General features: G+C 69.9%; 46 protein-coding genes, 1 tRNA gene and 1 riboswitch. Of the genes, 23 read left to right on the forward strand and 24 right to left on the reverse strand.

What is annotated here, in order from left to right; translation table 11 throughout:
* Positions 1 to 261 precede the first annotated feature (261 nt).
* Positions 262 to 1014 (forward strand): MBL fold metallo-hydrolase, encoded by a 753-nt coding sequence (locus tag ACZ53N_RS16005; protein WP_469141451.1) that lies wholly within the window; start codon positions 262 to 264, stop codon positions 1012 to 1014.
* 111 nt (positions 1015 to 1125) lie between these two features.
* Here the strand turns inward: ACZ53N_RS16005 and ACZ53N_RS16010 are convergent, their stop codons facing one another.
* Together ACZ53N_RS16010 and ACZ53N_RS16015 are read right to left on the reverse strand one after the other, a co-directional pair.
* A complete protein-coding gene (locus tag ACZ53N_RS16010) occupies positions 1126 to 2418 on the reverse strand; it encodes a PTS transporter subunit EIIC (RefSeq protein ID WP_469141452.1) in 1293 nt (430 codons plus the stop codon).
* Between the two features lie 230 nt (positions 2419 to 2648).
* Positions 2649 to 3983, reverse strand: coding sequence for a PTS transporter subunit EIIC (locus ACZ53N_RS16015; RefSeq protein WP_469141496.1), 1335 nt, complete (start codon positions 3981 to 3983; stop codon positions 2649 to 2651).
* A gap of 226 nt (positions 3984 to 4209) precedes the next feature.
* Here ACZ53N_RS16015 and ACZ53N_RS16020 point away from each other — a divergent pair, with 226 nt between their 5' ends.
* The 4 genes from ACZ53N_RS16020 (at position 4210) to rdgB (ending at position 6492) form a co-directional block, all read left to right on the forward strand.
* Positions 4210 to 4443 (forward strand): PTS sugar transporter subunit IIB, encoded by a 234-nt coding sequence (locus ACZ53N_RS16020; protein WP_130878031.1) that lies wholly within the window; start codon positions 4210 to 4212, stop codon positions 4441 to 4443.
* Between the two features lie 101 nt (positions 4444 to 4544).
* Positions 4545 to 5276 (forward strand): ribonuclease PH, encoded by a 732-nt coding sequence (rph, locus tag ACZ53N_RS16025; RefSeq protein ID WP_469141453.1) that lies wholly within the window; start codon positions 4545 to 4547, stop codon positions 5274 to 5276.
* A gap of 153 nt (positions 5277 to 5429) precedes the next feature.
* Complete coding sequence (locus tag ACZ53N_RS16030; RefSeq protein ID WP_469141454.1) at positions 5430 to 5840, forward strand: hypothetical protein; 411 nt, start codon at positions 5430 to 5432, stop codon at positions 5838 to 5840.
* 49 nt (positions 5841 to 5889) lie between these two features.
* Entirely contained in the window at positions 5890 to 6492 is a 603-nt protein-coding gene (rdgB, locus tag ACZ53N_RS16035; protein WP_469141455.1) for an RdgB/HAM1 family non-canonical purine NTP pyrophosphatase, read from the forward strand.
* Positions 6493 to 6557: 65 nt separating this feature from the next.
* Here rdgB and ACZ53N_RS16040 read toward each other — a convergent pair.
* The 4 genes from ACZ53N_RS16040 to ACZ53N_RS16055 form a co-directional block, all read right to left on the reverse strand.
* Positions 6558 to 6631: transfer RNA gene (locus ACZ53N_RS16040), tRNA-Leu, on the reverse strand.
* An 18-nt stretch (positions 6632 to 6649) separates the two neighbouring features.
* Positions 6650 to 7522, reverse strand: a complete 873-nt coding sequence (locus tag ACZ53N_RS16045) for an HNH endonuclease signature motif containing protein (RefSeq protein ID WP_469141456.1) — start codon at positions 7520 to 7522, stop codon at positions 6650 to 6652.
* A complete protein-coding gene (locus ACZ53N_RS16050) occupies positions 7519 to 8145 on the reverse strand; it encodes an HNH endonuclease signature motif containing protein (RefSeq protein ID WP_469141457.1) in 627 nt (208 codons plus the stop codon). Before ACZ53N_RS16050 ends, ACZ53N_RS16045 begins: the two co-directional genes overlap by 4 nt.
* Before the next feature lie 106 nt (positions 8146 to 8251).
* Complete coding sequence (locus ACZ53N_RS16055; RefSeq protein WP_469141458.1) at positions 8252 to 9754, reverse strand: MFS transporter; 1503 nt, start codon at positions 9752 to 9754, stop codon at positions 8252 to 8254.
* Positions 9755 to 10005: 251 nt separating this feature from the next.
* Between ACZ53N_RS16055 and ACZ53N_RS16060 the strand changes: the two genes are divergently transcribed.
* Positions 10006 to 10554 carry a hypothetical protein gene (locus ACZ53N_RS16060; RefSeq protein ID WP_469141459.1) on the forward strand — a complete coding sequence of 183 codons (549 nt, stop codon included), beginning with the start codon at positions 10006 to 10008 and terminating at the stop codon, positions 10552 to 10554.
* A complete protein-coding gene (locus ACZ53N_RS16065) occupies positions 10554 to 11795 on the forward strand; it encodes a sensor histidine kinase (RefSeq protein WP_469141460.1) in 1242 nt (413 codons plus the stop codon). Before ACZ53N_RS16060 ends, ACZ53N_RS16065 begins: the two co-directional genes overlap by 1 nt.
* Positions 11796 to 11884: 89 nt before the next feature.
* On the opposite strand, the gene bcp is transcribed toward ACZ53N_RS16065, so the two are convergent.
* Positions 11885 to 12352, reverse strand: coding sequence for a thioredoxin-dependent thiol peroxidase (gene bcp, locus ACZ53N_RS16070; RefSeq protein ID WP_366687575.1), 468 nt, complete (start codon positions 12350 to 12352; stop codon positions 11885 to 11887).
* A gap of 162 nt (positions 12353 to 12514) precedes the next feature.
* Between bcp and ACZ53N_RS16075 the strand changes: the two genes are divergently transcribed.
* The 3 genes from ACZ53N_RS16075 (at position 12515) to ACZ53N_RS16085 (ending at position 13705) form a co-directional block, all read left to right on the forward strand.
* Entirely contained in the window at positions 12515 to 12835 is a 321-nt protein-coding gene (locus ACZ53N_RS16075) for a DUF3618 domain-containing protein (protein ID WP_130878021.1), read from the forward strand.
* A gap of 56 nt (positions 12836 to 12891) precedes the next feature.
* Entirely contained in the window at positions 12892 to 13272 is a 381-nt protein-coding gene (locus ACZ53N_RS16080) for a GroES family chaperonin (RefSeq protein ID WP_130878020.1), read from the forward strand.
* A 12-nt stretch (positions 13273 to 13284) separates the two neighbouring features.
* A riboswitch (guanidine-III (ykkC-III) riboswitch) is annotated at positions 13285 to 13352 on the forward strand.
* A 32-nt stretch (positions 13353 to 13384) separates the two neighbouring features.
* Complete coding sequence (locus tag ACZ53N_RS16085; protein ID WP_130878019.1) at positions 13385 to 13705, forward strand: DMT family transporter; 321 nt, start codon at positions 13385 to 13387, stop codon at positions 13703 to 13705.
* 61 nt (positions 13706 to 13766) lie between these two features.
* Here ACZ53N_RS16085 and ACZ53N_RS16090 read toward each other — a convergent pair whose 3' ends face one another.
* Positions 13767 to 16085 carry a transglycosylase domain-containing protein gene (locus tag ACZ53N_RS16090; RefSeq protein ID WP_469141461.1) on the reverse strand — a complete coding sequence of 773 codons (2319 nt, stop codon included), beginning with the start codon at positions 16083 to 16085 and terminating at the stop codon, positions 13767 to 13769.
* 281 nt (positions 16086 to 16366) lie between these two features.
* On the opposite strand from ACZ53N_RS16090, the gene ACZ53N_RS16095 reads away from it, so the two are divergent.
* The 4 genes from ACZ53N_RS16095 (at position 16367) to ACZ53N_RS16110 (ending at position 19742) form a co-directional block, all read left to right on the forward strand.
* Positions 16367 to 17167, forward strand: a complete 801-nt coding sequence (locus ACZ53N_RS16095; RefSeq protein WP_469141462.1) for an ABC transporter permease — start codon at positions 16367 to 16369, stop codon at positions 17165 to 17167.
* A 91-nt stretch (positions 17168 to 17258) separates the two neighbouring features.
* Positions 17259 to 18023: an ABC transporter permease gene (locus tag ACZ53N_RS16100; RefSeq protein ID WP_469141497.1), complete on the forward strand. Its 765-nt coding sequence runs from the start codon at positions 17259 to 17261 to the stop codon at positions 18021 to 18023.
* 3 nt (positions 18024 to 18026) lie between these two features.
* Positions 18027 to 19016 (forward strand): ABC transporter ATP-binding protein, encoded by a 990-nt coding sequence (locus ACZ53N_RS16105; RefSeq protein WP_469141463.1) that lies wholly within the window; start codon positions 18027 to 18029, stop codon positions 19014 to 19016.
* Positions 19017 to 19040: 24 nt separating this feature from the next.
* Positions 19041 to 19742, forward strand: a complete 702-nt coding sequence (locus ACZ53N_RS16110; protein ID WP_469141464.1) for a DUF1707 SHOCT-like domain-containing protein — start codon at positions 19041 to 19043, stop codon at positions 19740 to 19742.
* A 68-nt stretch (positions 19743 to 19810) separates the two neighbouring features.
* Here the strand turns inward: ACZ53N_RS16110 and ACZ53N_RS16115 are convergent, their stop codons facing one another.
* Positions 19811 to 21136, reverse strand: a complete 1326-nt coding sequence (locus ACZ53N_RS16115) for an SGNH/GDSL hydrolase family protein (RefSeq protein WP_469141465.1) — start codon at positions 21134 to 21136, stop codon at positions 19811 to 19813.
* A 385-nt stretch (positions 21137 to 21521) separates the two neighbouring features.
* On the opposite strand from ACZ53N_RS16115, the gene ACZ53N_RS16120 reads away from it, so the two are divergent.
* The 3 genes from ACZ53N_RS16120 (at position 21522) to ACZ53N_RS16130 (ending at position 24200) form a co-directional block, all read left to right on the forward strand.
* Positions 21522 to 22844, forward strand: a complete 1323-nt coding sequence (locus ACZ53N_RS16120; RefSeq protein ID WP_469141466.1) for a DUF445 domain-containing protein — start codon at positions 21522 to 21524, stop codon at positions 22842 to 22844.
* Between the two features lie 320 nt (positions 22845 to 23164).
* Positions 23165 to 23632 carry a cupin domain-containing protein gene (locus tag ACZ53N_RS16125; protein WP_469141467.1) on the forward strand — a complete coding sequence of 156 codons (468 nt, stop codon included), beginning with the start codon at positions 23165 to 23167 and terminating at the stop codon, positions 23630 to 23632.
* 172 nt (positions 23633 to 23804) lie between these two features.
* Positions 23805 to 24200 carry a PPOX class F420-dependent oxidoreductase gene (locus ACZ53N_RS16130; RefSeq protein ID WP_469141468.1) on the forward strand — a complete coding sequence of 132 codons (396 nt, stop codon included), beginning with the start codon at positions 23805 to 23807 and terminating at the stop codon, positions 24198 to 24200.
* Positions 24201 to 24363: 163 nt separating this feature from the next.
* Here the strand turns inward: ACZ53N_RS16130 and ACZ53N_RS16135 are convergent, their stop codons facing one another.
* From ACZ53N_RS16135 to ACZ53N_RS16145, 3 genes are all read right to left on the reverse strand, one after another.
* Positions 24364 to 24789, reverse strand: a complete 426-nt coding sequence (locus ACZ53N_RS16135; protein WP_469141469.1) for a DUF3592 domain-containing protein — start codon at positions 24787 to 24789, stop codon at positions 24364 to 24366.
* Positions 24790 to 25040: 251 nt separating this feature from the next.
* Positions 25041 to 25439 carry a DUF6255 family natural product biosynthesis protein gene (locus tag ACZ53N_RS16140; protein WP_469141470.1) on the reverse strand — a complete coding sequence of 133 codons (399 nt, stop codon included), beginning with the start codon at positions 25437 to 25439 and terminating at the stop codon, positions 25041 to 25043.
* Entirely contained in the window at positions 25325 to 25594 is a 270-nt protein-coding gene (locus ACZ53N_RS16145) for a hypothetical protein (RefSeq protein WP_469141498.1), read from the reverse strand. The genes ACZ53N_RS16140 and ACZ53N_RS16145 overlap by 115 nt, the downstream gene beginning before the upstream one ends.
* Positions 25595 to 25893: 299 nt before the next feature.
* On the opposite strand from ACZ53N_RS16145, the gene ACZ53N_RS16150 reads away from it, so the two are divergent.
* Both ACZ53N_RS16150 and ACZ53N_RS16155 read left to right on the forward strand, forming a co-directional pair.
* Positions 25894 to 26757, forward strand: a complete 864-nt coding sequence (locus ACZ53N_RS16150) for a helix-turn-helix domain-containing protein (protein ID WP_469141471.1) — start codon at positions 25894 to 25896, stop codon at positions 26755 to 26757.
* Between the two features lie 7 nt (positions 26758 to 26764).
* Positions 26765 to 26986, forward strand: coding sequence for a DUF397 domain-containing protein (locus ACZ53N_RS16155; RefSeq protein ID WP_469141472.1), 222 nt, complete (start codon positions 26765 to 26767; stop codon positions 26984 to 26986).
* 54 nt (positions 26987 to 27040) lie between these two features.
* Here ACZ53N_RS16155 and ACZ53N_RS16160 read toward each other — a convergent pair whose 3' ends face one another.
* The 6 genes from ACZ53N_RS16160 to ACZ53N_RS16185 form a co-directional block, all read right to left on the reverse strand.
* Positions 27041 to 27478, reverse strand: coding sequence for a hypothetical protein (locus tag ACZ53N_RS16160; RefSeq protein ID WP_469141473.1), 438 nt, complete (start codon positions 27476 to 27478; stop codon positions 27041 to 27043).
* Between the two features lie 75 nt (positions 27479 to 27553).
* The gene (locus ACZ53N_RS16165; RefSeq protein ID WP_469141474.1) at positions 27554 to 28411 is read right to left on the reverse strand and encodes a fumarylacetoacetate hydrolase family protein; all 858 of its coding nucleotides are present in this window, start codon (positions 28409 to 28411) and stop codon (positions 27554 to 27556) included.
* A 151-nt stretch (positions 28412 to 28562) separates the two neighbouring features.
* Positions 28563 to 29303, reverse strand: coding sequence for a YidC/Oxa1 family membrane protein insertase (locus tag ACZ53N_RS16170; protein WP_469141475.1), 741 nt, complete (start codon positions 29301 to 29303; stop codon positions 28563 to 28565).
* A gap of 107 nt (positions 29304 to 29410) precedes the next feature.
* The gene (locus ACZ53N_RS16175) at positions 29411 to 29722 is read right to left on the reverse strand and encodes a DUF6412 domain-containing protein (protein ID WP_469141476.1); all 312 of its coding nucleotides are present in this window, start codon (positions 29720 to 29722) and stop codon (positions 29411 to 29413) included.
* Positions 29723 to 29782: 60 nt separating this feature from the next.
* Positions 29783 to 31291, reverse strand: a complete 1509-nt coding sequence (locus tag ACZ53N_RS16180) for a sodium:solute symporter family protein (protein ID WP_469141477.1) — start codon at positions 31289 to 31291, stop codon at positions 29783 to 29785.
* Positions 31288 to 31485 (reverse strand): DUF3311 domain-containing protein, encoded by a 198-nt coding sequence (locus ACZ53N_RS16185; protein WP_469141478.1) that lies wholly within the window; start codon positions 31483 to 31485, stop codon positions 31288 to 31290. Before ACZ53N_RS16185 ends, ACZ53N_RS16180 begins: the two co-directional genes overlap by 4 nt.
* Before the next feature lie 476 nt (positions 31486 to 31961).
* On the opposite strand from ACZ53N_RS16185, the gene ACZ53N_RS16190 reads away from it, so the two are divergent.
* Genes ACZ53N_RS16190 through ACZ53N_RS16200 form a run of 3 tightly spaced genes read left to right on the forward strand, consistent with a single transcriptional unit; the run spans position 31962 to position 34955 of the window.
* Positions 31962 to 32579 carry a hypothetical protein gene (locus ACZ53N_RS16190; RefSeq protein ID WP_469141479.1) on the forward strand — a complete coding sequence of 206 codons (618 nt, stop codon included), beginning with the start codon at positions 31962 to 31964 and terminating at the stop codon, positions 32577 to 32579.
* A complete protein-coding gene (locus ACZ53N_RS16195; RefSeq protein ID WP_469141480.1) occupies positions 32576 to 32962 on the forward strand; it encodes a DUF6114 domain-containing protein in 387 nt (128 codons plus the stop codon). The genes ACZ53N_RS16190 and ACZ53N_RS16195 overlap by 4 nt, the downstream gene beginning before the upstream one ends.
* A gap of 28 nt (positions 32963 to 32990) precedes the next feature.
* Positions 32991 to 34955, forward strand: coding sequence for a polyprenyl synthetase family protein (locus ACZ53N_RS16200; RefSeq protein WP_469141481.1), 1965 nt, complete (start codon positions 32991 to 32993; stop codon positions 34953 to 34955).
* A 24-nt stretch (positions 34956 to 34979) separates the two neighbouring features.
* On the opposite strand, the gene ACZ53N_RS16205 is transcribed toward ACZ53N_RS16200, so the two are convergent.
* Positions 34980 to 35954, reverse strand: coding sequence for a zinc-binding dehydrogenase (locus ACZ53N_RS16205; protein WP_469141482.1), 975 nt, complete (start codon positions 35952 to 35954; stop codon positions 34980 to 34982).
* Between the two features lie 148 nt (positions 35955 to 36102).
* Between ACZ53N_RS16205 and ACZ53N_RS16210 the strand changes: the two genes are divergently transcribed.
* Positions 36103 to 36741, forward strand: a complete 639-nt coding sequence (locus tag ACZ53N_RS16210) for a LysE family translocator (protein WP_469141483.1) — start codon at positions 36103 to 36105, stop codon at positions 36739 to 36741.
* 21 nt (positions 36742 to 36762) lie between these two features.
* On the opposite strand, the gene ACZ53N_RS16215 is transcribed toward ACZ53N_RS16210, so the two are convergent.
* The 5 genes from ACZ53N_RS16215 to ACZ53N_RS16235 form a co-directional block, all read right to left on the reverse strand.
* Positions 36763 to 37038, reverse strand: a complete 276-nt coding sequence (locus ACZ53N_RS16215; RefSeq protein WP_469141484.1) for a hypothetical protein — start codon at positions 37036 to 37038, stop codon at positions 36763 to 36765.
* A 159-nt stretch (positions 37039 to 37197) separates the two neighbouring features.
* The gene (locus ACZ53N_RS16220) at positions 37198 to 38214 is read right to left on the reverse strand and encodes a protein-L-isoaspartate O-methyltransferase family protein (RefSeq protein ID WP_469141485.1); all 1017 of its coding nucleotides are present in this window, start codon (positions 38212 to 38214) and stop codon (positions 37198 to 37200) included.
* Positions 38215 to 38308: 94 nt separating this feature from the next.
* Positions 38309 to 38731 carry a lasso peptide biosynthesis B2 protein gene (locus ACZ53N_RS16225; protein ID WP_469141486.1) on the reverse strand — a complete coding sequence of 141 codons (423 nt, stop codon included), beginning with the start codon at positions 38729 to 38731 and terminating at the stop codon, positions 38309 to 38311.
* Positions 38728 to 39018 carry a PqqD family peptide modification chaperone gene (locus ACZ53N_RS16230; RefSeq protein ID WP_469141487.1) on the reverse strand — a complete coding sequence of 97 codons (291 nt, stop codon included), beginning with the start codon at positions 39016 to 39018 and terminating at the stop codon, positions 38728 to 38730. The genes ACZ53N_RS16225 and ACZ53N_RS16230 overlap by 4 nt, the downstream gene beginning before the upstream one ends.
* Positions 39002 to 40864 carry an albusnodin/ikarugamycin family macrolactam cyclase gene (locus ACZ53N_RS16235; protein ID WP_469141488.1) on the reverse strand — a complete coding sequence of 621 codons (1863 nt, stop codon included), beginning with the start codon at positions 40862 to 40864 and terminating at the stop codon, positions 39002 to 39004. Before ACZ53N_RS16235 ends, ACZ53N_RS16230 begins: the two co-directional genes overlap by 17 nt.
* Positions 40865 to 41003 lie beyond the last annotated feature (139 nt).

Raw genomic sequence — 41003 nt, forward strand, 5'->3', positions numbered from 1 at the left:
ACCTGGTCCAGGAGGGGTATGGTGTTCGACCTCAGCCAACCAGCCCGTCCGGCGTTTGAGGACGCGCCCGCAGGGCGCCCGCCGCCGCAGGCGGCAAAGACGGCCCGCAGGCGGAGCCACCCGTACGACACGGGCAGCGGCGTCCTTACCGGTGACTTCGCCCACAACGTCCCCCCACGGAGGAGCGACCACCCGTCCCGCGCTTTACGCTCGACGCACCGCATGGCCCCCCGTAACGAGCCCACGGAGGTTCAGGCCCGCATGAAGCTCACCGTCGTCGGATGCTCGGGGTCGTTCCCGTCCACGGAATCGGCCTGCTCGAGCTACCTCGTCGAGGCCGACGGCTTCCGGCTGCTCCTCGACATGGGCAATGGCGCCCTCGGCGAGCTGCAGCGCCACATCGGCCTCTACGACCTCGACGCCGTGCTGCTGTCCCATCTGCACCCGGACCACTGCATCGACATGTGCGGCTACTTCGTCGCCCGCTACTACCGCCACGACGGCGGCCGCGCCGCGGCCATCCCCGTCTACGGGCCGGAGGGCACGGAGGAGCGGCTCAGTACCGCCTACGGCGACGTCCCGCACGACGCGTCCATGCGCGAGGTCTTCGACTTCCGCACGCTGACCCCGGGCAAGTTCACCCTCGGACCCTTCACGATCCGCACCGACCGCGTCCGCCACCCCGTCGAGGCCTTCGCCTTCCGGGTCGAGAACGGGGACCGCTCCCTCGTCTACTCCGGCGACACCGGCCCCTGCGAGGCCCTGCACGACCTCGCCCTCGACACGGACCTCCTGCTGTGCGAGGCGTCCTTCACGTACGGCAAGGAGGACATCCCGGACCTCCACCTCACCGGCCTCGAAGCCGGTGAACAGGCCGCCCGCGCCCGCGTCGCCCGGCTCGTCCTCACCCACATCCCCCCGTGGACCGACCCCCTCACCAACCTCCGCGACGCCCGTTCGGCCTACGACGGCCCGGCCGAGCTGGCCCGCGCCGGAGCGGTGTACGAGCTGTAGGGCCCGCCGTCGCCGCCTGCGGCGGCGAGCGCCCCGCCCCCAGGGCATGACGAAGCCCCCGACAACCGTGCGCGTTGCGGGGGCTTCGTCGTCCAGGGAAGGACGGGAGGGCTACTTGGCCTCGGCCTTCGCCAGCTCGGCCAGCTCGGCGTCGGACTCACGGCCCGGCGTCGGCAGGTTGAACTTGGTGATCGCGAAGCGGAAGACCACGTAGTAGAGGGCCGCGAAGCACAGACCCACCACGACCAGCAGCCACGGCTTCGTGGCGATGCCCAGGTTCAGCACGAAGTCCACCGCGCCGGCCGAGAAGCCGAAGCCGTCCTTCATGCCGAGTGCCCAGGTCAGAGCCATCGAGACACCGGTCAGCACCGCGTGGATCGCGTACAGCACCGGCGCGACGAACATGAACGTGAACTCGATCGGCTCGGTCACACCCGTGACGAACGCGGTGAGCGCGAGGGAGAACATCATGCCGCCGACGACCTTGCGGCGCTCCGGACGGGCGCAGTGCACGATCGCGAGGCAGGCGGCCGGCAGGGCGAACATCATGATCGGGAAGAAGCCGGTCATGAACTGGCCGGCGTTCGGGTCACCGGCCAGGAAGCGGGCGATGTCACCGTTGACCGTGCCCTTAGCACCGTCGTACGAACCGGCCTGCAGCCACGGGAAGGAGTTGAGCAGGTGGTGCATGCCGACCGGGATCAGCGCACGGTTGGCGACACCGAAGATGCCCGCGCCGACGGCACCGGAGCCGACCAGCCACTCACCGAAGTTGTGCAGACCCGTGCCGAGCACCGGCCAGATGTAACCGAAGGCCACACCGATGAACAGACCCGCGAAGGACGACAGGATCGGCACCAGACGACGGCCACCGAAGAAGCCCGCCCAGTCGGGCAGCTTGGTGCGGTAGAAGCGCTGGTAGATCAGCGCGACGACGAGGCCTATCACCACACCGCCGAGGACCTTGGCGTCGACCGCCTGCTCCACCATGGCGACCTTGTGGTCGACCACCGCCTCCTTCTTGGGGAGGCTGCCGTCGGTGAAGGTGCCCAGCACCTTCTGGAAGACCAGGTAACCGGCCACAGCGGCCAGCGCGGTGGAACCGTCGGACTTCTTGGCGTAACCGATCGCGACACCGACGGCGAACAGCAGCGCCATGTTGTCGAGGATCGCGCCACCACCGGCGGACATGAACTCGGCGATCATGTTCAGGAACGCCGGGAACGACTCCTTGCCGAGCATGTCGCCCTGGCCGAGCCGGACCATCAGGGCGGCGGCGGGCAGCACCGCGACCGGCAGCATGAGGCTGCGCCCGATGCGCTGGGCGACCGCCATCGCGCCGGCGCCGCGCTTCTTCTTCTCCGGTTGCGCCTCTTCGGGCGCCGCCTTGGTGGCCGTACTCATCGGATTCCTCCAGGTGAGGCGGGCACTCGGGAAGAGGGTCGGCCCGCTTATGGTCTACACCACTCAGTGGTTTAGACCTGTTGTAGCACGTGAAGCGGGCATAAAGGAATCCATACTTCCATGGCCTCAGCCACACGCCGAACGGCCCCCGGGTCCAAGGACTCGGGGGCCGTTCGCCTCACGGGGCAAGGGGTGGGCGCAGCGTCACGCTCCCCTCACTTCGCGTACCGCTATTTGACGTTCTCCTCCTCGATTTCCTCCGCTACCTCCTCCGGCTCCCGCCCCGGAGTCGGCAGATCGAACTTCGTGATCGCGAAGCGGAAGATCGCGTAATAGACCACGGCGAAACACAGCCCGATCGGAATGATCAACCACGGCTTCGTCGCCAGGCCCCAGTTGATGACGTAGTCGATCAGCCCCGCCGAGAAACTGAAGCCGTCATGGACGCCCAGCCCCCACGTGATCGCCATCGACGTGCCCGTGAGCAGCGCGTGCACCACGTACAGCAGCGGGGCGATGAAGAGGAACGAGTACTCGATCGGCTCCGTGATGCCCGTGACGAACGACGTCAGGCCGACCGACAGCATCATGCCGCCCACCACCTTCCGGCGATGCGGCTTGGCGCAGTGCGTGATGGCCAGCGCCGCCGCGGGCAGCGCGAACATCATGATCGGGAAGAAGCCGGACGTGAACTGCCCCGCCGTCGGATCACCCGCCAGGAATCGGTTGATGTCACCGTGCACGACCGTGCCGTCCGGCTTGGTGTAGTCGCCGAACTGGAACCACACGAAGACGTTCAGGAACTGATGCAGACCGATCACCAGCAGCGCGCGGTTCGCGACACCGAAGATGCCCGCGCCCGTGGAACTCAGATCGACCAGCCACTTGCTGAAGCTCGTCAGCGCGTCACCGATCGGCGGCCAGATCCACAGGCACAGCGCCGCGAAGGCGATCGCCACGAACGCCATGATGATCGGCACGAGCCGCCGGCCGTTGAAGAAACCGAGCCAGTCGACCAACCGCACGCGGTGGTACCGCTGCCAGAACCAGGCCGCCAGCAGACCCATCACGATGCCGCCGAACACCCCCGGATTCTGATACCCCGCCGCGGCCGGATCCCCGCCCGGAGTGACACACACCCCGTTCAGCAGGCCGATGGGCGTGTGCTTGGAGCCGGCAGGGCAGTCGTCGGGGAACTGGTGCAGCACCGCGTAATAGACGAGGAACCCCGCGACAGCCGCCAGCGCCGTCGAACCGTCCGACTTCTTCGCCATGCCGATCGCCACACCCACCGCGAACAGCAGCGGCAACCCCAACGACGAATCCAGCAGCGCGCCGCCCGCGCCCGCCATCACCTTGGCCACGTCGGTCCAGCCCAGACCGTCCTTGCCGAACACATCGGGCTGACCGAGCCGGTTCAAAATGCCCGCGGCGGGCAGGACGGCGATCGGCAGCTGAAGGCTGCGGCCCATCTTCTGGAGGTTCTGGAAGAGCGTCTGCGTCCACTTCTTCCCCGACGCCCGCCCCTTCGACCCCTCCGGCACCGCCGCCGCGTTCGAGCTCATCTGCGTCCTCCAGGCCGCCGCCCGGGCGACAGCTCCCTCGGTGTGTGCCGCATACTGGTGTAGACCACTCGTGGCGCGATGCGGGGCCTCCCGGAACGCACCGCCGGGTGGTCGCCATCTTTCGTTAGATGGCAGACATATGCCCGCGTAGTTGGGCTGAACGTGGGTTACCGTGTGAAAGCCGGTCGGCGAGACCGCCGAAGGGCCGAGACAACCAGGAGTGCACATGGCTTCCAAGGCTGAGAAGATCGTCGCCGGGCTCGGCGGGCTCGACAACATCGAAGAGGTCGAGGGCTGCATCACCCGACTGCGCACCGAGGTCGTGAACCCCGACCTCGTCGACGAGGCCGCCCTCAAGGCAGCCGGAGCGCACGGCGTCGTGAAGATGGGCACCGCCATCCAGGTCGTCATCGGCACCGACGCCGACCCGATCGCCGGCGAGATCGAAGACATGATGTGAGCCACTGAGCTCCTGGGCTCCCTGAGCTCCCGCCAAGGGCCCCGCACCGGTTCGCACCGAACCGGAACGGGGCCCTTCGCGATGCCGATAGGCTCATCACCATGTCTCGCATCGACGGCCGCACCCCCGAACAGCTCCGCCCCGTGACCATCCAGCGTGGCTGGAGCAAGCACGCCGAAGGCTCCGTCCTCGTCTCCTTCGGCGACACCAAGGTCTTCTGCACCGCCAGCGTCACCGAAGGCGTACCCCGCTGGCGCAAGGGCAGCGGCGAGGGCTGGGTCACCGCCGAGTACTCGATGCTGCCGCGCTCCACCAACACCCGCGGCGACCGCGAATCCGTCCGCGGCAAGATCGGCGGCCGCACCCACGAGATCTCCCGCCTCATCGGCCGCTCGCTGCGCGCCGTCATCGACTACAAGGCGCTCGGCGAGAACACCATCGTCCTCGACTGCGACGTCCTCCAGGCCGACGGCGGCACCCGCACCGCCGCCATCACCGGCGCCTACGTCGCCCTCGCCGACGCCATCACCTGGGCCCAGGGCAAGAAGCTCATCAAGCACGGCCGCCAGCCCCTCACCGGCACCGTCTCCGCCGTCAGCGTCGGCATCGTCGGCGGCGTCCCGCTGCTCGACCTCTGCTACGAGGAGGACGTCCGCGCCGACACCGACATGAACGTCGTCTGCACCGGCGACGGCCGCTTCGTCGAGGTCCAGGGCACCGCCGAGGCCGAGCCCTTCGCCCGCGAGGAGCTCAACGCCCTGCTCGACCTCGCCGTCGCCGGCTGCGGAGCCCTCGACGCGGCGCAGCGCGAGGCGCTGGCCGCGACGCTGTAGCTCCCACGAGGACCGGGACCGGGACCGGGACCGGGATCGCGCGGGGAAGCAACCGTCCGACGCGGGGCGCGCGTTCATAGCAGTACAGAGATACGGGCGTATGGTCTCGAAGACCATGCGCCCGTAGCCCGTCAACGGGGAGGGAACCGCTCCATGTCCGTGCGCCGCACCAGGCCCGTACGCCACCGCCGCACCACCGCCATCGCCGCTCTCGCCGTCGTCGCCCTGGCCGTTCCGCTGGCCGCCGGGTGCGGCGCGGCGGAGAAGGCCATCGACTGCGCGCGGCTGGTCACCGACGTGAGCCAGGACGTCGACGACCTCCAGCGCGCGGTGGGGAGCGCGACCGACGACCCCGGCAAGGCCGACGACGCCCTGGACACGCTGGACGCGGACGTGAAGAAACTCAAGGACAAGACGGACAACCCGGATCTGAGCAAGGTCGTCGACCACTTCCAGAGCGCCGTCACCAACGCCCGGAAGGCCGTCGAGCGCAACGAGACACCCGACCTGGGCCCGGTCAAGGACGCCGCCGGCGAGCTGACGAAGGTCTGCACGTCGAAGTAGGACGCGGGCGGTCCCGGGGTGCGGCGGCCCGGCCCGGATAATCGGCACCATGAAGCGCCTGATCCTCGCCACCCGCAATGCCAACAAGGTCACCGAACTCCGCGCCATCCTCGAGGGCGCCGGCCTCGACGTCGAACTCGTCGGGGCCGACGCCTACCCCGAGATCCCCGACGTCAAGGAAACCGGCGTCACCTTCGCCGAGAACGCCCTCCTCAAGGCCCACGCCCTGGCCCGCGCCACCGGCCACCCGGCCGTCGCCGACGACTCCGGCCTCTGCGTCGACGTCCTGAACGGCGCCCCCGGCATCTTCTCCGCCCGCTGGGCCGGCGCTCATGGCAACGACAAGGCCAACCTCGAACTGCTGCTCTCCCAACTGGGCGACATCGCCGACGAACACCGGGGCGCCCACTTCGCCTGCGCGGCGGCCCTGGCCCTGCCGGACGGCACGGAACGCGTGGTGGAAGGCCGCCTCGAGGGCACCCTCCGCCACGAGCCGTCAGGCGGCTTCGGCTTCGGCTACGACCCGATCCTCCAGCCCCTCGGCGAGACCCGCACCTGCGCGGAGCTCACCCCGGACGAGAAGAACGCAATCAGCCACCGGGGGAAGGCGTTCCGGGAGCTGGTGCCGGTGGTTCGGGAGCTGTTGGGCTGAGGCCCAAAGCCGGAGAAGAGCCCTTCGGCCATTGAAACGATGACCGAAGGGCTCAATTCCCTCAGTGCGCCCGGTCGGATTCGAACCGACAACCACTAGTTCCTAGGACTAGCCTCTCTGCCAGTTGGAGTACAGGCGCCAACATCGGTCACTCACTCTACTGTGTCGCGCTGCTTCGCTGCGAGGGGACAGTTGTGCGGGCGGACCGCTTGGAGAAGGTTATCGTCTGGCTGTGGCACGACGGGCACAAGTACCGCAGATTCCCGGCGCGGTTGTCCAGTCGGTCGCCGTTGATGTGGTCGATCTCCAGCACGAGCCGCTTGCCTTGCCAGATGTCCCCGATGCCGCACTCGCTACAGGTATGGGGCACACCCACTTCGTCGAGCGCCCGCCGGAGGAGGGCAGTACTTGTGCGTGGGGAGCCGGGGGCAAGCTCCCGAAGGATGTCGGCGGCGGACTTGCGCGTGCGTGACGGACGGCCTCGTTGGTGGCCCTGGCCGACGAAGTGGGATGTGGATATGCCGTGTGTGGCGATGCTTCGCTTCGCGAGAAGACGGCCTGATCCACCGTTGGGGCGGCCCAGGGCCCGCATCACATCGGCGAGGCTGTAGGACTCAGCGACGGCCTTTCGCAGCTCACTTTCCGGAATCAGCGGTCGCACACCGTTGCCCCGTCTGCCGGTGAAATGCGTGGTGTCGATGCCGTAGCGGTCCAGCTTCTTTCCGATGTGGCTGTACGCGCTGTCATAGGGTGGGACGCCCAGGTACTCGAGTATCTCCCGGATGCTGTGGCTGTGCGCGGCAGCCTCTTCGAGCAGTTCCTTGGGGTACGACTGTCGCTCTCGTTCGGGCAGCGGCTCTTCGGTGAAGTGAGCCGTGTCTATGCCGTAGTGCTCCAGGCGGTTGCGAAGGTATCTCCGGGGTCCGCTGCTCAAGGGCGCATTGAGCCTGCGCATCATGTCGACGAGACTGGTGGATTCGGCGGCGGTTCGCTGGAGCAGGTCGCGGGTGTACCGGATTGCCCTCGTCATGCTGCCGCCCGGCGCTTGCGGCCGCGGTATGTGTCGGTCGCCGCATGGCAGTTGGGACACAGGAACCGAAGATTCTCCGGCCGGTTGTCCCACCACTCGCCGTTGATGTGGTCGACCTCCAGACGGAGCGGTCTGCCGTTCCACTCCGTACCGTTGCCGCATGCGGCACATGACTCATCCACCCCGGTTCGCAGTAGCGCCCGGCGCAGACGATCGCCGGGTACGCGGCCGTCCGCCGGTGACCCCAGGGTGAGTGGATTCCTCGGCGTCCCGGCCGGACGGCCTCGACGGACCTGTGAGAAGTGCGAGGTGTCCAGGCCCAGTGCGGCGATCCGGCGGCCGATGTGCGCCTGGTTGCCACCCACCGGGCTGATGCCCAGGCGCCGGACCACCTCGGCCACGCTGCGTGAGATGGCGACCAGCTCACGCAGCGTCTCCTCGGTGTGCCGGACCCGGCCCGTCGAGAGGTGCGAGGTGTCTATCCCGGCCTCGGCCATCTTGGCGCGGATATACCTCCGGCTGCCCGGTGCCGACGTGCCGCCGCACCACCGCACCGCCTCGTCGTACGTCGTCGAGGTACGTGCGGCCTCGACGAGCAACTCATAGGTGTACTTGACCGGCATGGTGTCCCTCCCGAACGACCGATGAGTTCGAGGCCACGCAAGCGTTCGCGGCCTCGAACTCACCAACGAGAGGATCACCGGACAGTTACGCCATCAGTGCGACATGTCAGAACTTCGGCTCCGGAGCCGCCGAGTTGACCATTTCCGCCGCTTCCTCCTTCGTCGCCACCGACGGCGGCGAGCCCTCCAGCGGCTGGCGGGCTGTCTCCTTCATGCAGGCCACCGCCACCATGCCCACCAGCGCCGCCGCCATCGTGTAGAACGCGGGCACCATGTCGCTGCCCGTCGCGCTGATCAGGCCCGTGATGACCAGCGGCGTCGTGCCGCCGAAGAGCGACGTGGAGAGGTTGTAGCCGATGGACAGCGAGCCGTAGCGGACGTGGGTGGGGAAGAGGGCGGGGAGGGCGGCGGACATGGTGCCCAGGAGGCAGACCAGGGGGAGGCCGAGCATCAGCATGCCGCCCGCCACCGCGGCCGCGCTGCCCTGCTTCAGGAGCCAGAACGCCGGGACCGACAGGACGAAGAAGCCGCCCATGCCCGCCATCAGCAGGGGCTTTCGGCCTATCCGGTCGTTGAGGCGGCCCACGAAGGTGATGACGGTCATGAGCAGTGCCATCGTGCCGATCAGGATCAGCAGGCCGTGGGTGTCGTCGTAGTCCAGCTGGTCCGTCAGGTACGTCGGCATGTACGACAGCAGCATGTAGTCGGTGATGCCGTACGCCCCGGCCAGGACGACGCACAGGGCCAGCCGCGACCAGTGGGTGACGAAGATCTGCCGCAGCTCGGTGGTCTCGCTGGTGACGTGCTCGCCGGAGCCGTTCTCCTCCTCCAGTTTCTGGAAGGCCGGGGTGTCCTCCAGCTTCAGCCGCAGGTAGAGGCCGACGAGACCGAGCGGGCCGGCGGCGAGGAAGGGGATGCGCCAGCCCCAGTCGCCCATGGTGTCGCCGCCGAGTGTGGCGGTCATGACCGTGACGAGGCCGGCCGCGCCGACGTAGCCCGCCAGGGTGCCGAATTCCAGGAAGCTGCCGAAGAAGCCGCGCCGCTTGTCGGGCGCGTACTCGGCGATGAACGTGGCGGCGCCGCCGTACTCGCCGCCGGTCGAGAAGCCCTGGAGCATCCGGAAGCAGATCAGCAGGACCGGGGCCCAGAATCCGATCGTCGCGTACGAGGGGATGAGGCCGATGGCGAAGGTGCCGATCGCCATCAGGACCATGGTCAGCGCGAGGACGCGCTTACGGCCGATGCGGTCGCCGAGGGGGCCGAAGAAGAGGCTGCCCAGGGGGCGCACGAGGAAGGCGACGGCGAAGGTCGCGAGCGAGGACAGCAGCCGGACCGTGTCGTTCCCGGACGGGAAGAAGACATCGCCGATGGTGACGGCGAGGTAGCTGTAGATGCCGAAGTCGAACCACTCCATGGCGTTGCCGAGGGCCGCCGCCTTCACGGCGCGTCTGACGGTCTTCTCGTCCGTGACGGTGATGTCCGTGCGGCGCAGGCGGGGGTTCTTGCGGCGGGCGGCGGCCCGGAAGAGGTTTCTGTGGCGCCTGACCGCCTGCGGGTCGCGGTCGCGGTCGGTTTCGGCGTCGGCCTCGGTGCTGTTGCCGGTGGGCACGGCTCGGCTTCCTCTCGGTCGGGTCGTCGGCGTCGGTTCCGTCCGTCGGCCGCGCTGCCGCGCAGTGCTGTTCGTACGGGACACACACGAACAGCACTTCTGCGCGATTGCCGACGGCTCAAACCGTTCACTTGCTCGATCGCGAGATAGGTCACCCCGCCGAAGCCCCTCGTGGGAGAACCCGATGGTGGCCAAAGGGAACGCGGGGCGTGATTTCACCGTCACTCACCACGGGGGACGATTCATCCCCCGTGAACGAGGAAGAGAGCCCGATGACCGACCGCGCCGCGCCTCGCTGGGCGACTTTGCGCACCGTTGTCGCGACCCTGGCGGTGGTGGCCGTTCTGGTCTGCGGCGGGCTGTGGTTCAGCGAGGCAACGGAGCGGACGAGCACCGTGGCCAAGGCGCCGAAGACGGCGGCGGCACAGAAGGCGTGGGCGTCCGGGGAGGACTCGGCCGAGGTCACCGCGGCGGAACCGCGGAAGCTGCCCGGGGTGCGGGAGTGCGGGTTCCGTACGGCGACCGTGCGGCCGGAGAGCATCATCCTCAACTGCTCGAACGCGGTCATGGTGGCGAGCGGCATCAAGTGGCTCAGCTATGACGCGGCGGGCGCCGACGGACGGGGGGTGGTACAGGTGTCCGGTGGTGCGAACGGCGCGGCGTCGGCGTCGTATCCGGCGAAGTTCCGGCTCTACGGTGCGAAGAACGTGGACGGGGTGCGGGCCTTCACGGGGCTCGAGGTCGAGTACACGGGTGCCACGCGGGTCGGGGACCAGACGGAAATCTTCACGATCACGTGATGGGTATCCGTGGCCGGATCGCCCTCGCGATCTCCTTCGTCACCGCGCTGGCGGTCGTGTTCCTCGGTGTGGCCGTGCACCACATCTCCGGGTTGGAGCGCGGCCGGCAGGCGATGGCGTTCCAGGACGAGCTGCTGAGTTCGGCGCTTCAGGTGTATCAGCGGGACGGGACGCTCGCGCTGGGCGCGCAGCTCGATGATTCGGCGTTGCCGTTCGCGTTGTCGCAGGCGGTGGCGCGGGGTGAGTCGGGGACGTACATCAGCACCGGTGGTGACCCGCGGGTGTGGGCGGCGACCGGGGTCGGTGACGACAAGGTGTTGTCGGTGTCGGCTTCGTACCCGGATCGGGATCCGTTGCAGACGGCGCTGGACAGGGCCCTGGTGGTGGCCGGTGTGGCGACGGTCGTGCTGATGGCGGTGGTGGCGTGGTTCGTGGCGCAGAGCCTGTCGCGGCGGTTGCGGCGCAGTGCGGCGGCGGCGCGGCGGATCGCCGCGGGTGCGGCGCCGGACGCGGAGGCGCTGGCGACGGCCGGTCGTGACGAGGTGGCGGAGTTGGGTCGCTCGGTGCATCACATGGCGGCGTCGTTGGCGGCGCGGGTGGAGGCTGAGCGGGAGTTCACGGCGGATGTGGCGCATGAGCTGCGGACGCCGGTGGCGGGGCTGGTGGCGTCGGCGGAGTTGTTGCCGCATCCGCGGGCGGTGGAGATGGTGCGCGAGCGGGCGCAGACGATGCGGGTGCTGGTGGAGGATCTGCTGGAGGTGTCCCGGCTGGACGCGGGGCGGGAGCGGGCGCAGTTGGACGCGGTGGAGCTGCCGTCGTTGGTGCACGGGATCGTGAAGCGGGCGCGTGGGCAGCGCGGTGTCGAGGACGTGGCGGTCGAGGTGGTCGGCGAGGGCCGGATCGTGGCGACGGACGCCCGTCGGGTGGAGCGGATCCTGGTGAACGTGCTGGGGAACGCGGCGAAGCACGGGAAGCCGCCGATCGAGATCCGGGTGGAGGGCACGCGGATCGTGGTCCGGGACCATGGGGACGGTTATCCGCCGGAGCTGGTGGATCAGGGGCCGCGGCGGTTCCGTACGGCGGCGCCGGAGCGGGGCACCGGGCATGGTCTGGGGCTGACGATCGCGGTGGGTCAGGCGGTGGTGCTGGGGGCTTCGCTGGAGTTCGGTACGGCGGAGGGCGGCGGGGCGCAGGTCGTCCTCGATCTGCCGGAGGCGGATCCGCCTCCGGCGGAGGGGTGAGGGCCTTCCCGGTCTGCCGGACGGGCTGGAAAGTCAGCCCGTCCGGCGTTTGAGGACCGGGGTTCGGGGCGGAGCCCCGGTTCGGTGGTCTACAGCCCCAGGTCCTTGATGATCTTGGCGACGTGGCCGGTGGCCTTCACGTTGTAGAGGGCGCGCTCGACCTTGCCCTCCTCGTCCACGATGACGGTGGAGCGGATGACGCCCGTGACGGTCTTCCCGTAGAGCTTCTTCTCGCCGAAGGCGCCGTAGGCCTCCAGGACCTTCTTCTCCGGGTCGCCGACGAGGGTGACCTTCAGGGATTCCACGTCGCGGAACTTGGCGAGCTTCTCCGGCTTGTCGGGGGAGACGCCGATGACGTCGTAGCCGTGGCCGGCCAGGAATTCCAGGTTGTCGGTGAAGTCGCAGGCCTGCTTGGTGCAGCCGGGGGTCAGTGCGGCGGGGTAGAAGTAGACGATGACCTTGCGGCCCTTGTGGTCGGCGAGGGAGACCTGCTTGCCGTCCGCGTCGGGCAGGGTGAAGGCGGGGGCGGTGTCGCCGGGCTGCAGTCGCTCGCTCATGGCTCTCCTCAAGGGTTTTCGTACGCTGTGTCCAGGTCGTGTCGACTCCCGAGACTAGCCAGCTCCCCGATCGGGGGTGCCGCGGGGCACGGGGCCGCCCGAGCTGACAGACTGTCCATCATCAGTCTTAATCACTCTTATCGAGACGACGGAGGCCGCGCGGTGCCGGAAGCCAGGACCCCTGCGCAGATCGAGGCGGACATCGCCCGCAGGCGGAGCGAGCTCGCCGTGACGCTCGACGAGATCGGGGTGCGGATGCACCCCAAGACGATCATCGGGGACGCCAAGGCCAAGGTGGCCTCGAAGGTGGACCAGACCGCCGGGCGGGCCTACGTGGCGGCGAACCGGATCGTCTCGGACGTACGGGAGCGGTTCGTGACGGAGGAGGGCGCGCCGCGGCTGGAGCGGATCGTGCCGGTGGCGATGGTCGTCGTGGGCGTGGTGGGTCTGCTCACGGTCTCCTCGCGGCGTCGCAAGGCGTGAGGGATCAGTAGTCGGTCGGTGATCGGCCGTATCCGGTACGGGCCGATCGGCGACCTATGGCCTCGGCATCCCGCGCGGCCAGGTACGGTCATGGCGTGAGCGCGAACACCACCCACGACAAGCTGCCCATCCGGATGCTCCACGACCGGGTGCTGGTCCGGACCGATATTCCCGAGGGCGAGCGCCGGTCCACCGGCGGCATCGTCATTCCGGCGACGGCGGCGGTGGGTCGTCGGCTGGCGTGGGCCGAGGTGGTGGCGGTCGGGCAGAGCGTCCGTACGGTGGAGCCGGGGGACCGGGTGCTGTACGACCCGGAGGACCGCGCCGAGGTGGAGGTGCGCGGGGTCGCGTACGTCCTGATGCGCGAGCGGGATCTGCACGCGGTGGCGGCGGAGCGCCTGGAGGGGTCCGAGGACTCCACGGGGCTGTACCTGTAATCCGCGAATCCGTCCGGTTTGGTACGGTCGAAAGCACCCGACGAGACGCGCCGTACCGGGTCATGACAAGACGACGCACCCCTGTTGAAGCACGTTTCACGGAGGTGCCGTCATGGCATGGATCCTGCTCGCCGTCGCCGGTCTGCTCGAGGTCGGCTGGTCGATCGGTATGAAGTTCACCGAGGGTTTCACCCGGCTGTGGCCGAGTGTGTTCACCGTCGCGGGCATCGCGGCCAGCATGCTGTTGCTCGCGCAGGCCGCGAAGACGCTTCCCATCGGTACGGCCTACGGCGTCTGGGTCGGTATCGGGGCGGCCGGCGCGGCGGTGCTGGGCATGGTGGTGCTGGGTGAACCGGCGACCGCCGCGCGGATCTTCTTCATTGTGTTGTTGCTGGTGGCGGTGGTGGGGTTGAAGGCGACCTCGGGCCACTGAGTCGGCTGGGCGACTTCCGGCCACTGGCCCCTTCACGTGCCGCCCTACTAGCCGTGCCGCCCTACAAGTCGCCCAGCAGTGAGTCCCGGTCGTCTCCGCCGCCGCGCCCGTCCTGCCGTCCGTTGGGGCCGTTCGGGCCGAAGGGGATGTCCGGCAGGGACGGGAAGTCCGTCGGCGGGCCGGGCGGCACGATCGGGGACGGGAAGTCGGTCGGCGGGCCCGGGGGCGTCGGTCGGGTGGTGGTCGGCGGGGCGGACGAGGCCGGCGGGGCGCTGGACGTGGCCGGCGGTGGTGAGGACTCGGGGGTTTCCATGAGCGGGGCGCCGCCGCTCATCGTCTCCAGGTCGAATTCCTTGACGGGGGTGCCCTCCAGCGCGTCGGCGGTGTAGGCGGCCCAGATCTGGGCGGGGTAGCCACCGCCGTTGATGCGGGACAGGCCCGTCGCCCCGTAGAGGGGTTTCTGTTCGGCGCTGTCGGGGTCCTGGCCCATGACGGCGACGACGGTGGCGAGGTCGGGGGTGTAGCCGGCGAACCAGGCGGCCTTGTCCTCCTCCGCCGTGCCGGTCTTGCCGGCGGCGGGTCGTCCGGCCATCTGGGCCGCGGCGCCGGTGCCGTTGTCGACCACGCTCTGGAGAACGGAGGTGGTGGTGTCGGCGGCTTCGCGGGGGACGGCCCGTTTGGTGTCGTTGCTGGGGAGCCTGACGTTCTCGCCGCCCTTGGCGAGCTTCTGGACCAGCGAGTAGGGGCCGTGCCGGCCGTGGTTGGCGAGGGTCGCGTAGGCCTGGGTCATGTCCAGGACGCTCGCGGTGGCGACGCCGAGGGCGATGGAGGGGGTGCCGGTCAGATCGGGGGTGCCGGCGGGGATGCCGAGGGCGACGGCCGTGTCCTTGACCTTTGCGGGGCCGACGTCCTGGGCCATCTGTGCGTAGACGGCGTTGACGGACAGGTCGGTGGCCTTGGTGACGGTGACGCGGCCGTAGGACTTGCCGTCCTCGTTCTCCGGGCTGTAGCCGACGGGTCCGCCGGGGCCCTGGACCTGGCGGCCGTCGGTGCCGTCGTAGAGCGTGTTCGGGGTGATGGGGCGGCCGCTCTGGGTGGTGGAGTCGTTCTGCACGGCGGAGGTGAAGACGAACGGCTTGAAGGTGGAGCCGACTTGGTAGTCGCGGCGGGTGGCGTTGTTGACGTACTGCTTGGTGTAGTCGACGCCGCCGTAGAGGGCGACGACCTTGCCGGATCTGGGGTCGATGGAGGCGCCGCCGGCGCGTACGTAGCTGTCGACCTTGCGGTCGGGGCTCAGTTCGTCCATCAGTTGCCGCTGTACGGCCTTGACGAAGGCGTCCTGCTTCTTGCGGTTGATGGTGGTGGTGATGCGGTAGCCGCCGGCGGCGAGGGTCTGCTCGTCGATGATCTTGTTGCCGGTGAGGTAGTCCTTGACGGCTTCGACGAGATAGCCGCGCTGGCCCGACATGCCGTTGCGCGCCCGGGACTTGCCCGGCGGCGGGAACTTCATCGTGGCGCGCTCGGCCGGGGTGAGCCACTTCTTCTTGACCATGCCGTCGAGGACGTAGTTCCAGCGGCTCAGGGCGTGCTGCTTGTTCTCGGGGTGGGCGCCGACGTCGAAGGAGCTGGGGGCGTTGAGGAGGGTGGCGAGGTAGGCGCCCTCGGCGGTGTCGAGCTTGTCGGAGTCCTTGCCGTAGTAGGCCTGGGAGGCGGCCTGGATGCCGTACGCGTTCCGGCCGAAGTAGCTGGTGTTCAGATAGCCCTCAAGGATGTCGTCCTTCGTTACTTCGCGGTCGAGTTTGATCGCGATGAAGAATTCCTTCACCTTGCGGGTGATGGTCTGTTCCTGGCCGAGGTAATAGTTCTTGACGTACTGCTGGGTGATGGTGGAGCCGGACTGCTTGCCCTTGCCGGTGACGGTGTTCCAGGCGGCGCGGATCATCGCCTCGGGGTTGACGGCCGATTCGGAGTAGAAGTCGCGGTCCTCGGCCGCGAGCACGGCGTGCTGGACGTTCTTCGACACCTTGGTCAGTGCGACGCTCTCCCGGTTGACCTCGCCGTCGCGGGCGAGCTGGGTGCCGTCGGCATAGAGGAAGACATTGCTCTCGGCGACGGCGGCCTTGTTGGCCGGTGGGATGTCGACCAGCAGATATCCCGCGATCACACCGCCCGCGACCAGCAGGATGATCAGCAGAACGCCACCGAACAGCATGCGCCAGGTGGGCACGGCCCGGCGCCATCCGGTGCGCTTGGGGCGGCGGGGCTTGCCGCCGCCCGGACGGCCGGGCTGTCCCGGCCGGGCGCCCTGGCCCCAGGCCGCCCGGTTCGCCGACGCGTCACCGTCGCCCGGGGGCCGCTGGTGTGGCTGCTCGTCGCTCATGTCTGTAGGGACTCCTCGGCCGTCGTCGGGGGTTCAGCCACGGCGAACGGTGTTGTCGGGCCGTTCCGATGTAGTCGTCTGCCCCGGAAAACACTCTCGCACCATGCGGTCCGCGCCGAAGCGGCGTGGCGCACCTGCGGCAGCTGTAAAGAGCCGTTTGGGTCAGGCCGTTCACTCCGAGGAGTGAAAAACGCGTGGTCCGGGCCGGAGCCGTGCGGCTAGGCTCCTGCGCTTTGGGGTCAACGGACTAACGAGGTTCAACGACAAGAGGTGACACGGGGATGCGCCTGTACGCCGCGGTGGCGGTCAGCGGTTTCCGCCGGCACGCCACCTATCGGGTCGCCACCGCGGCGGGGGTGTTCACCAATACGGTCTTCGGCTTCATCATCGCCTATACGTTCATCGCCCTGTGGGACGAACGCCCGCACCTCGGGGGCTACGACCAGGCGCAGGCCCTGACGTTCGTCTGGGTCACCCAGGCGCTGCTCGCCCCCGTGGAGCTGATGGGCGGCGGTTTCCAGGACGAGCTGCAGGAGCGCATCCGGTCCGGGGACATCGCCGTCGATCTCTACCGTCCCGTCGACCTCCAGTTGTGGTGGCTCGCCGCCGATCTGGGCCGGGCGGCCTTCCATCTGCTCGGTCGCGGGATCGTGCCGCTGGCCGTCGGTGCGCTCGCCTTCGATCTGGTCCTGCCCGCCGATCCCGCCCGCTGGGTGGCCTTCCTCTTCTCGGTGTTCCTCGGCGTCGTCGTCAGCTTCGCGCTGCGCTATCTGGTGGCGCTGTGCGCGTTCTGGCTGCTCGACGGCGCCGGGGTCAACATGATCAGCGTGCTGCTCGGCATCTTCTGCACCGGGATGCTGCTGCCGCTGAACGTCTTTCCGGGCGTCTTCGGCGAGACCGTGCGGCTGCTGCCCTGGGCGGCGATGCTCCAGGTGCCGGCCGACGTCGTACTCGGGCAGCACACCGGCCCCGGTCTGGCCGGGGTGCTGGCGTTCCAGGCGGGCTGGGCGGTGGCGCTGCTGGCCGCGGGCCGGGCGCTGCAGTCGCTGGCCACGTCCAAGGTGGTGGTGCAAGGTGGTTGAGGCTTCGGCGCGGGGTGCCGAGGCCGGGGCGGCCGAGGGGCCCCTCCCGCGGCTGCTGCACGGCATACGGGCGTACGGGCTGATCGTCGCGATGTGGGTGCGCTCGACGATGGCCTACCGCACGTCCTTCGTGCTGACGGCGGTCGGGAACTTCCTCACCACCGGGCTCGACTTCGTCGCCATCCTGCTGATGTTCTCGCACATCGACGCCCTCGGCGGCTTCTCCCTCCCGGAGATCGCGCTGCTGTACGGGGCCACCAGCACGTCGTTCGGTCTCGTCGACCTCTTCCTCGGCAACGCCGAACGCGTCGGCCGACGGGTGCGGGACGGCACGCTCGACACGCTGCTGGTCCGTCCGGTGCCGGTGCTGGCGCAGATCGCCGCCGACCGTTTCGCGCTGCGCCGGCTCGGGCGGGTCGTCCAGGGTCTGGTGGTGCTGGTCTGGGGGCTCGCCCGGGCGGACATCGCGTGGACAGCGGTCGACGTGGTGCTCGTACCGGTGATGCTGATCAGCGGGGCGGGCATCTTCGCGGCGATCTTCGTCGGGGGTGCCGCCTTCCAGTTCTGGGCCTGTGACGCCTCGCAGGCCCAGAACTCCTTCACCTATGGCGGCACGACCCTCCTGCAGTACCCGCCGACGGTGTTCTCGCGGGAACTGGTGCGCGGGGTGACCTTCGTCGTCCCGCTCGCCTTCGTCAACTGGCTGCCCGCGCTGCGGATCCTGGACCGCGAGGACCCGCTGGGGCTGCCGGGCTGGGTGGACTTCTGCGGCCCGCCGGTCGCGCTGGTGATGATCGCGCTCTCGGGGCTGGCCTGGCGGGCGGGCCTCAGGAGCTATCGGAGTACGGGGAGTTGAGCAGTGGCGACGGGTGCCGGTGACCGCGATGACACATTCATCGAGCTGGACGGTGTGGAGAAGGTCTTCGACGTCCGCCGCAAGGCGGGCTTCCTGCGCCGGGAGCGGCATCAGGTGCGGGCGGTGGACGGCATCGGTTTCACCGTGCCGCGCGGGGAGATGGTCGGCTACATCGGGCCCAACGGCGCCGGGAAGTCCACCACGATCAAGATGCTGACGGGCATCCTCGTGCCCAGCGGCGGCCGGCTGCGCGTGGCGGGCATCGACCCCTCCCGCGAGCGCACCAAGCTCGCCCGCCGCATCGGGGTGGTCTTCGGGCAGCGCACCACGCTCTGGTGGGACCTGCCGCTGCGCGACTCCTACGGGCTGGTGCGCCGCATGTACCGCATTCCCGAGGCCCGTTACCGCGCGAACCTGGAGCGCTGTGTCGAACTCCTGGATCTGGGCGAGCTGTTGGCGGTGCCCGTGCGGCAGCTCTCCCTCGGGCAGCGGATGCGCGGTGACATCGCCGCCGCCCTGCTGCACGACCCCGAGGTGCTCTATCTCGACGAGCCGACCATCGGTCTGGACGTGGTGAGCAAGGCGAAGGTGCGGGAGTTCCTGCGGGAGGTGAACGCGGAGCGGGGTACGACCGTGCTGCTCACGACGCATGATCTGACCGATATCGAGCAGCTCTGCAAGCGGGTCATGGTGATCGACCACGGGCGGCTGGTCTACGACGGCGGGCTGGACGGGCTGCACGCGGTCGGGGAGAGCGAGCGGACGCTCGTGGTGGACCTGGAGCGGGCGCTGCCGCCGATCGAGGGGGTGCCCGGGGCGCGTACGGTCAAGGTCGAAGGGCCGCGCCAGTGGTTGGCGTTCGCGGCGGGTCAGAGCGCGGCGCCGATCGTGGCGGCGGTGGCCGAGCGGTATCCGCTGGTGGACCTGTCGGTGCGGGAGCCGGACATCGAGGCCGTCATCGCGAAAATGTACGCGCAGCGATCGGGGATCTAGCAGACGCTCGTTAGGCTGTTCGCCATGATGAGCGAGCTTCCTGACATGAGGGCCTCCGACGCCGAGCGCGAGCGGGTCGCGGAGGTCCTGCGCGAGGCCGTCGCCGAGGGGCGGTTGGACATGGAGGAGTTCGAGCAGCGTCTGGACGCCGTGTACAAGGCCCGTACGCACGGTGAGCTGGTGCCGCTGGTACGGGATCTCCCCACCCCCGCGCAGGTGTCGGCCGCGCCCGCCCCGGTGGTGTCCGGGGGCGGCTGGGGGGAGCGGGTCGGCGGGCCGGGCACGTCCAAGGGGGCCATCGGCATCATGGGCGGCTTCGCGCGGCGGGGCGGCTGGACCGTGCCGCGCGCGTTCACGGCCCTGTCCATCTGGGGTGGCGGCCAGATCGATCTGCGCGAGGCGCGCTTCGAGGGCCGCGAGGTGGTCATCCGCTGCTTCGCCGTCATGGGCGGGATGCAGGTCATCGTGCCGCCCGAGCTCGATGTCGAGGTCTCGGGCTTCGGCATCATGGGCGGTTTCGGCGACCGGGCCACGGGCCCGGGCACCCCCGGCTCCCCCCGGGTGAGGATCACCGGCTTGGCGATCTGGGGCGGTGTGGGTGTGGAGCGCAAGCCGATGCGTGCCGAGCGCGATCGGCTGCGCGAGGGGCGACGTGCGGAGCGGACGGACCGTTCGGACGGGCCGGCCGGTCTGGACGGGGACAGGCTGCGGAAGCGGCTGGAGTGACGGGGCTTTGACGCGCGTACGGCCGGGTGGGGAGACTCCCACCCGGCCGTACGTGTACGTCCCCGTGCTTACAGCGCGGCCGAGGCCTGGCCCTTGAGGGTTTCGAGGTCCACGGCGTCGGCCATCGCCCGGTAGCCGGCGTCGCTCGGGTGGAGGTGGTCGCCGGAGTCGTACAGCGGCAGCAGCCGCTCCGGGTCCGCCGGGTCGCGCAGGGCCGCGTCGAGGTCCACGACGTCGTCGAAGACGTGGCCGGACCGGATCTGCTCGTTGACGGCCTGGCGCACGGACTCCTGGACCGGCTTGCCGCCCCGGTGGCCGCCGAAGGGCATCAGCGTCGCGCCGACGACGCGCAGCCCGCGCGCGTGCGCCCGCTCGACCAGCTTCCGCAGTCCCGTGGTGATGCGGGAGGGGTCGGTCTGCTGCGGGAGGCGGAGGATGTCGTTGACGCCCAGCTCCATGACCACGGCCCGTACGCCCGTGCGGGTGAGCACGTCGCGGTCGAAGCGGTCGAGGGCACTGGGGTTGTTCGCGGGCACGGTGGCCGAGCTGCCGAGCAGGACGCGGTTGCCGCTGATGCCCTGGTTGAGGACGCCGTAGGCGGGCGCGCCCGGCTCGGTGCGCAGCCGGGCCGCGAGGAAGTCCGTCCAGCGCCGGTTGGCGTTCGGGGTGGAGGTGACGCCGTCGGTGATCGAGTCGCCGATCACGGCGACGGCGCCCTTCGCGTCCTTGGTCCAGACGTCCACGGCGGTGACGTAGCGCCAGTACTTCGTCTTCGTCCGGTAGAGCGCGCCGTCGAGGTCGTCGACCTGGTCGCCGGGGGCGAGGTAGGAGGTCTGGCGGGCGTGCGGGTGGTGGGTGACCGGGCCCGAGGGGGTCGGTGAGTACGTGGTGACGAGCAGATCGGTCGCCTGGGGGACGACGAGCCGGACGGGGTCGCTGATGACGGAGTGCCCGGCGGGGATCGTCACCGTGGGCCGCGCGCCGAAGGTCAGCCGGCGCATGCTGCCGGGCGCCGCGTCGGCGGTGCCGGGCCCGGCGGCGAGGGCGAGGGAGACGTGGGTGAGGGCCAGCGGCCGGGTGCCGTAGAGGTTGGAGAGCTGGATGCGCGCGCCGGTGCCGCCGATGGTGGTGTGTACGACGTTGCGGATCGACTGTCCGGCGTAACCGTTCGGGGTGTTGGGCTCGGCGGCGGACGGTGAGGTGGACCAGGAGCCGATCCACGCTCCCGAGGCGGCCGACGTGGCGGGGCGGCCGGGCTCGGGCACGCTTGTCGCGGAGCGTCCCTCGGGGCCGCCGACCCCGAGGAATATCGCGGTCGAGACGACGACCACGAGGGCCGCCAGCGCGGCGAGCACGGCATAGGCCGTGCCGCGGGGCAGGGGAGGCCTGTTCATGGGCGGATTTCTCCTGGAGGGAATGCGGAGCGGACGGCTCCGAGGGGTCGGAACCACGGGACGGGACTAGCACTGATCAGCAACAGCGCCCTCGCGGTCCGATCGCCTCACCATGATCCCACGGTGAAGCGCGGGTGTGCTGAGCGGCAAAAGGTCACGGGAAGGCCTCGGGAACGATCGGAGAACGGTCGGGAGAGCGATCGCGGATGTGGCCACCGATACGGCCACGGCGCGGTCACGACTGTCGGCAGACGCGGTCACGAGACATGCCCCACGCCGAGGCGTGTCACATGCGACTTGTCAGACGCCGGGAACTCCACGTCCGTTCCCCGAGTACCCCGGGTAGGGACAATGCACATGACGACAGCCGGAACGGGTGGTGCGGATGATTCAGTCCAATTCGGAGGAGTCGGCTGCCGCCGAAAGGGTGATGCCCGCTCGGCCCGGCGGATTCACCTACAGCGCGGCGGACGAGGAGAAACGGCGCGGGGTGCGCCGGATGAAGGCCACGGCGACCGGCCTGCTCGCCGTCGTCGCCCTGGTCTACGCCCTCGCGAAGTGGGCGCAGTCCGCGGGCGCGGGAGGCTGGGCGGCCTATGTGGCCGCCGCCGCCGAGGCGGGCATGGTCGGCGCGCTCGCCGACTGGTTCGCCGTCACCGCGCTCTTCCGGCGCCCGATGGGCCTGCCCATCCCGCACACCGCCATCATCCCGACGAAGAAGGACCAGTTGGGCGTCTCCCTCGGCGAATTCGTCGGCGAGAACTTCCTCTCCGGCGACATCGTGCGCGGCCGGCTGCGCGCGGTCGGCATCGGCTCCCGCCTCGGCACCTGGCTCGCCGATCCGGACCACGCCGACCGGGTCACCGCCGAGCTGGCCACCGCGCTGCGCGGCGCGCTGACCGTGCTGCGCGACTCCGACGTCCAGGCGGTCGTCGGCGAGGCCATCAACCGGCGGGCCGACGCGCAGGAGATCGCCCCGGGCCTCGGCGCGATGCTGGAGAAGATCGTCACGGACGGCGGTCACCACCGGGTCGTGGACCTGCTGTGCGTCCGCGCGCACGACTGGCTCGTGGAGCACAGCGACTCGGTGATGGACGCCGTCACGGGCGGCGCGCCCGGCTGGACGCCGCGCTTCGTGGACCGCAAGGTCGGCGAGCGGGTCTACAAGGAGCTGCTGCGCTTCGTGACCGAGACCCGCGACATGCCGGACCACCCGGCGCGCGGCGCCATCGACCGCTTCCTCGCGGACTTCGCCACGGAGCTCCAGTCCGACACGGACACCCGCGAGCGGGTCGAGCGGCTGAAGTCCGAGGTGCTGGGCCGCGCCGAGGTACAGGACCTGATCGCCTCGGCGTGGGGTTCGGTGCGGGCGATGATGGTCGCGGCGGCGGACGAGCGCAGCGAGCTGCGGATGCGGGTCCGCGCGTCGATCCTCTCCCTGGGCACGCGCATGACGAGCGACGACCGGCTCCGCGCGAAGATCGACGGCTGGCTGGAGGACGCGGCGGTCTATGTGGTGACGACGTACCGGGACGAGATCACGCTGCTGATCACGGACACGGTGGCGAGCTGGGACCCCGAACAGACCACCCGCAAGATCGAGGCCCACATCGGCAGGGACCTCCAGTTCATCAGGATCAACGGCACGGTGGTGGGCGCGCTGGCGGGCCTGGGCATCTTCTCGGTGTCGCGCCTGCTGGGGGCGTGACGCGTACGCCCGCCGGGCGGGTTGACCTTTCGGCGTCGCGGCCGCGCGGGCCGGCTGGTGCCGCCGGTGCCGCCGGTGCCGCCTGCGGCGGCGAGCGCCGCGCGGGCGCGTCCTCAAACGCCGGACGGGCTGGTAGGGGCTGAGCCCAGCTGACAGCAGCCCGTCCGGCGCCGTAGCCGTCGTCGACCAGACCTTGCGCAGGGCGTGATGGCCGGCGGCCACCTGGTCAAGGGGTCCGGGCGCCGCACCCGGATGGCGGCGTTCGGCCGGGGTATCGGTGGGAACCCATGGGGAGCCCCCCGACGGAAGGAAGCGGCCCCATGGCGAAGAACGCCCACGTGCGGCACAGCGGTGACGGAACGGCATTCTGGATGCTCAACGGCCTCTACGAGATCAAGGCGTCGAGCGACGAGACCAACGGCGCGGCGACCGTCGTGGAGATGACCCTCCCGGAGGGCATGGGCCCGCCGCCCCACACCCACCCCGGGACCGAGAGTGTCTACGTCATCGAGGGGACGGTGCGCTATCACATCGCCGACGAGACGTTCGAGGGCGGACCCGGGTCCTTCTTCCATATCCCCGCCGGCACCTGGGAACGGTTCGAGCCCACGAGCACGGTGCGGCTCCTGGTCACCTACGCGCCGGGCGGCATCGAGGCCTTCTTCGCCGAGGCGGGCGAACCGGCCCAGCGACGCGAGCTCCCGCCCATGTCGGACACGTCGCCGGACGTCGAGGGCCTCATCGAGACCGCCAAGCGGCACGGGCTGGAGATGCGTCCGATGCCGTGACGCGTGGGCGCTGTGCCGATGATTGGGCCGGTGGTCGACCTGCCCCGGCCCTTGGGCCACCTCCCCGGCATCCGCGCCCCCCGCAACGAGTCATCCGCCGGTGGGGAAGACATCGGGTCTCGCTCACGTTCCGTGTACGAAGTGATCATGGAACCTATGTGAAGGGACGACGATGTCCGTGAAGTTCAGCGAGGAGACACGGAAGCTGCTGGACGGGAAGAACTTCGCCACTGTAGCCACAATCAACCGGGACGGCGGGCCACAGACCTCAGTGGTCTGGATAGCGAGAGACGGGGAAACGGTGGTGTTCTCCACCACGGCGGGGCGTCTGAAGGCCCGGAACCTCGCCCGGGAGCCACGGATCAGCCTCACGGTGTTCGACACCGCGAACCCGTACCACTCCGTGGACATCCGGGGCACCGCCGAGCTCATCGAGGACCCGGAGAAGGAGCTCCCCCGCAGGCTCTCGCAGAAGTACCTGGGCGAGGATCCGCCGACCGAGCCGGACGAGGTGGTCCGGCTGGTCGTCCGGGTGACGCCGCACAAGGTCACCGGGTTCTCCGCCTGAGACCGACAAGGGGCCCGGCCTTCGGCGGACTTGCGGGGCGGGGCGGGGCGGAAGCGAAAAGGAGGCGAGGGGGCCCGGAACTTCCGGGCCCCCTCGCCTCCTTTTCGCTTCCGCTCGGGGCCAGTCACCCGCTGCGGACGTGCTGCCGCCGTCGGTTGCGCGGTCAGAGAGCGAGCAGTCGGACGAGCAACGCCAGCAGCGTGCCCGCTGTGAACACCGACCCCAATACCGTGAACAGCAGGTCGACAGTCGTTACGTCCCACCCCTGGATCGCGAACCGGCGGGGATCCTCCGGATCGTATCGGACCATGACAAATGCCCCCACGCCGAAGGGACCTCCGATGGCTCCGCGCCCAAACCTGGATGAGTACTCGCACGCGCGGCCGTCCCGGGTCGTCCAGGCTGCGACCGGGTAGTGAAACGTGGCACCTTCGTCGTTTCGGCTGACTTCGTGACGAACGATCCGGCCCTTTACGGCGACACCTCTACGACGGAGAGTGCTGGCACGGCGGAGTCCGTACACGCCGAAGCCAAGGAAGCCCACGCCGATCGTCAGCGGGATGAGCGAGAAGAGCCATTCACGTTCCATGCGTTGTGCGACGCGTGCGCGGGGGTGTCGGTTGCGAATGGGGCAGTGTGGTGGCGGTTTGGGCTCTGATCGTGCACGGGGCTGTCCGGTGGTTTCGTCCCAGCCGAAGCGGGTGGGCGTGCCGCCCGCGCTGTCACCGGAGCTGCGTTGGGAGCGGGGGGTACGGCGGGAGATGTGCGCTTGGCCGCTGCCGTGATGGCCGAGACCGTTCGGCCCTTGCGCTCGCCATTGAAAGCCGGGGTCCGTAGTGATCAGACGGCTGAGGCGGGTGCCGCCCAGTGGGTCGGCCTCATGCCGCTCGTTCCCCAGCGGATGCCGCGCCGCACGATGCGCGCCACGTGGCTGGCTGCCGCCCGGTCCGTCTTGCGGGCTCGGCGTGGGGGAGGCGTGATCGTCTGGGGCAACTCTGCCGGACGCAGGGCCCCGTAGTCCGTGAACCGCCTGGTACCGCAGTCGTTGCAGCGCGCCTCACCATGGGCTTGCGTCCAGCCCGACCGATGCCCGCAGCTCCCGGGCCGGCTGCCGGTCTCGCCCTTCACAGCGCGTGCGCCCTTCGCCGGTGCGAACGTACGGCGACCAGGGCGTCGCCGGCCTTCTCCTCGTCCCCGCCCGCGATGGCCCGTCGCCGGGCGCTTTCGAGTTCGGCGCACTCGGCGCAGTTCATCAGACTCGTGGTTGCCGCGCGGGCCGCTGCCCGCTCCTCGCTCGTCGCCAACCGTAGGGCTCCCGCCGGGACTTCCCACTCGAGGCCGCCGCCGGGCGTTCTGACCTGTACGCGGTCACCGGCGTGTCCGATCACTTGCATGAGCCGATTCTCCCGGGTGTCCATCACGAACACACCGACCCTGTATGTCATCCGCTACACCCTTCCAAGGTTCGAATGCGCGCCAATTCGTCCACCGCAGGCGCAACTTGCGCCGGACATTTTCGGCGGCGGACGCGGCGTATCCAGAATGCATCCGCATGGCGCTCACGACAAACTTCAATCGATGGAGCGACAAATTGAAGAACGACACTTCGTGGACTGGTGCTTGGGGATTTCATTGGTCAGCATTCGGGTCCCGGCCGCAGGGGTCGGGGCACAGGACAGCGGAGGAGCTACGCGTGGGACAGCAGGCACAGCGCACCGCCAGGCGGCGCAGGCTCGGGGCGGAGCTGAGGGCGCTCCGGGAGGCGGCGAGGGTCACACCGGAGGAGGCGGCGGTCGCCATCCACGGTGACAGGTCGAAGATCAGTCGGCAGGAGACCGGGCGCCACCGTGTCACCCGCCTTGAGCTGGATGTGCTGCTGAGCCTCTACAAGGTCAAGGATGAGAAGACGCGGGAGTGTCTGGTCGCCCTTGCGTCCGAGGGTCACAAGAGGAGCTGGTGGCGCCAGTACGGCGAAACCCTGCGACCGAGCTTCAAGGAAGGACTGTCCCTGGAATCCGACGCGACAAAGATCCGCGCCTTCCAAGCGCAAGTGATTCCTGGACTCCTTCAAACCAGACCGTATGCAACCGCAGTAATGACTGGTTCGGATCCACTGCCAGACGAAGAGCTTGAGTTCTATCTCGATCTGCGAATGGAACGGCAGGAAGTTCTCCGGCGAGAAAAGCCGCCAAGCTACATGTGCATCATGCCCGAAGGCGTCCTTCGCCAGCAGATCGGCGGGCCGGTGGTGATGGCCGAGCAACTGCGACGGTTGATCTGTCTCAGCGAGTCGCCTGAGATGACGGTCCAGGTCACCCCCCTGTGTCAGACCGCCTTCACCTGCACAGGTGGCTCGTTCGACGTCTTCTCCTACCCGGAACCCATGGGCTTGGAGGTGGTTCAAGTCGAGTATCTCGACGGCGCCCTGTACCTGGAGGAGGATGAAGCCGTCGCAAAGTACGGGCGCGCGTGGGCACGGCTTCAGGCAGCGGCTCTCCCGGCGCAGCAGTCCATCGAGTTGATTGCATCGATCGCACGTGAACTTGAATCTGAGTGAGGTACGCGTGAAACGCCACAATCTGCCCGCATACGCGTGGCGCAAGTCCTCTTACAGCGATAACCAACAGGTCGGGTGCGTCGAAGCGCAGCTGACCGACGACGGCCTCATAGCCATAGGCGACAGCAAGGACCGCGCCAGAGGCGCCTTCGCCTTCACACCCTCCGCGTGGGTGTCCTTCCTCGGCGCCGTCCGACGCGATGCGTTCGGCAATCAGGGTGCGGGGTGAGAAGCCCCGCCGGTCGGCGTCCAGACGGCCCCAGCGTTGGTGCGGCCACCACGGCTACCCCTCGTACCGCGACCGGTACAAGACCACCAGCGCCAGCCCGGCACCAAGCATGACCAGCCCCCCGCCGAACGCCATCGACGCGCTCATCGGCGGTCCGCTGTGGGCCAGTTCGTGGCCGTCGCCCGACACCGGGCCCGCGTGCGGGTGGACGGTCGGGGGTGGCATCGGGCGGGGCAAGGGGGGCAGGGGCCTCGACCCCGCCGTGGGGTCGGCGGTCCCCGCCGACGCCGACGGGCTGTCCGTCACCACGCCCGTCACCACGCCTGTCACCGCGCCCGTCGCCGCGCCCGCCGTCGGGGCCCACGGGCCCGGACGCGACGCGGCGGTCGCGCTCAGCGCGGCCAGGGCGCACACGAGCAGCACGCCGCCGAGCGCGGTCGCCAGGACCGCCAGACCGGCTGTACGGGACCTTCCGCCCTGTTCCTTGCGCATGTACGAAAATATGCATGGATAAGGACGCGGGACCCGGCAACACACGCGCCGGGTCCCCCGGACGTACGCCCGCCGCTACGCCTCCTTGAGTACCTGCCGCTGCCGCCCCAGGCCGTCGATCTCCAGCTCCACCACGTCCCCGGCCCGCAGATACGGCTTGGGTTCCGGTTGGCCCATGGCCACGCCCGCCGGGGTGCCGGTGTTGACGACGTCGCCGGGGTGGAGGGTCATGTACTGGCTGACGTACCGCACGACCTGGGCGACCGGGAAGATCTGGTCCGCCGTGCTGCCGTCCTGCCGCAGTTGCCCGTTCACCCACAGGCGCAGCCGCAGGTCCTGCGGGTCCGGGATCTCGTCGGCGGTGACCAGCCATGGGCCCAGCGGGTTGAACGTCTCGCAGTTCTTGCCCTTGTCCCACTGGCCGCCGCGCTCCATCTGGAACGCCCGCTCCGAGACATCGTTTGCCACCGCGTACCCGGCTATGGAGGCGAGGGCCTGCTCGTCCGTCTCCAGGTAGCGGGCCGTCCGGCCGATGACGACGGCGAGCTCGACCTCCCAGTCGGTCTTCTCGCTGCCGCGCGGCACGAGCACCGTGTCGTCCGGGCCGACGACCGTGTCCGGGGCCTTGAGGAAGAGGACCGGCTCGGCGGGGACCTTCACCCTGAGTTCGGCGGCGTGGGCGTGGTAGTTGAGGCCGACGCAGACGATCTTGCCGATGCGGCCGACGGGCGGGCCGATCCGCAGGCCGGTCGGGTCGAGCGTGGGCAGGACGCGGGCGCCGACGGCGGCCCGCACGTGTTTCAGCGCCGACTCGTCCGCGAACAGCCCGGCGTCCACGTCGGGCACCAGGGCCGACAGGTCGCGCAGTGTGCCTTCCTCGTCCAGCAGCGCCGGGCGTTCCGCACCCGCCGGTCCCACACGCAACAGCTTCATCCGTATGACTCCCACGGTCGAAGGGACGGCCCGGACGGTCTTGTCCGGACCGGCCGATGGGGGACGGCCATCAGGTGAACTGGCCGATCGTGCAAGAACGGCGGCACCCTCCGCAAGTCCACGTCCGGCAGTTGGACCGTCACATGGACCCTCATACGCGCGCCTTGGGCGCCGACTTCGGCGTCCGAAGGGGCGTCAGGTACGCCCGTTCGGCCGCCGTCCAGGCGGTGGTGGTCGCCAGATAGAGGCCGGCCGCCAAGGGCACGATCGCGGCGGTGACGAGGGTGCCGAAGGTGAGCAGCGGAAGGATCTTGGTCAGGCCCGTCATGCCCGGCACCTGGTCGGCCCCGGGGACCGGCATCGTGGCGGCAGCCTTGCGACTGCGGGTGTACGTCCACGTCGCCACAGCCGCGATGAGGGCGAACAGGCCCAGGTAGACCAGACCCTGCGGGCCGAAGACCCCGCCGTGGCCGAGCGCGTCCGCCCACCGGCCGCCGAGCGGGGCGCCCAGCAGGGTGTGGTCGAGCAGGCCGTCACCGCCGGAGCCCGTGGCGAAGAGGTGGTACATCACGTAGAACACGGGCAACTGCACCATGGACGGCAGGCAGCCCGCCATCGGCGACGAGCCGGCCTTGGCGTACATCTCGCTCGCCGCCTTGTGCAGCCTCTCCGGGTGGTTCTTGTGCTTGCGGCGCAGCTTCTCCAGCTCGGGCGCGAGCTCGGCGCGGGCTCCCTCGCCGCGCGCGGCCGACCTGGCCAGGGGGTGCAGGGCGAGCCGGACGCCCAGGGTGAACAGGACGATCGCGGCGGCCGTCGCCGAGGCGCCGAAGAGCGGGTCGATGGCATCGGTGAGGTGGGACAGCAGGGTGCCGAGGAATGCGAAAACGGACATGGGTGAGCCCTCCACGGGGTCTCGTCGTGCCGGAAACAGAAGGGGTTTCGGCGTGACGAGCCGCGCGGGCTCAGCTCAAGTGCGGTGAAAGGGCGGGAGCGGAGCGCCTACGCGGCCGTCGGGAGGGGACGGCCGGGCGCTCGGGGCCGGGGGCGGCCCTGGGCATCGGGATCGCGTTGGGCGAGGAACGCCGTACGCAACTCCCGGTCCCGTATCGCGGTGCGTATGCGGGTCGGTGTGAGCGGGCCCGTGACGCGGGCGGCGAGAACGGCGCAGGCCAGCAACGCGGCCGCGACGGCCGTCGTCGCGGCCAGCGCGACGGCGCCCACCAAGCCGCTCTGCGCGAGCAGCAGTTCGGCCAGCAGGAAGAGGAGCACGCTCATGTGCGTACGCAGGGTGTCGCGCAGGACATGACGCATGATGTGTTCCCCCTCCCCGCAGATCCCCGCAGACCGTTCGTTCAGTCGTTCGTTCCGATGCTAGACGGTGCCACTGACAACCGGCACATCCGGGCCCGGATCCGTCGCCAACACCTCGGAGTCCGGCCGTTCGTCCGCCGTCTTCGGCCCCAGCCAGGAGACCGCCAGCGCGACCGCCAGGTTCACCCCGAGGGCGACCGCCCCCGCGTTCACTCCCCACAGCGGGTCGTTCTCGGTGAAGACCAGCGCGCACACCAGGGCGCCGCCCGCCACCAGACCGCTCACCGCACCCCACAGCGTCAGCTTTCGCCACACCAGGCCCAGCAGAATCATGGGGACGAGCTGTGCCATGCCCTCGTACGAGATGAGCGACAGCCGCACCAAGGTATTGGGCTCGGTGTAGGTGAGCAGCAGGGCCAGTCCGCCCGCCGCCACGACCACCACCTGCGCGCCGGTCTTCTGCCGGTCCGGGCGGCCCGCCAGCCCGGGCATGACGCCCAGCACGCTCTTGCCCCACATCGTCCCGATGACCAGCATGAACACCGCCATCGGGACGATCGACGACAGGGCCCCGGCGACCCCGATCACCCCGACCGCCCACGCGGGCAGGGAGTCCACCACGAGCTTGAACAGCGCCAGGTTCGACCCCGGGCCGGCCAGGCCCGGCACCACGAAGATCGCCGCCATTCCCAGCAGCATCGGCACGAACAGCAGCACGTTGTAGAACGGCAGCAGCATCGCGTTGCGGCGCAGCCCGTCGGCGTTGCGCGCGCCGAGGTAGCCCGCCACGGTCGTCGGGAAGATGGCCACGGTCAGGGAGTTCAGGAAGCTCGTCGTGACGAACCAGCTGCCGCCCAGGCCGCTGCCGCCGTGCCCGGTGAAGGTCAGCCAGTCCGGCTTCTCCGCCACGAGGCGGTCCAGGAAGGGCCCGTAGCCGTCGAAGTAGTGGAGCGGGACGTAGATCGCGAGGAAGCCCAGGGTGCCGATGACCAGCACGTCCTTGAGCACCGACACCCAGGCGCTGCCGCGCAGCCCGCTGACGACCACGAAGCCCGTGGTGACGGCGAAGGCGATGAAGTAGGCCCAGTTCAGGCTGATCGCGCCGTAGGAGATGGTCGAGACGACCACGCCCATGCCGGTGATCTGCAATTGGATGTACGGCAGCAGGCACACCGTCGCCAGGATCGCGACGGCCGTGCCGAGCCACGGGCGCCCGTAGCGGTGCGCGACCATATCGGTGATGGAGACGAGGCCGTGCTCGCGGGCGTAGGACCAGAGCATCGGCCCGACCACGTAGCCGATCGCGTAGCCGCAGGACATGTACGCGATGACGTAGAGGACCGGCGCGCCGTGGTTGTAGCCCCAGCCGGCCGCGCCGAGGTAGCTGAAGCTCGTGTAGCCCTCGCCGGCCATCAGCACCCAGATGAAGACCGTGCCCATGCTGCGGCCGCCCACCGACCACTCGGTGAGCCCGCCGCCCGAGCCCCGGCCCCGGACGGCGAAGAGGCCGAGGGCGACGGTGAGGACCATGAAGACGCCGAAGACCGACGTCGCGACGGTGGCGTTCACACCCGGCCCCGCTTCCGGTCCCCGCGCCAGGCGAGGAAGACGGCGGCCGGTGTCAGCAGGGTCGCCAGCAGCAGCCAGAAGAAGAGGAAGGGGAGGCCGACCACGGTGGGATGGACACGGTCGACGAGGGGGAGTGCGCCGAGGAACAGCGCGTAGGGGGCCAGCAGCCAGAGCAAGGCGGGACGTTTCAGCACGGGGTCGACCCTAGGGTGTGTCCGCAAATTCGCGCCTGGCCCGCGACGCCTGGCACGCACGCTCGCTGCGTTGTCGGGCTCGCCCGAGTACGCCCGGTACGAGGGCGACCCTCCGCCTTGCGATCGCACGCACCAGACGCCGCGGGCCACGCCCTTCGGGCGTACGCCGCGACTTTGCGGACACACCCCAGGTCGTGATGCGGGCGTCCCCGCTTTCGGCCCGCCTCGGTGGTGGCATCGGCTCCAGCAGTGGCATCGGCGCAGGCCACGCCTCCCCACAGGGGACCGGTCGGCTGTAGCCACGCTCACCCCTTCGGGTGTAAACGCTGCCTGCCCGCCGTGCATTTCAGGGTGCGATAGGCGCAGCGTGTAGAGATGGACCGCCATTCAGTGCTGTTCGGTGAACGAATTGATTCCGCTTCTTCTTCCTGGCTCCGCGGAACCGGTGAGTGACCATGGAAACAAGGGAGTTGCCCTTGCGCCGCGACGCGCCAAGCGCACCGAAGGAAATCCCGTCGGCGCCGTCTGGGCATGTTCGACGCCGACGCTGCGCAGTGGTCATGGCCGTCGTTCTCGGAGCGGCCTATGCCCTTCTGGCCACCGATAGTGCCAGCGCGCTCCAGTTCGCCTTCGCGGGGCGTGTGCCGATGCTCATCAGCGCGGAGAAGATCAGCGTTTCAGGGCTGTCGATCACTCCGGGACTATCGTCGGGAAATCATTCCGATGCGGCACTCATGTCGCTCTTCCAGGATTTTCAGGCCGACCGTGTCTGTGTGACCTCCGTGGTGGAGCTGCCGGTTATCGGAGCCACCACGGCCCGCCTGTATGCCGACACGCTGTCCGCCTCGAAGTTCACCATCGAGACTTCCTCCCTCACTTCGTCCCGCGTGTCCCTGTCTTCGGCCGGCTTGGAAACCGAGCGGGATCCGGCAACTCCATTCCGGCTCACCGCGGGCTCTTTTCACGCATTCAAGGTCCGCGTCGAACCACGTGCCTTCGCCGCTGCGAGCCTCACCGCGAAGGGATTCCACGCGGACTTCGTCCGCGGCCGCCAAGGCTGCCCAGTCAGCCCTCTTCGGGGTTCCGGGAAATGACGATGAACGATCTGTGGCCGAACACTCGCTCCCGTTGGCTGCCCTGGTATCGCACGCGCCCGTTCTGGGGCGGCTTGTTCATGTGCCTGGGCGGCGTCGAAATTGTGCTGACCACCTGGGACGGCCTGAACATGCTGCCGTTCTCGGGAACCGCCGGCGCCTCCGCATGGCTGCTGGGCTGCCTGTGTCTCGTGTCCGGGCTCGCCACCTGGCAAGCCCCCGAAAGGCGCACTTTCCCGGGGGTCCTCGCGCTCGTGCTGTCCCTGGTCAGCCTTGTCGCGGCGAACATGGGCGGCTTGTTCCTCGGATTCCTCTTGCTGGCATCCGGGGGAGCGATCACCGTGGCCTGGACGCCCGAGCCGCGTAGCAGCAAGGCATCGTAAGGAACCACCTCCCAAGAAAGGTCATGCCTTGGCGCGTTGGGAACTGGGCAAGTTCGACGAGTGCCTCGATCTGGCAGGCATCGATGACGCCAGACTTCGGAAATCGTATCGGACGTGCTTCAAGCTGGCGTTGAAGACGGACTGGACCATGGCCATGGCCGGGGCGTTCCTGCCGCCGCAATACCGGCCCGCAATGGCCGCTGTGGGAGCCGTGGTGCGCTGGGTGGACGACCTGGCGGACCACCGCAAGGGCAGTGTCGCGCGCTTCTCCGAGGAGACCCACGAACTTCTGACGGAAGTACGCTCGGGATATTCGGCGCACCCCGTGCGTGCCGCGATCGTGCACAGTATCGCCGCGTTCGCATTGCCGGTGCCGGCCCTGGAGAAGTTCGTCGCGACGACCCGAGGGGACATCGGCAGAACCGAGTTCGCGACCGAGGCGGAACTGTCGGAGTTCGCCCGGAGTGCCGTAGGCGCGCCCGTTCTGCTGGGTTGTCCGCTGCTGGGCGGACCGGCCGACGATCCCGCGTTCGACCACGCGGTGCTGTCCTTTGGCGAGGGCCTGGACAGGGTGGACAACCTGCGTGACATCTCCGAGGACGTGGCGCGCGGCTGGCTGGGAATCTCGACGGAGACGCTGGACAAGTGCTCGGCGGACCGGACGGATTTCCTCAACCGCAGGGCGACCCCCGCGGTGCTGCGGGCACTGCGCTGGGAAGCCGACCGTGCCGCGGCTCTCCTGTCCGCCGCCGACACCGTGACGGCCGCGCTGCCTCCCTACGGCAAAGCCGCGATCGACACCATGCAGTCCCTGTACCGGCTGCATCTGCGGACCGTGACCGAGGACCTGCCCGCTACGTTGCGCCGGCGTCCGCACCCGCGCCCGGCTTCCCTGAAACGGCTGGCGGTTTCCTCGCTGCGGTCCGTATTCGACGCGGTTCCGCCACCCCGCGCCGAAATGGCTCCCGTATGCCCGACCGCCGCCGCGCCCATCGTGCCGGAACAACTCCATGACGTACGCAGTTGGGCGTCACACCGGGCGATCAGTGCCGAACTGAGGCGTTGCTGCGAAGAGGTGGACGACACGCTTCTCGCGCCGATCCAGAGCCACGCCCTCCTGCCGGTCGGAAAGCTGCTCAGGCCGGTGCTGACCGTGGAAGCCGCCGGAGCCGTCGGCGGGCGCACCGACACGGTTCTGTCCGCCGCGGTCAGCACCGAACTCGTCCATGTCGCGAGCCTGATCCACGACGACATCATCGACGGTGACCACCAGCGGCGGGGCCGGGACTCGGCCCCCTTCCGCTTCGGCGCGGACCTCGCCCTCCTCGCCGCCAACGGCCTCGTCATGAAGGCCCTCCAAGGGCTCTCCCGCTGCGGCGAGCAGGGAGTCAGCGCGGAGCGCGTCGCCCAGGCCTTCGCCGAGGCGGGACGCACGGGCGAGGACCTGGCCCTCGGCGCGGCGCTCGAACTGCACATCTCGGACGATCTCACCTGCGGGGTCGACGCCTACTTGGAGATGATCAGACTCAAGACCGCCGTGCTCTTCGCCTACGCCTGTCGGCTCGGTGCGTATCTCGCCGAAGGCGGCGACGACCAGGTCCAGGCACTGAGTGAGTACGGACTGGCTCTCGGCATGGCCTTTCAGATCCGTGACGATCTCTTGCCCTACGACAGCACCTCACAGGCCGCGGGCAAGGACGCTGCCAGTGACCTGCGCAACCATCGTCCTACCCTGCCCCTCCTGCTCGCGCACGCCCACGCCTCGCCGCCTCAGCAAGCCGAGCTGCGGGCCTTGTGGAACGACGCCGATTGCGAACGGGCCCTGCCGGCCGTGCAGCGACTGCTCCGGAGCACCGATGCGATGACGCGGGCCAGGGACTTGGCCGTCGCGTACACGGAGCGAGCCCAGAGCCACCTGGACCGGCTGCCCGACTCCCCCTACCGCAAGCGGTTGCGCCACGTGGCACGGCAGGCCACGCACCGGATCAGCTGAAGCCCGGGTGCGGGTGCGGAGAACTCAGGTGGTCAGCACCACCTTGCCTTCGACCTCGCGGGCTTCCAGCGCGGCGTGCGCGTCGGCGGCGCGTGCGAGGGGGAAGCGGGTGATCAGCGGTACGAGGCGGCCCGCGGCGGCCTCGGCCAGGGCGCGGGTGGCGAGCTCGCGCATGCCCCCGGCGGGGACCATGGCCGGGCCGATCGCCCAGGTGACGGTGAGGGCGCGTTCGACGATGTCCTGTGTGGTGATCTCGGTGGCCGTCCCGGAGGCCCAGCCGTGCAGCAGGAAGCGGCCGCCGGGGCCGAGCAGTTCCAGGGCCTGGCGCCCGGTCGTGCCACCCACGCCGTCGAGGACCACGCTCACCTGACGCCCGCCCAGGGCCTCGCGCACGTGCGCCGGCCAGTCGGCGTCCCGGTAGTCGACCGCGACATCGGCGCCGAGCTCCCGTACGCGTGCCGCCTTCGCCGGGCCGCCCGCCACTCCCACGACCGTGGCTCCGGCCCGGCGCGCCGCCTGGACGAACAGGCTGCCGAGGCCGCCGGCCGCCGACATCACGAGCACCGTGTCGTCGGCGGTGATGCCCGCGACGGACAGGACGCCCTGGGCCGTGGAGCCGGTGGTGATCGCCGCGACGGCGGTCTCGGCGTCGAGGTGACCGGGGATGTGGTGGAGGGAGCCGACGTCGGCGACGGCCTGCTCGGCGTACCCGCCGTACCCCCCCAGCTGCGCCACGACCCGCCGGCCCAGCCACTGTTCGTCCACGCCCGGCCCCACCGCCGACACGACGCCGGCGACCTCCCCGCCGGGGACGACCGGCAGCTCCGGCGGCTGGTGCGGGCCGACGGGGAGACCGCGCCGGAGGGTGGTCTCGATCCAGTGGACGCCGCTCGCCCGCACATCGATCCGCACCTGACCCTCGGCCGGAACGGGGGCGGGGACCTCTTCGTGGCTCAGGTTCCCGGCGGGGCCGAAGGCGTGCAGCCGTATCGCGTGCATGTCGTGCGCTCCTGGATCGGTGCGTCCCGGGGGTGGGGCGGCGTGATCACTCTCCAACATCGACCTTGCTTGAGGTCAAGGAAGCGAGGAGACTGAGGTCGACCCCGGTGATCGTGCCCGAATTCGGGCAGGATTATGGTGAACATCCATGACGATAAGCACAACGCTATGGTCCTTCGCTCTGGTCGTGGGCCTCCTCACCCTCACCCCCGGCCTCGACACCGCCCTCGTCCTGCGCACGGCGGCACTCGGCCGCCGCCGACGGGCCTGGGGCGTGGTCCTCGGCATCCAGACCGGCATCCTGGTCTGGGGCGCGCTCACATCGCTCGGGGTGACCGCGCTGTTGACGGCGTCTCAGGTGGCGTACGAGATCCTGCGCTGGGCGGGCGCGGTGTATCTGCTGTGGATGGGTGCGCGCATGCTGATCGACGCCTGGCGCGGCATGCGGGCCGACGGAGCGGACGAGGCACCGGCCTTGAAGGAGGCCGAGACCCTGTACGAGGGGTGGCGGCAGGGCGCGCTCACCAATCTCCTCAACCCCAAGGTGGGCGTCTTCTACGTCGCCGTCCTGCCGCAGTTCATCCCGGCCGGGGCCCCGCACTTCGCGACCGGTCTGCTGCTGACCTGCGTGCACATACTGCTCGGCCTGCTCTGGTCGATGGCGCTGATCGCCTTCGCCCAGGCCCTGCGCGGCTGGCTGCAACGCCCCGCCGCGCGAAGGGCCCTCGACCGCGTCACCGGCACGGTCATCGCGGGCTTCGGCCTCAAGCTCGCCCTGGGCGACTGAGCCGGAAGGGGGTGGCCCCGCTCAGCCGCCGAACTGCTCGCGCAGCCTGACCGTGCACGGGGGATACCCCTTGTTGGCCTTCTTGGGCAGGATCGAGAAGGAGCCGTCGTCGTTGTGCACGGCCACGTGGGGGACGCCCTTGAGCGACTCGGGCTCGCACTTCTTGACGATTTTGTGCAGCTCGGTGACCGCCTGCGCACGCGTCTTGTTGGACAGGGAGCGGAGGACGGTTATCTGCTGCTGCGCCACCCCGTCCACGACGACTGGCTGTTCCAGGGTGATCCACCACGTGGTCATCGACATCCCTTCCCTCGGGTCCGGGCATGCCTACCCACGCGTACCGAACCGGAATCGCATGATGTGCGTGCGGCCGTACCGCCAGGCGCCAGGCGTCGGCTGTATCCCAATGCCGGCCGGCGGAGGTGACTGCTCCGTCACCTCCGCCGGTCCCGGTCGCTACCGGGCAAGCCGGAGATGCCAGCCGAGGTCGCCGTGGATGCCAGGTACCAGGCTCGCGGTGTACGTCTCGGGGGCAGGGCGGTCGGCGTCCTCCCATGCTGCGAGCCAGCCCCGCAACACGGTCAAGGAGGCGGAGTCGGCCGCGTCGGCGGCGATGGTGCCGTCCTGCTGAATCACGGCGGCCGTGTTGCGGGTCGAGTGCCCGAGTCCGATGACGTCTGCCTTCAGCTCGGTCATCGTCAGCCGGGAGCCGGTGGTGGCCAGCCACACGCGCAGGCTGGACCAGTCGATCTCCTCTCCCTCGTACTGCTCGGTGTGGCCGGACTCCCGCAGGCGGTCGAGGACCCCACGTGCCCCGGAGTTCTGCCAGTCATCCTGATCGCGCCAGGCGATCGACACCCACGACGTGGCCGGGATGCGGCTCTCCCAGTCGACCCACCGGGCCGGGACGGAAAAATCGCTGCGGGGAGAGAAGCCGGTCTCGATGTAGGAGCCGGGGAAGATTGATTCGACGCGCGGCTGTCCGTTGCTGACGCGGATCACGGCACCGATCGCCAGATTCGGCACGGCGGCGATCGGCAGCGTGGCCACGATCAGCCCACCGTCCACGACCTGGTTCACCCACGCCTTGGGCAGCAGCGGCGGCGTGCACCAGCCCACCACGCGGTCGTAGGGGGCCCGGCCGGGGTAGCCGGCGGTGCCGTCCACGGCGAAGCAGCGGATGTTGTTCACCCCGCGCTCGGCGTGGATGTGGTTGGCCCACCGCGTCAGATACGGGTCGATGTCCAGGCTGGTGACCATGCCGGTCGGCCCGACGAGTTCGGCGAGCAGGCCCCCGGAGAGGCCGGAGCCGGTGCCGATCTCGGCGACCTTCATGCCCATGCGGACGTCGAGGGCTTCCAGCTCCCGGTGGATGAAGACGGGGTTCGTGCGGTGGATCGTCGCGCCCCGGGCTTCGTGGTGGGTGTAGTGCTGCTCGGGGACTCTCTCGGCGGCGGCAGCGACGGGGGTCATCGGCGTTCACTCCTTAGTGGAAGGTCGGGACGCGTGCCTCAACTGATCCGAGTGGGTGAGGGATACGCGTCAACGAGGCGCCAAGTTGACGCGCTCAGATGACGAGAGCGGCGTAGTGGTGCCATCCGGCCTCGGTGTATTCGCCAACCGGTCCGCCGCCGGGAATCGCTGTCCACGCGTGGTATTCGGTGGGCGGCGGGGAGAACCGCACCCCCAGACACCAGTCCAGGCGCCGGCCGAGGAGGGATGCGGCCAGGACCGACCCGAGCGAGATTTCCGCGCACGCCACCCGGACCGGCCAGAGGCGGCCGGTGTGCCGGACGGCGGCAACCAGAGCCTCCGCCCGGTGCGGCGCAATCGGACGACGCCCGGCACGGCGAGCCAGGCGGGCAGCTCGGACGGTGTAACGGAAGGGCAGCCCCAGCAGCACCAAGGCCAGGCCGAGGCCCACGGCCGCCGCCAGGCGGTCGCGGAAGGAGCCGGTGCGGATGGTGGAGTACGACTCCATGGTGGTCATCGCCACCACCTCCACCGGCGGGACTGGGACACAGGTTCCCCCGCGATGCCCTGCGCGGTGAGGGCATCAGCGACGGTACGGACGTCGGCAGCGGCCCGCTCGGGGCTCAGGCCGTAGACGGCGGCGTACTGATTGGCGGCCTGGTCTTCGCTGCTGCTGGCCACAAGGAACAGCACCGCTGCGGCGGCGGTCGGTGTGAGGTAGGTCCAGCGGCCGGTCCTCTCGTTCAGGATGGCTCCGCCTTCGTCTGTGAGGATCGGGTGAGCGCCTTCACGGAGCTGCCACACGGCCGCTCACCTCCCATCGGGCCCCGGCCTGTTCGAGCTGCCGCAACCACACCTCGGTCACGACCGCCACATGCAGGGCGCCTTGGGCGGTGGCCTGCCCGGCCGCCGCGCGGGCGAGCATCGCTCCCACCGGCCCGTCGGTCACCAGGCCCATGGCGCCAAGGCGGGAGGACGGGCCGAGCAGGCGGCGGAGGGCGGGTGCGTGCTGGACGAGCCCGGCATAGGAGAGCGCGTTGAAGCCACCCTTGGTAACCCGCTCAAGGACGAAGCCGGGCAGCATGTCAGTGCCCGTGAAGGCTTCGGCCAACAGCGGCTTGTACCGTCCTGGCGTCCCGCGCTGGTCGGCCGGCACGGCCAGGCAGGCCCGGCGGACTTCGTTGTCCAGGTACGGCGCTGCGATGCCGTGCTCGTCGAGGGCGAGCGTGCGCCAGCCGCTGGTGTCCGCTCCGATACGGGCGAGGTCCTGGCTGTCTGTCCACGTCGCCAGCCGCACCGGCGGCTCCGTCAGCTCGTCGGCCGCTGTGGTGAAGGCGTCAGCGAGCTGGTGGCGCACGTCGGTGTTCATCCAGTCGGCCGTGGCCAGCAGCGGCGTCCACGCGATGGGACGCCGTGCTTGCGGAACCCACTGCCTCGGGGCCTCGCGCAGTTCGGCTGCGGCCTGGCGCCAGCCGTCCGCCAGTCCGATGCGGGCCGCAGGCCGGGCTCGGCCGAGCACTGACCACACAGAGGTCTGCCGCAGCCGTGCGTGGCCTTGGGCGTGCTGCCAGGCCCGAGGTCGCTGCCGCTCCCGCAGCAGATCAGCCAGGTACGAGGATGAGGCGGACAGCAGCCCGTCCCCGGCGACGCCCGTCAGATGCACGCCCGGCGCCGCCTGGTGGATGATCACGGCGTCCAGCACGGTTCGCTTGACCGCCGCCGAGACCGCGAACGCGTTCGGCGTGTCCGTGAACGGCAAGGCCGACGCGTCGTTCAGCCCCGCGTAGTAGACCGTCTCCTGCGCCCCGGGAACCTCGTGGTGGCGCAGCTGGGGCACCACGGCAGCCGTCCGCTGTGCGTAGGCGAGATCGTCGTCCCGCAGTCGCTCATCGGCGAACGTCACCGCTGTCACCGGCCGGTGCCGCGCTGCCAGGCAGGCCAACGTGGTGGAGTCCAGGCCCGCGAGGTCCGCGCTCACGGGGCGGCCGTCCATGCGGACTGCGACCGCCTCGGCCAGGGCCGCCCGCACGGTCGGCGCCGCCTCTCGCAGGTTCACCGGCTCGTACTCGGCCGGCTCGTAGCGAACGGTCCGAGCGCCTTCGGGGGTGATCTGGAGCAGGTGCCCGGTGGGCACCCGGTTCACGGCGCGGAACAGGCTCCGGGAGGCCAGGACATCGAGCTGGCCGAAGGCCAGGTGCGCCGCGAGCGCGATGGGATCAGCCGGTGCCCCGTCCAGCGCCGCGAGGGCGGTGGCGGAGGTCGCCCACCAGGTCCCGGCCGCCTCCCGCCGGTAGTAGACCGGATGCTGCCCCGACAGGTCCCCGATCACCGCCAGCGTCGGGCCGCTGCGGGCCGCCACCAGGTAGGAGCCAGGCCACCGTGTAAGCGCCTGCCACTGCTGCGCCCGCACGATGGTTAAGGCTTCCTCTAGTTGCCGGGCGCTGGCCCCGCACACGCCGATCACGGCCAGCACCATCGCCCCCGACCCGGCCGCACGGACCTGGCTCTCGGGCCAGCCGACCGTCCACGTCTCGCCCAGCGCAGTCACCGGCCGCCCTGCCCGGGGCTGCCGGCTGGCCGGGCCGCCCTCCCATCCCGTGCACCACCGCATCGTGAGCCTCCCGACTCCCTCGTCCTCGAGACCGGACATGACCTGCAAAGGCCCGGGGGGGGGGGGGGGGGGGGGGGGGAGGGGAGAGAGGGGGGGGGGGGGGGGGGGGGGGGGGGGGGTGGTTGGGGGGGGGGGGGGGGGGGGGGGGGGGGGGGGGGGGGGGGGGGGGGGGGGGGGG

It is taken from the genome of Streptomyces sp. NPDC033229 (assembly GCF_055576875.1).

Excerpts from the sequence above, each read along its gene's own strand:
- ACZ53N_RS16005 (WP_469141451.1), top strand. The coding sequence starts at position 262 with ATGAAGCTCACCGTCGTCGGATGCTCGGGGTCGTTCCCGTCCACGGAA.
- ACZ53N_RS16010 (WP_469141452.1), bottom strand. The coding sequence starts at position 2,418 with ATGAGTACGGCCACCAAGGCGGCGCCCGAAGAGGCGCAACCGGAGAAG.
- ACZ53N_RS16015 (WP_469141496.1), bottom strand. The coding sequence starts at position 3,983 with ATGAGCTCGAACGCGGCGGCGGTGCCGGAGGGGTCGAAGGGGCGGGCG.
- ACZ53N_RS16020 (WP_130878031.1), top strand. The coding sequence starts at position 4,210 with ATGGCTTCCAAGGCTGAGAAGATCGTCGCCGGGCTCGGCGGGCTCGAC.
- rph (WP_469141453.1), top strand. The coding sequence starts at position 4,545 with ATGTCTCGCATCGACGGCCGCACCCCCGAACAGCTCCGCCCCGTGACC.
- ACZ53N_RS16030 (WP_469141454.1), top strand. The coding sequence starts at position 5,430 with ATGTCCGTGCGCCGCACCAGGCCCGTACGCCACCGCCGCACCACCGCC.
- rdgB (WP_469141455.1), top strand. The coding sequence starts at position 5,890 with ATGAAGCGCCTGATCCTCGCCACCCGCAATGCCAACAAGGTCACCGAA.
- ACZ53N_RS16045 (WP_469141456.1), bottom strand. The coding sequence starts at position 7,522 with ATGACGAGGGCAATCCGGTACACCCGCGACCTGCTCCAGCGAACCGCC.
- ACZ53N_RS16050 (WP_469141457.1), bottom strand. The coding sequence starts at position 8,145 with ATGCCGGTCAAGTACACCTATGAGTTGCTCGTCGAGGCCGCACGTACC.
- ACZ53N_RS16065 (WP_469141460.1), top strand. The coding sequence starts at position 10,554 with ATGGGTATCCGTGGCCGGATCGCCCTCGCGATCTCCTTCGTCACCGCG.
- bcp (WP_366687575.1), bottom strand. The coding sequence starts at position 12,352 with ATGAGCGAGCGACTGCAGCCCGGCGACACCGCCCCCGCCTTCACCCTG.
- ACZ53N_RS16080 (WP_130878020.1), top strand. The coding sequence starts at position 12,892 with ATGGCCTCGGCATCCCGCGCGGCCAGGTACGGTCATGGCGTGAGCGCG.
- ACZ53N_RS16085 (WP_130878019.1), top strand. The coding sequence starts at position 13,385 with ATGGCATGGATCCTGCTCGCCGTCGCCGGTCTGCTCGAGGTCGGCTGG.
- ACZ53N_RS16090 (WP_469141461.1), bottom strand. The coding sequence starts at position 16,085 with ATGAGCGACGAGCAGCCACACCAGCGGCCCCCGGGCGACGGTGACGCG.
- ACZ53N_RS16095 (WP_469141462.1), top strand. The coding sequence starts at position 16,367 with ATGCGCCTGTACGCCGCGGTGGCGGTCAGCGGTTTCCGCCGGCACGCC.
- ACZ53N_RS16100 (WP_469141497.1), top strand. The coding sequence starts at position 17,259 with ATGTGGGTGCGCTCGACGATGGCCTACCGCACGTCCTTCGTGCTGACG.
- ACZ53N_RS16110 (WP_469141464.1), top strand. The coding sequence starts at position 19,041 with ATGATGAGCGAGCTTCCTGACATGAGGGCCTCCGACGCCGAGCGCGAG.
- ACZ53N_RS16115 (WP_469141465.1), bottom strand. The coding sequence starts at position 21,136 with ATGAACAGGCCTCCCCTGCCCCGCGGCACGGCCTATGCCGTGCTCGCC.
- ACZ53N_RS16120 (WP_469141466.1), top strand. The coding sequence starts at position 21,522 with ATGATTCAGTCCAATTCGGAGGAGTCGGCTGCCGCCGAAAGGGTGATG.
- ACZ53N_RS16125 (WP_469141467.1), top strand. The coding sequence starts at position 23,165 with ATGGCGAAGAACGCCCACGTGCGGCACAGCGGTGACGGAACGGCATTC.
- ACZ53N_RS16130 (WP_469141468.1), top strand. The coding sequence starts at position 23,805 with ATGTCCGTGAAGTTCAGCGAGGAGACACGGAAGCTGCTGGACGGGAAG.
- ACZ53N_RS16135 (WP_469141469.1), bottom strand. The coding sequence starts at position 24,789 with ATGGAACGTGAATGGCTCTTCTCGCTCATCCCGCTGACGATCGGCGTG.
- ACZ53N_RS16145 (WP_469141498.1), bottom strand. The coding sequence starts at position 25,594 with ATGCAAGTGATCGGACACGCCGGTGACCGCGTACAGGTCAGAACGCCC.
- ACZ53N_RS16160 (WP_469141473.1), bottom strand. The coding sequence starts at position 27,478 with ATGCGCAAGGAACAGGGCGGAAGGTCCCGTACAGCCGGTCTGGCGGTC.
- ACZ53N_RS16165 (WP_469141474.1), bottom strand. The coding sequence starts at position 28,411 with ATGAAGCTGTTGCGTGTGGGACCGGCGGGTGCGGAACGCCCGGCGCTG.
- ACZ53N_RS16170 (WP_469141475.1), bottom strand. The coding sequence starts at position 29,303 with ATGTCCGTTTTCGCATTCCTCGGCACCCTGCTGTCCCACCTCACCGAT.
- ACZ53N_RS16175 (WP_469141476.1), bottom strand. The coding sequence starts at position 29,722 with ATGCGTCATGTCCTGCGCGACACCCTGCGTACGCACATGAGCGTGCTC.
- ACZ53N_RS16195 (WP_469141480.1), top strand. The coding sequence starts at position 32,576 with ATGACGATGAACGATCTGTGGCCGAACACTCGCTCCCGTTGGCTGCCC.
- ACZ53N_RS16205 (WP_469141482.1), bottom strand. The coding sequence starts at position 35,954 with ATGCACGCGATACGGCTGCACGCCTTCGGCCCCGCCGGGAACCTGAGC.
- ACZ53N_RS16210 (WP_469141483.1), top strand. The coding sequence starts at position 36,103 with ATGACGATAAGCACAACGCTATGGTCCTTCGCTCTGGTCGTGGGCCTC.
- ACZ53N_RS16215 (WP_469141484.1), bottom strand. The coding sequence starts at position 37,038 with ATGACCACGTGGTGGATCACCCTGGAACAGCCAGTCGTCGTGGACGGG.
- ACZ53N_RS16220 (WP_469141485.1), bottom strand. The coding sequence starts at position 38,214 with ATGACCCCCGTCGCTGCCGCCGCCGAGAGAGTCCCCGAGCAGCACTAC.
- ACZ53N_RS16225 (WP_469141486.1), bottom strand. The coding sequence starts at position 38,731 with ATGACCACCATGGAGTCGTACTCCACCATCCGCACCGGCTCCTTCCGC.
- ACZ53N_RS16235 (WP_469141488.1), bottom strand. The coding sequence starts at position 40,864 with ATGTCCGGTCTCGAGGACGAGGGAGTCGGGAGGCTCACGATGCGGTGG.